General features: G+C 72.4%; 49 protein-coding genes (1 of these 49 cut by a window edge). 23 read left to right on the plus strand and 26 right to left on the minus strand.

Annotated elements, in window-relative coordinates; genetic code table 11:
* Positions 1–208 precede the first annotated feature (208 nt).
* Positions 209–3,115, plus strand: a complete 2,907-nt coding sequence (locus tag ACR80Q_RS15810) for a DNA methyltransferase (RefSeq protein WP_435378600.1) — start codon at positions 209–211, stop codon at positions 3,113–3,115.
* A gap of 379 nt (positions 3,116–3,494) precedes the next feature.
* On the opposite strand, the gene ACR80Q_RS15815 is transcribed toward ACR80Q_RS15810, so the two are convergent.
* From ACR80Q_RS15815 to ACR80Q_RS15850, 8 genes are all read right to left on the minus strand, one after another.
* Entirely contained in the window at positions 3,495–3,824 is a 330-nt protein-coding gene (locus ACR80Q_RS15815; RefSeq protein ID WP_435378601.1) for a hypothetical protein, read from the minus strand.
* Complete coding sequence (locus ACR80Q_RS15820) at positions 3,818–5,104, minus strand: C40 family peptidase (protein WP_435378602.1); 1,287 nt, start codon at positions 5,102–5,104, stop codon at positions 3,818–3,820. The genes ACR80Q_RS15815 and ACR80Q_RS15820 overlap by 7 nt, the downstream gene beginning before the upstream one ends.
* Positions 5,104–5,628 carry a hypothetical protein gene (locus tag ACR80Q_RS15825; RefSeq protein ID WP_435378603.1) on the minus strand — a complete coding sequence of 175 codons (525 nt, stop codon included), beginning with the start codon at positions 5,626–5,628 and terminating at the stop codon, positions 5,104–5,106. Before ACR80Q_RS15825 ends, ACR80Q_RS15820 begins: the two co-directional genes overlap by 1 nt.
* 53 nt (positions 5,629–5,681) lie before the next feature.
* Positions 5,682–7,808: a hypothetical protein gene (locus ACR80Q_RS15830; RefSeq protein WP_435378604.1), complete on the minus strand. Its 2,127-nt coding sequence runs from the start codon at positions 7,806–7,808 to the stop codon at positions 5,682–5,684.
* Entirely contained in the window at positions 7,805–10,645 is a 2,841-nt protein-coding gene (locus tag ACR80Q_RS15835) for an ATP-binding protein (protein ID WP_435378605.1), read from the minus strand. Before ACR80Q_RS15835 ends, ACR80Q_RS15830 begins: the two co-directional genes overlap by 4 nt.
* Positions 10,642–11,004 carry a hypothetical protein gene (locus ACR80Q_RS15840; RefSeq protein WP_435378606.1) on the minus strand — a complete coding sequence of 121 codons (363 nt, stop codon included), beginning with the start codon at positions 11,002–11,004 and terminating at the stop codon, positions 10,642–10,644. The genes ACR80Q_RS15835 and ACR80Q_RS15840 overlap by 4 nt, the downstream gene beginning before the upstream one ends.
* Before the next feature lie 8 nt (positions 11,005–11,012).
* Positions 11,013–11,276: a hypothetical protein gene (locus tag ACR80Q_RS15845; RefSeq protein WP_435378607.1), complete on the minus strand. Its 264-nt coding sequence runs from the start codon at positions 11,274–11,276 to the stop codon at positions 11,013–11,015.
* A 767-nt stretch (positions 11,277–12,043) separates the two neighbouring features.
* Complete coding sequence (locus ACR80Q_RS15850) at positions 12,044–12,259, minus strand: hypothetical protein (RefSeq protein ID WP_435378608.1); 216 nt, start codon at positions 12,257–12,259, stop codon at positions 12,044–12,046.
* 189 nt (positions 12,260–12,448) lie between these two features.
* Between ACR80Q_RS15850 and ACR80Q_RS15855 the strand changes: the two genes are divergently transcribed.
* From ACR80Q_RS15855 to ACR80Q_RS15870, 4 genes are all read left to right on the plus strand, one after another.
* A complete protein-coding gene (locus tag ACR80Q_RS15855; RefSeq protein ID WP_435378609.1) occupies positions 12,449–12,652 on the plus strand; it encodes a hypervirulence associated TUDOR domain-containing protein in 204 nt (67 codons plus the stop codon).
* Between the two features lie 106 nt (positions 12,653–12,758).
* A complete protein-coding gene (locus tag ACR80Q_RS15860) occupies positions 12,759–13,451 on the plus strand; it encodes an MOSC domain-containing protein (RefSeq protein ID WP_435378610.1) in 693 nt (230 codons plus the stop codon).
* Positions 13,452–13,581: 130 nt separating this feature from the next.
* Positions 13,582–14,469: a Rossmann-fold NAD(P)-binding domain-containing protein gene (locus ACR80Q_RS15865; protein ID WP_435378611.1), complete on the plus strand. Its 888-nt coding sequence runs from the start codon at positions 13,582–13,584 to the stop codon at positions 14,467–14,469.
* Between the two features lie 39 nt (positions 14,470–14,508).
* Positions 14,509–15,543: a glutathione S-transferase family protein gene (locus ACR80Q_RS15870; protein WP_435378612.1), complete on the plus strand. Its 1,035-nt coding sequence runs from the start codon at positions 14,509–14,511 to the stop codon at positions 15,541–15,543.
* 284 nt (positions 15,544–15,827) lie between these two features.
* Here the strand turns inward: ACR80Q_RS15870 and ACR80Q_RS15875 are convergent, their stop codons facing one another.
* The gene (locus ACR80Q_RS15875) at positions 15,828–16,934 is read right to left on the minus strand and encodes a hypothetical protein (RefSeq protein WP_435378613.1); all 1,107 of its coding nucleotides are present in this window, start codon (positions 16,932–16,934) and stop codon (positions 15,828–15,830) included.
* A gap of 90 nt (positions 16,935–17,024) precedes the next feature.
* On the minus strand, positions 17,025–18,977 hold the full coding sequence (locus tag ACR80Q_RS15880) for a diguanylate cyclase domain-containing protein (protein WP_435378614.1): 1,953 nt from the start codon (positions 18,975–18,977) through the stop codon (positions 17,025–17,027).
* 128 nt (positions 18,978–19,105) lie between these two features.
* Between ACR80Q_RS15880 and dcd the strand changes: the two genes are divergently transcribed.
* From dcd to ACR80Q_RS15895, 3 genes are all read left to right on the plus strand, one after another.
* On the plus strand, positions 19,106–19,684 hold the full coding sequence (dcd, locus tag ACR80Q_RS15885) for a dCTP deaminase (RefSeq protein WP_435378615.1): 579 nt from the start codon (positions 19,106–19,108) through the stop codon (positions 19,682–19,684).
* 5 nt (positions 19,685–19,689) lie between these two features.
* Positions 19,690–20,589: a hypothetical protein gene (locus ACR80Q_RS15890; RefSeq protein ID WP_435378616.1), complete on the plus strand. Its 900-nt coding sequence runs from the start codon at positions 19,690–19,692 to the stop codon at positions 20,587–20,589.
* A 95-nt stretch (positions 20,590–20,684) separates the two neighbouring features.
* On the plus strand, positions 20,685–21,290 hold the full coding sequence (locus ACR80Q_RS15895) for an EAL domain-containing protein (protein WP_435378617.1): 606 nt from the start codon (positions 20,685–20,687) through the stop codon (positions 21,288–21,290).
* 22 nt (positions 21,291–21,312) lie between these two features.
* Here the strand turns inward: ACR80Q_RS15895 and ACR80Q_RS15900 are convergent, their stop codons facing one another.
* The 3 genes from ACR80Q_RS15900 to ACR80Q_RS15910 all read right to left on the minus strand — a co-directional run bounded on the left by ACR80Q_RS15900 (position 21,313) and on the right by ACR80Q_RS15910 (position 24,235).
* Complete coding sequence (locus tag ACR80Q_RS15900; protein ID WP_435378618.1) at positions 21,313–23,595, minus strand: (Fe-S)-binding protein; 2,283 nt, start codon at positions 23,593–23,595, stop codon at positions 21,313–21,315.
* A 126-nt stretch (positions 23,596–23,721) separates the two neighbouring features.
* Entirely contained in the window at positions 23,722–23,868 is a 147-nt protein-coding gene (locus tag ACR80Q_RS15905; RefSeq protein WP_435378619.1) for a hypothetical protein, read from the minus strand.
* A 55-nt stretch (positions 23,869–23,923) separates the two neighbouring features.
* Positions 23,924–24,235 carry a DUF4235 domain-containing protein gene (locus ACR80Q_RS15910; protein WP_435378620.1) on the minus strand — a complete coding sequence of 104 codons (312 nt, stop codon included), beginning with the start codon at positions 24,233–24,235 and terminating at the stop codon, positions 23,924–23,926.
* Positions 24,236–24,422: 187 nt separating this feature from the next.
* On the opposite strand from ACR80Q_RS15910, the gene dnaK reads away from it, so the two are divergent.
* From dnaK to ACR80Q_RS15935, 5 genes are all read left to right on the plus strand, one after another.
* A complete protein-coding gene (gene dnaK, locus ACR80Q_RS15915) occupies positions 24,423–26,288 on the plus strand; it encodes a molecular chaperone DnaK (RefSeq protein ID WP_435378621.1) in 1,866 nt (621 codons plus the stop codon).
* The gene (gene grpE / locus ACR80Q_RS15920) at positions 26,285–26,938 is read left to right on the plus strand and encodes a nucleotide exchange factor GrpE (protein ID WP_435378622.1); all 654 of its coding nucleotides are present in this window, start codon (positions 26,285–26,287) and stop codon (positions 26,936–26,938) included. The genes dnaK and grpE overlap by 4 nt, the downstream gene beginning before the upstream one ends.
* A 37-nt stretch (positions 26,939–26,975) precedes the next feature.
* The gene (locus ACR80Q_RS15925) at positions 26,976–28,196 is read left to right on the plus strand and encodes an EAL and HDOD domain-containing protein (RefSeq protein WP_435378623.1); all 1,221 of its coding nucleotides are present in this window, start codon (positions 26,976–26,978) and stop codon (positions 28,194–28,196) included.
* Between the two features lie 91 nt (positions 28,197–28,287).
* Positions 28,288–29,340 (plus strand): DnaJ C-terminal domain-containing protein, encoded by a 1,053-nt coding sequence (locus tag ACR80Q_RS15930; protein WP_435378624.1) that lies wholly within the window; start codon positions 28,288–28,290, stop codon positions 29,338–29,340.
* On the plus strand, positions 29,337–29,765 hold the full coding sequence (locus ACR80Q_RS15935; RefSeq protein ID WP_435378625.1) for a heat shock protein transcriptional repressor HspR: 429 nt from the start codon (positions 29,337–29,339) through the stop codon (positions 29,763–29,765). Before ACR80Q_RS15930 ends, ACR80Q_RS15935 begins: the two co-directional genes overlap by 4 nt.
* 77 nt (positions 29,766–29,842) lie before the next feature.
* Here ACR80Q_RS15935 and ACR80Q_RS15940 read toward each other — a convergent pair whose 3' ends face one another.
* Positions 29,843–31,375 carry an alanine/glycine:cation symporter family protein gene (locus tag ACR80Q_RS15940; protein ID WP_435378626.1) on the minus strand — a complete coding sequence of 511 codons (1,533 nt, stop codon included), beginning with the start codon at positions 31,373–31,375 and terminating at the stop codon, positions 29,843–29,845.
* 141 nt (positions 31,376–31,516) lie between these two features.
* A complete protein-coding gene (locus ACR80Q_RS15945) occupies positions 31,517–32,257 on the minus strand; it encodes an HAD-IIA family hydrolase (RefSeq protein ID WP_435378660.1) in 741 nt (246 codons plus the stop codon).
* Between the two features lie 202 nt (positions 32,258–32,459).
* Here ACR80Q_RS15945 and clpB point away from each other — a divergent pair, with 202 nt between their 5' ends.
* From clpB to ACR80Q_RS15960, 3 genes are all read left to right on the plus strand, one after another.
* Positions 32,460–35,075: an ATP-dependent chaperone ClpB gene (clpB, locus tag ACR80Q_RS15950; RefSeq protein ID WP_435378627.1), complete on the plus strand. Its 2,616-nt coding sequence runs from the start codon at positions 32,460–32,462 to the stop codon at positions 35,073–35,075.
* Positions 35,076–35,166: 91 nt separating this feature from the next.
* On the plus strand, positions 35,167–36,660 hold the full coding sequence (locus tag ACR80Q_RS15955; RefSeq protein ID WP_435378628.1) for a sugar porter family MFS transporter: 1,494 nt from the start codon (positions 35,167–35,169) through the stop codon (positions 36,658–36,660).
* A gap of 105 nt (positions 36,661–36,765) precedes the next feature.
* Positions 36,766–38,316 carry a M20/M25/M40 family metallo-hydrolase gene (locus ACR80Q_RS15960; RefSeq protein ID WP_435378629.1) on the plus strand — a complete coding sequence of 517 codons (1,551 nt, stop codon included), beginning with the start codon at positions 36,766–36,768 and terminating at the stop codon, positions 38,314–38,316.
* Positions 38,317–38,411: 95 nt separating this feature from the next.
* Here the strand turns inward: ACR80Q_RS15960 and ACR80Q_RS15965 are convergent, their stop codons facing one another.
* Positions 38,412–39,395 (minus strand): DUF368 domain-containing protein, encoded by a 984-nt coding sequence (locus tag ACR80Q_RS15965; RefSeq protein ID WP_435378630.1) that lies wholly within the window; start codon positions 39,393–39,395, stop codon positions 38,412–38,414.
* A complete protein-coding gene (locus ACR80Q_RS15970; RefSeq protein WP_435378631.1) occupies positions 39,392–40,204 on the minus strand; it encodes an exodeoxyribonuclease III in 813 nt (270 codons plus the stop codon). The genes ACR80Q_RS15965 and ACR80Q_RS15970 overlap by 4 nt, the downstream gene beginning before the upstream one ends.
* 37 nt (positions 40,205–40,241) lie before the next feature.
* On the opposite strand from ACR80Q_RS15970, the gene ACR80Q_RS15975 reads away from it, so the two are divergent.
* The 3 genes from ACR80Q_RS15975 to ACR80Q_RS15985 are packed head-to-tail and all read left to right on the plus strand — an operon-like array spanning position 40,242 to position 42,267.
* Positions 40,242–41,063, plus strand: a complete 822-nt coding sequence (locus tag ACR80Q_RS15975; RefSeq protein WP_435378633.1) for an SDR family NAD(P)-dependent oxidoreductase — start codon at positions 40,242–40,244, stop codon at positions 41,061–41,063.
* Positions 41,060–41,668, plus strand: a complete 609-nt coding sequence (pyrE, locus tag ACR80Q_RS15980; RefSeq protein WP_435378634.1) for an orotate phosphoribosyltransferase — start codon at positions 41,060–41,062, stop codon at positions 41,666–41,668. Before ACR80Q_RS15975 ends, pyrE begins: the two co-directional genes overlap by 4 nt.
* An 11-nt stretch (positions 41,669–41,679) precedes the next feature.
* A complete protein-coding gene (locus ACR80Q_RS15985) occupies positions 41,680–42,267 on the plus strand; it encodes a TrmH family RNA methyltransferase (RefSeq protein WP_435378635.1) in 588 nt (195 codons plus the stop codon).
* Between the two features lie 51 nt (positions 42,268–42,318).
* On the opposite strand, the gene ACR80Q_RS15990 is transcribed toward ACR80Q_RS15985, so the two are convergent.
* The 5 genes from ACR80Q_RS15990 to larAH form a co-directional block, all read right to left on the minus strand.
* Positions 42,319–42,783 carry a hypothetical protein gene (locus ACR80Q_RS15990; protein ID WP_435378636.1) on the minus strand — a complete coding sequence of 155 codons (465 nt, stop codon included), beginning with the start codon at positions 42,781–42,783 and terminating at the stop codon, positions 42,319–42,321.
* Positions 42,716–43,900 (minus strand): beta-carotene 15,15'-dioxygenase, Brp/Blh family, encoded by a 1,185-nt coding sequence (locus ACR80Q_RS15995; protein WP_435378637.1) that lies wholly within the window; start codon positions 43,898–43,900, stop codon positions 42,716–42,718. Before ACR80Q_RS15995 ends, ACR80Q_RS15990 begins: the two co-directional genes overlap by 68 nt.
* 80 nt (positions 43,901–43,980) lie before the next feature.
* Complete coding sequence (locus ACR80Q_RS16000; RefSeq protein ID WP_435378638.1) at positions 43,981–44,955, minus strand: type I phosphomannose isomerase catalytic subunit; 975 nt, start codon at positions 44,953–44,955, stop codon at positions 43,981–43,983.
* Between the two features lie 73 nt (positions 44,956–45,028).
* Positions 45,029–45,967 (minus strand): lysophospholipid acyltransferase family protein, encoded by a 939-nt coding sequence (locus tag ACR80Q_RS16005; RefSeq protein ID WP_435378639.1) that lies wholly within the window; start codon positions 45,965–45,967, stop codon positions 45,029–45,031.
* Positions 45,964–47,553, minus strand: coding sequence for an NPN-dependent hydroxyacid isomerase, LarAH14/15/16 family (gene larAH / locus ACR80Q_RS16010; RefSeq protein ID WP_435378640.1), 1,590 nt, complete (start codon positions 47,551–47,553; stop codon positions 45,964–45,966). Before larAH ends, ACR80Q_RS16005 begins: the two co-directional genes overlap by 4 nt.
* 134 nt (positions 47,554–47,687) lie before the next feature.
* Between larAH and ACR80Q_RS16015 the strand changes: the two genes are divergently transcribed.
* Together ACR80Q_RS16015 and ACR80Q_RS16020 are read left to right on the plus strand one after the other, a co-directional pair.
* A complete protein-coding gene (locus ACR80Q_RS16015; protein ID WP_435378641.1) occupies positions 47,688–48,572 on the plus strand; it encodes an NTP transferase domain-containing protein in 885 nt (294 codons plus the stop codon).
* The gene (locus ACR80Q_RS16020) at positions 48,569–49,876 is read left to right on the plus strand and encodes a molybdopterin molybdotransferase MoeA (RefSeq protein WP_435378642.1); all 1,308 of its coding nucleotides are present in this window, start codon (positions 48,569–48,571) and stop codon (positions 49,874–49,876) included. The genes ACR80Q_RS16015 and ACR80Q_RS16020 overlap by 4 nt, the downstream gene beginning before the upstream one ends.
* Positions 49,877–49,972: 96 nt before the next feature.
* On the opposite strand, the gene ACR80Q_RS16025 is transcribed toward ACR80Q_RS16020, so the two are convergent.
* The 3 genes from ACR80Q_RS16025 to ACR80Q_RS16035 form a co-directional block, all read right to left on the minus strand.
* Positions 49,973–51,196 (minus strand): zinc-dependent alcohol dehydrogenase, encoded by a 1,224-nt coding sequence (locus ACR80Q_RS16025; RefSeq protein WP_435378661.1) that lies wholly within the window; start codon positions 51,194–51,196, stop codon positions 49,973–49,975.
* A 78-nt stretch (positions 51,197–51,274) separates the two neighbouring features.
* A complete protein-coding gene (locus tag ACR80Q_RS16030; protein ID WP_435378643.1) occupies positions 51,275–53,593 on the minus strand; it encodes an HAD-IB family hydrolase in 2,319 nt (772 codons plus the stop codon).
* Between the two features lie 28 nt (positions 53,594–53,621).
* Positions 53,622–54,983, minus strand: coding sequence for a GGDEF domain-containing protein (locus tag ACR80Q_RS16035; RefSeq protein ID WP_435378644.1), 1,362 nt, complete (start codon positions 54,981–54,983; stop codon positions 53,622–53,624).
* Positions 54,984–55,182: 199 nt separating this feature from the next.
* Between ACR80Q_RS16035 and fbaA the strand changes: the two genes are divergently transcribed.
* The gene (fbaA, locus tag ACR80Q_RS16040) at positions 55,183–56,214 is read left to right on the plus strand and encodes a class II fructose-bisphosphate aldolase (RefSeq protein ID WP_435378645.1); all 1,032 of its coding nucleotides are present in this window, start codon (positions 55,183–55,185) and stop codon (positions 56,212–56,214) included.
* Positions 56,215–56,247: 33 nt separating this feature from the next.
* Here fbaA and ACR80Q_RS16045 read toward each other — a convergent pair whose 3' ends face one another.
* Positions 56,248–56,691 (minus strand): STAS domain-containing protein, encoded by a 444-nt coding sequence (locus tag ACR80Q_RS16045; protein ID WP_435378646.1) that lies wholly within the window; start codon positions 56,689–56,691, stop codon positions 56,248–56,250.
* A gap of 170 nt (positions 56,692–56,861) precedes the next feature.
* Here ACR80Q_RS16045 and ACR80Q_RS16050 point away from each other — a divergent pair, with 170 nt between their 5' ends.
* Positions 56,862–57,671 carry the 5' end (the start) of a SpoIIE family protein phosphatase gene (locus ACR80Q_RS16050; protein ID WP_435378647.1) on the plus strand. It continues 1,890 nt past the right edge of the window, so the window shows 810 of its 2,700 coding nt (coding positions 1–810); its start codon is at positions 56,862–56,864; its stop codon lies off the right edge, out of view.

Below are 57,671 nucleotides of genomic sequence, written 5' to 3' on the forward strand. Positions count from 1 at the left end.
CCCGCCAGCCGGCGGCTTGCGCGTGCGGCGCAGGCGCCGTTCGCGCCGCCGGCTGGCCCAGCACCCAGGACGAGCAAACTGAGGCCGGAGATAGGTTTGGTCTTAGCGCTGGCGAGGTGCAACGTCGCTAGGGTGTGTGAACGAGGGGCAGCATGACTTGGGTCACTCGGTCGCTTCGACGTTCGCACGGCGTTTGACGAGTAGGTCAATGTCGAACCTATTCAAACCCAATGACGTGAGTGAACGTCATCTGTCAAGCAAGGGGATTCGTTTGACTATAACCCGGGGCAGGCGACTGTCCCTCAATGAAATGCGAGACCGCGTTGCTCGATTCGCCGTAGACTATAAAGATGTCAGGCGTGAACGGCAGAACACAGGGGATTTCTGGCGTGCATTCATGCGCTGTTACGGGGTCGAAGACTCGTACCTGCAGGGTGTGACCTTCGAGTACCCAGCTCGTCGATCGGACACGGGTGGCCGCGGCTTCATTGATGTCTTCCTGCCCGGGAAGTACCTCATCGAGCAGAAGTCCGAAGGGCGGATAAAGCGCCCGAAGGGCTCAGAGCAGTCGAACGCGGAACAACAGGCCGCGGCATACCTCACCGGTGGTGACATAGCACCAGCTCAGATGCCCCGCTGGGTCATCACGTCTGACTTCGTCACGGTGCAGGTAACAGATCTCTCGGTCTCGAGGAGGTCGCCAACGCGCACCAAGACGGTTCGGACAGAGGACCTGGTCGATCACGTCGAACTGTTTTTGTTTCTCACAGGCGAAGACTCCGAAGCACTAATTGCAGAGGAGCAGGCCGACGCCTCGGTCGCCGCTGCACGAATTATGGGCAATCTCTATTCCGCGATGACTCATGACGCGGACACAGACTCCAGCGAGATAGAGGATGCCGGCCAGGAGGACGCTGCGACGATGCAGGCCTCCGTTCTTCTGACCCGGCTTCTATTCCTGATGTTTGGGGATGATGCTGGATTATGGGAGAGGGGGCTATTCGAACGGTTCATTAGGACGCGCACCTCGGCGGACGGGTCGGACCTCGGTCCACAACTGGCCGCACTCTTCGATGTACTAGACACGCCGAAGCCGCGCGACAAGCGCATGGATGAGGCCTTCCAAGAGTTCCCGCACATCAATGGCGCCCTCTTTGCGCGAGGTGGAACGCAAACGATGTGGTTCGACTCCACCATGCGGGATGCACTGCTGGAGGCGTGCAATTTTGATTGGGCACGCATCTCCCCGGCTGTGTTCGGCTCTCTGTTTCAGACCATCAAGTCGAAGGCGGCGCGCAGGGAGTCAGGAGAGCACTACACCTCCGAAGCGAACATTTTGAAGGTCTTGCGGCCGATGTTTCTTGATGATATGCGGAAGCGTCTCGACGCCGCCCACACCAAGCCTGCTCTGCAGGAGCTGCATGATGAATTCAGGCAGTATCGGTACGTTGATCCCGCCTGTGGCTGTGGCAATTTCTTGATTGTCGCTTATCGAGAAATGCGAGCCCTGGAACTGGAGCTGTTGGTTAAGCTGCAGGCTAAACGTGGGCGAGACGAGGAGTTACTGCTTGATCCCAGCGATCTGCTACACGTGAGGCTCGACCAGTTCTTCGGCATCGAACTGTACTGGTGGCCGGCAAAGATCGCTGAGACGGCCATGTTCCTGGTAGACCATCAGGCCAATCAGCGAATGGCAAAAGTGCTGGGGTACACACCCAATCGACTACCCATCACTATTTCTGCGACCATCGTGCATGTCAATGCGCTGACCGTCGATTGGAATGTGTTGCTACCGAACGACGGGGCTAAGGTGCTGATCTTTGGGAATCCTCCCTTCGTGGGCACCAAAGAGAGAACGGCAGCCCAAACCCAAGAGTTGAAGGCCGTCTGGGGCGCAGACAAGTACTCCGGCTTTCTTGACTTCGTCACCGCATGGTTGGCCAAATCCGTCGACTATCTTGATGGTCGGACTGGCGACTTTGCATTCGTCACAACCAATTCAATCACACAAGGTATGCAGCCCGCGAATCTCTTTCCAGTCTTCAAGGCAGCGGGATGGCGCATCGCCTTCGCTCACCGCACCTTCGTCTGGACGTCCGAGGCTGCAAGTAGTGAGAAGGCCTCCGTCCATTGTGTGATCGTGGGATTCTCACGACAAGTGCAGGCAAAGGGCATCCTTTATGACTACCCGGACCAACGTGGTCCTGGTGAACTGGTCAAGCTTGCTACGGGCATCAATGGCTACCTGGTGGATGCCAGCGACGTGTCAGTGGAAGCAAGGCGGCACCCACTTTCGCCCGAGTTGCCCGAGGTCAATGTTGGAAGCAAGGCTGTTGATTGGGGTTTTCTAACCATTGATGAGACTGAGTTTGCTGAGGTAAGCGCCGACCCGATCCTGCGCAAGTATCTTCGACGCTACGTCGGAGGCAAGGAATTGATCAATGGGCTGCAGCGCTGGTGTCTTTGGTTGGTGGATTTGGAGCCTAGCGACCTTGCCAAGTCGCATGCCTTACGGGAGAGGATCGCAAAGGTCAAGGCGCTGCGATCTTCCAGCAAGAAGGAGGCTACGCGGGTCCTGGCGGACACCCCACACTTGTTCGGAGAGCGCTACCAGCCGCTGGGTCCCTACCTGGGGATTCCTCAAACGTTCTCTGAGAACAGGCAGTTCGCGACCGTCGAGCGTTTAGAAGGCCAAGTTATTGCCTCAATGAAGTTGTTCACATGCCCAGACCCTGACGGTTTTGCCTACGCCATCTTTGGGACTAGCATGTTCATCACCTGGCAAAAGACTGTCGGAGGACGGCTGAAATCCGATCCATCATTCTCCAACACACTTGTTTGGAACACCCTACCCATACCTGTTCTGGGTGGGTCACTACGGAGACGCATCATCACTGCAGGGAAGGCCGTGAATCTGGCGCGGAGCCTGTTTCCAGACCGAACGCTGGCCGAGCACTACAATCCGCTCGGAATGAAGCCGGAACTTGTCAAGGCGCATAGGGACTTGGACAAACTGGTGGACAGGGCACTAGGTGTAACTAGCAGAAGGCCCACAGAGCTGGAGCGTCAAAAGGCGCTCTTTGCCAGCTACGAACGGCTGAATATGGTCCAGTAGTCTGGATGGGCCCCTCCCTGCTCGGGCTTGACTATCCGCGGTCTTCTTCACCCCACTGGCGCTGGTTAAGGCTCTGGGCCTGATTAACATGGCGGTCGAGTTGGCGTGAGGACGCCCACCCGACTTGACCTGCCAGAACTCGACAAGCCAGGGGCTCCGCCCCAAACGCCAGGCCTCGGCTCCGGGATGCGCGGAAGGCACCAGGGTGGCGACCCCGCCGCGTCGACCAGCCACAGGCCAGCCACCCCGGGGGTGGTCCGTCCAGGACCTACGGCCGCTACGCGGTGACTACGTCATCCTGGACAGACCACCCCCGGGCCGGCTCACGGCCCAGCTGGCCGACGCGACGGGATCACCACCCACACCACCCGAGTTGGGGTCAGACCCCATGCCCCACAGATGCCGCCCGCGGCCTCTCGACAAAGACAATCTCGGCGTTGAGGGTCGTGGGGTCCGAGAGGTGACCCGCGTAGTAGGCCTCCTCGTGGACGACGTCGACGACCATGCGGCCGCGGCCGTCGACGTGCTTCTCGCTGACCGCGCGAACGTCGAACACCCAGGCTGTGGCCTGCAGCACGACCACCCGCTCACCCCGGACCGGCCCCGGGTAGTCGGCGACGGCGATGGCCTCGCGGGTCTCTGGCGGCCGGATGGGTACGACGAGGGAGCCGTCGGAGGCCACCTTCGGGTACACCGGCTCGGTCACCATGCTGCGACCGTACGACGAGGCTCGGACAGAGACCAGGGAGAGAGTCCGGCCGCTTGTGGTGCGTTGTTTGTCGAGCTCGAGCCAGCCGGTAGGGGTGGTCGGGTGATGCTGATGAGGACGTCGGACCAGTAGGGGTCGTTGAGGACGTCGGGGACGTACTCGACGGTCTTTCCGGTGCGGGGGGCGTGGATCATGCCTCCGCGGCCGTCGAAGAGGCCGTCGTGGCTGACGCGGGACCCGCCGGCGGTGGCGAACGACAGGATGTCGCCGGCGCGGGCCTGGGAGGCCGGGACGGGGGTCGACATGGCTTCGATGGCGACGGAGGAGTGCGGGAGCGTGATGCCTGCGGCCTGGTACCAGGCGTGAAGGATGAGCCCGGAGCAGTCGAACCCGACGATGCCCGCGCCTTGGGCGGAGCCCTCGCTGGGGCCGCTGGTGGTGCCGCCGCCCCAGGAGTACGGGGTGCCGATCCAGGACGCGGCGACGTTCACCGCGACCTCCCCGCTGTGAGCGCCGGGCAGGGCGGTGAAGTCGGCGGGGACGGCCCGGTCTTGGCAGCGCTGGGTGGCGCTGGCGTAGGTCTGCTCGAGGCCGCCCGCCCCTGGTGAAGCGCCAACACCGGCGGGCCGGGTAGACGTTGCCGAGAGGGCGGTGAGGAGCTCGTCGGCGAGGGATTCCCACTGGGCGTAGGCGTTGGGGAACGCGGAGCGTTGGACGCGTTGCGCGGCCACAGTGAGTGGCAGCTGCTCCCAGCCGGGGACGTCGAGGAGGGTGTCGTAGAACTTCCCGGCGGCGTAGACGGGGTCCATGAGCTCGTCGAGGGTGCCCCACCAGGGGTACTGCTGCTGGAACACGTTGACGGACCCGTGGTCGCGGCCGACGGCGTCGTGCGGGTAGGCGAGGGACCGGGAGACGTCGCGCTGGTCGGGGCGGAGGTCTCCGGTGCCGTCGTTGGCGTAGTTGCGGAACTTCGACTCCTGCGCGGCGACGGCGAGGGCGACCCGGATGGCCTGATCAGGCAGAGCTCGCTGACGGCCGACCTGGACGATGGTCGCGGCGTGGGCGAGCTGGGTGTCGTCAAGGCCCTCGACGTCAAGGCCGGTGGGGTTGATGACCACGGTGCAGTCGCCTCGGGTGTCGGTCTGCTCGGTCTCGACGGTGACACTGAGCACGAGCAGCGTGGCCAGCCCGGCGATGGCGAGCTGGACGCCGATGACGACGGCGATGATCTTGCCCCAGGGCAGGGAGGCAGCGGCGTGGAGGGTCAGCGTGTGCCACATCAGGTCACGTCCAGGGCGTCGGTGTCGAGGACGGGCTGCAGGTCGGCGAGGAGCCACTGGTCTTGTTCGAGCACGAGGATGAGGGCGAGCCGGGTGCCGTCTTCGAGCTGGACGTCGACGAGGGCCTGACCGTCGGCCTCGCTCCGCAGGAGTACCCGCGCGGGGCGAGCGGAGGGGACGCGGGTGGCGTTGATGGTGGTGGCGGTCTCCTGATATTCGGCGGTGGCCACGGCGCGGAGTGCTTCCGTCCGAGTCTGGTCGTCGGGTGACTGCCAGGCCAGCACTGCGCGCTCGGCAACCGTGATGAGGTCCGCCGCGCCCGATTCACCGGTCGGGCCCGACGTCGGAACCACGACCGCCTCCGGTGGAAGCAGCTGCGACGTGTCGTCGACCACTGGTGCGTCACCGGGGTTCTCCGCCTCGGGCGGTACGACGCGTGCCGTTGCCGAGAGAACCGCGGTCGGCTCGCGGAGCGCGCTCTGCTCTGCTGCGTCGGTGTCCGTGATCCGTGTGACGAGGAGCACGGTCCCAACGACCACCAGGAGCAGTGCTGCGGCCAGGAGGCGGCTGGGGCGTGTCATGGCAGGCCCTCCTTGCGGGAGGTGACGACGTCGCCGGGCACAACCTGGGCGGCGCGGGTGCCAGGTGCGGCGTCGGTGGGGGCGTAGTGGTCGACGACGGGGCCGTCGAGGGTGTGGATGACGGTGACGGTCTCGCCGTCCACGACGACGGCGTCGAAGTCACGCATGGGCGTCGTCTCCGGCCGGCTCAGCGGTTCGGTCTGACCATCGTCGAGCGGGACTGTCGGAGTCGGGGTGCTGCTGTAGCCGGGTGATTGGGCGGGCATGGTCGCTGCGGCGTGGGCGCCCGTCGACGTGGGGACCTGGGGGATCAGGTCCGGCGGGCTGGTGTCGGTGGAGCCGGCGGGGCCTCTTGGGGCAGGCAGGGTGTGTCCGCCGGGTCCGGCGATGGCAGCAGGTGCGGGTCCGCCAATCGCAGTAGGTGAGGGAGCGCCGTCGAGCTGCGCGGGTGGTCCGGTCCGCGGTCGGTAGTCGGATGTGGGGGGTGCGGCGGTGGCGAAGTGCTCGGGGCGGAGGGTGTCCGGGCCGATCCGATAGGGCTCCGACGCGGCCTGGGTTCGTGCCTCGTCGTCGTCCTTCTTGCTGAGTTTCTTCGCGAGGAGGGCGCCGGCGGCGACCTTCGCGGTTCCGCCGGCGAAGCGGGCCGCACTACCGGCCAGGTCGGTGGCGCCCTTCTTGTACTTCCGGTACTCGTCGGTGCTGGTCTTCACGGCGTCGTTGCCGCGGACCATCGTGGTGAGACGGCGGTAGGGGCTGAGGACGATCCACATCGCGCTGCCGACGACGAACGCGAGCAGGATCCCTAGCAAGGCAGGGATACCTGAGTCCGCCGACAGGAACACCCCGTAGAGGTAGGCGGTGACGGCGGCGCCGACGGCGAAGACGACGCTGTTGATCAGGGCCGCGGCCACCAGGCTGCCGAGGCTGCGCAGGGTTCCCTTGAGCAGGAGCGCGACGAGCGCCACCAGGGGCAGGAACATGACGACGAGTCGGATGATCAGATAGCTCATGGCCACGAGCAGCAGGCTCATCAGCAGGAACGGCAGGATCCCGACCAGCGCCAGCGCCACCAGGGCGTGGCCGACGCGGTCGAGGCTGCGGGCTCCGGTGAGGTACTCGTACGCGTCGGGGTCGCTGGCCTGGACGGCTTCGGCGGCGTCGGTCCACTGCTGTCGTTTGGCGTCGATGAGGTCCGCGCCGGCGCCGTCGGGGTCGTTGCGGACGAGCTCGGTCTCGGCCCAGGTGAGGGTGGAGGCTCGGTAGAGCTCGGGGCCGTACTGCCGGGCGGTCGGAGAGGAGGAGTCGCCGAGGGTGCCGGCGACCCACCGGTCGTACAGGATCGCGTCCACCAGCGGGGCGACGGTGGCGGTGGCGGGGTCGGCGTCCTCGCTGCCGGCCATGGCGCCGTTCACGGACACGATCGCCGTGACCGTGACCTGGTCGGTGAGCCTCGCGACCGTGCTGGGGTAGTTCGCGGCGAACGCGGCCAGCGTCGCAGCGACCAGGACGAGGCAGCCAGTGCCGATGGCCGCGGACAACCGGGCCCGCCGGACGCTGATGACCATGAGGACACCGACCGCGACCGCGATGACCGGGAAGAACGGCCGGGTGAAGCCCTCGTACAGGGCGTCGGACACATAGGCGACGGGCTCGTTGAGGACGGCGAGCCAGGTCTGGTTGTACACGGTGTCGGCGAGCGTGGCGACCATGCCCACGGCGAGAACCGGCAGCGACATCAGCGAGTTCGCGGTCGAGGTGAGCGCACCGTTGGTGGCCTGACCGGGGCCAGGGACGCAGGAGTCGACGTACATGTGCCAGCGGTAGCCAGCAAGGCCAGTCGTCTCGTAGACGCTGACGCCCGAGCCGTCGGTGAACGGGTCGGCGTCCAGCGGCGGCGGGTCACTTGGTTGAGGAGTGATGAACCCGCCCAGGCCGCGATCTGGTGACTCCGCGGTGGGTGGCGTCTGGCAGTCCGGTAGCCCCGGGATTGGCAGCTGCGGGACAGACGACGCGCTGGCCACCGGCACGACCCCGGCCGTCGCGGCAGCTGCGGGTCCTGTCACCCCGAGCATCACGGTCGCGAGGGTGACGAGAGCGAGCAGGACCCGCCGGCCGGTGCTCACGCGACGCTCCAGTCGTCGGCGTGCTCGTCGGTGCCGGTCTCGGACCCGTTGAGCCTGGCGATGGCCGGCGCCCGCTGCGCTCGGCGCGTGGGGGTGTCGGTGTCGCGTAGGTCGACGCGACGGGCCTGGTCAGGACTTCGGTCCGGTTGGGGCTGCTCGAGGCGGGTGGGGTTGCCGACGGCGGTGGTGTCCAGGGCCTGCAGGACGTGGGGGAGGTGGCCGAGGTCCCAGCGGACGCGTTCGGTGTAGCCGTCGGCGTCTCGGAGGATGACGTCACGGGCCCCGCTACGTCCTTGGCCGACGTGGGGTCGGAGGCCTCCGAGGGCGAGGGTGGCGACGGCGCGTTCGTAGCCGAGGCCGGTGGGAATGCGGGCCAGGCGGAGCGCGGCGGCGGCCTCGTCGGGGTCCTCGATCCCGCCGATGATGCACTCGTCGATCAGCCCGCCGGCCTCGAGGCTAAGGAGGTCGCCGGGCTTCTGGGAGGCGGCGAGGACTCGGGTGTTCCACTTGCGGGAGTCCCGGGCGAACCGCTCGACCAGGGCCCGGCCGGCGGGGGTGCGGCGCAGGGCGTGGGCCTCGTCGATGACGACGACCTTCCGTTCGCCCATCCGGCGGCCGTAGACGCGGCGGGAGGCGTAGTTCGCGGCCAGGCTGAGCAGCGGCACGCTGATCCGCTCGTCCTCGGTCCAGTTCGTCTCCTCCGCGTCCGGCTCCGGAAGCGTCAGACCGCCGAGGGTGAACACCAGCAGCGTCGGCTCCGCGGAACGAACCGGCGGGTGCCTGGTGTCGCCGGCGGTGAAGAACAGGCGCGCGGAGGGAAACTCGGCCATGTCACGGAGGACGTCGTGGATCTCGTGGTCGGCGTCGCGACCATCGGCGCGGATGGCGTCGAGGACCTGGCCGAGGGACGCGTCATGCCCGCCCCCGACGTGACGCACGGCGTTGCGGATGACGTGGCTGGACTCCCGCGCCCGCCGGATCTCCGGCGGCAGCAGCAGCCGCAGGGTGTCAGTGGCCAATTGCATCCGACGGCGACCGGCCAGGTAGAGGGCGTCGGCGAACACCTCGTCGAGCTTCTCCTCGTGAGCGGTGCCGTGCAGGCCCATGAGGCGTTCGTCGTCGACCAGGTTGTGCCGCTCCGGTTCTGGCACCGCGGCGTACGGCGACAGGGTTCCGGCCTCGGACCGGAGGAGGTCGACGTACTGCGACACCGCGGCGATCTGGGGGATGAGCGTCAGCCGGGCGAGCGGGCCGGACGGGTCGAACACGGTGGTGCAGATCCCGCGCAGCGTGGCGTCGTAGGCGAGGGAGCCGACGACGACGGACTTGCCGGAGCCGAGGCCGCCGATGACGGGGGTGAAGCCGGACCGTTCGCGGACCTCCATCGCGTGGTGCAGGTTCCACGCCACCGCCCGCCGAGACGTGCCCACCGTGTAGCCGATGTAGGAACCGTCGCGGGTGCCGACGGTGCTGGACAGGTGCGGCAAGCCGGCGGCGAGGAACTCCGTCTTCCCGCGGCGCCGGTGGGCGGTCGAGGCGGCGGGTTCGCCGGGGATGAACTCGCGGTGCAGGCCGTACTGGTCGGGGTCGCGGTGCAGCTCGACCCGGTAGTCGCGGTAGTGGTTGAGCACGGCGTTGACGCGGTCCTCGAGCTCCGCCTGCGACGCGGCGGTGACGGCGAGCTGGAACCGGCCGTCGATGCGGGCGACGGCGTGCACCCCTCCGTCGGCGATCTCATCAGCCGTCGCGCGGGCCTGCTCCCCGGTGCGGCGCAGCGACAGTGGGACCTCGACCGAGGCGCTGGCGGTGTACTGCTGCTCCTGGTCGACGACCTGATCGATGCGGGTCTGCATCGACGACGCGGCCTCCCGCCCGGACAGGACCCGGATGCTGCCGGACCACTCGACCGGGAACGGCAGCGAGTCCGCGAACGCCATCCACGGCAGGTGCGACTGCGGGATCTTCAGCCCCTCCATCCGGCCGACGCTGAGGACCGCCAGGTACCGCTCCACGACGGTGGCGTCGCCGGTGCGTTGCGGGCGGGCGACGAGGCGCACGTAGGGCCGGCCCGGGCTCGGGTCGACGTCGAGGGTGCCGGTAAACATGGTCAGATCCGACGCCTCGACCGGAACGGTCATGCCGTCGACCGTGGTGTGGGGCTGGGGCAGGCCGATGCCGAGGCTGCGGTGGACCAGCCACTCGACCTCGCCCTGGGTGGCGCGGACCCCGTCCAGGCCCGGGGTGCCGAGCAGGGCGTCGAGGCGGGTGAGGTCGGTCGCGACCTTGGCCGCGGTGCGCTTGCTGATTCGGTCGCCGTGGTGGGTGACCTGAAGGCTGACGCCGAGGTAGGTCTCGGTGTCGGAGAACGTGGACCCGCGCAGGTGCCGCTGCACGCCGACGAGGTGCTCGCCCCACGCCTGCCGGTTGACCGGGTCGGGGGTGTCGTCGGCGAGGGCCTTGGCCCAGGTGTGGATCGGGTAGGGCCGCTGCACGCTACGCATGTGGATCGTGCGGCCGGCCAACGCGGAGTACGTGTCGCCGATCTGCCGGATGAGGTTCTCGCGGCGTTCGTCACCCTGCCACGACCACTGCTGGGGCCCCAGCCGGTACCAGGCCCGCAGCCCCTTGCGGGTGATGGTCACGTTTTCCTGGATGCCGCGCAGCGTCAGTGGCAGCGGAGGGAAGTCTGCCGGACCTACCGACATCGAGCGCCAGACCCGCCGGCCGGTCTGGACGCGGTGCTGGCCGTCCGCGACGTCCTGCGAGTCCGCCGTATCGGTGGCGGTCGTGTCGGGGTGCTGGCCGTTGCGTCGACGCAGACGGACGCGTGTGCTCATGTCGACTCCCTCGAGAACGTGTGGTGCAGCGGGCGGGCCCGCATGGACGCGCGGCGGCAGCGGACCCAGTGGCGGGCGGCGCGCAGCTCGCCCCGGGCGTAGGCGAGCCAGGCCATGAGGGGCTGCTCGCTGGTGAAGTAGGGCGCCAGCAGGTAGCCGGCGACGAACCCGACGGCCAGCGTGTAGAGCCCTCCCGGCCACAGCCCGAACAGCAGCACCAGCGGCAGCGCGACCAGTCCGGTGACGGCCGCGCCGATGGCCAGGACCGTGTAGCGGGGCTGGCCGAGTACGGTCCACCCGCGCAGGTCGACGAGGCGTGGCTGGTAGCGCCAGATGGCGTCGTCGTTGCCGATCAGCATGACGACGCTCAGTTGAGGAGGAAGTTGAGGATGTCATCGCTCGTGCCCGTGATGAGCGGCACGCTGACGCCCGCAATCAGCAGGGCAATGATGACGATGGCGACTGTGCCGAGAGCGTCGCCGATCTTGATGCGACGGATGCCCACCAGCACGATGAGCGCGACGACGACCAGACCGACGCCGAGCAGCTGCAGCAGCAGGTCCTGGATGCCACCGACGTTGACCGGGGTGCCGGAGGGAACGGCAAGCAGGGTGGTGAGAGACGTGTTCATGAACGGGTTCTCCTTCGGGTGAGGAGCCCGCGGGTCCCGAGTCACAGCGACTCTGGATCCCCCGGGCGGAGGACGGTCAGAGCAGGACGCGCTATGAGGTGTTCCGACGCCTTCGCGCCATTTCGGACGGTAGTGACGAGGTTGCCCCCCGTAGTGCGGACGATCGGTATCTGTGGATAAGGGCAGGTCGACAGGGCCTGAGGATCAGTTCGCTCGAAGACCGTCGGTGTCGAGGGATCAGGGGACGCTCCGACGTCGCGTCCAGCTGCCAACCCCAAGCACGGAAGACCGTTCCTGCGGTCACCACGGAAGGGAGAGACGGCCAGCTGCACCGCCAGGACTGTTGCGAGGACGGTGACGAAGTGAGGCGTGCGGCACGCGTGCCCGCCACGTGCCCGATCGCCGCAGCAGTCCCCGACCCCTCTGATGACGTCCCGGAACGAGTCGCCTCGTGGGCGGTGCCAGCTGTCAACGCAGCGTGGTCCGCGATCACTGTCTGTCGGGCCGAGGACCTTCCCAAGCTGATAGTGCGGGTTCGATTCCCGTCATCCGCTCCCAGGCCAGAGACGTGTCAGCCCCGCCGCAGGAGTCCGAGAGCGACCCGCGTGCCCGCTCCGCGCCCGTCGGGTGGGCGCCTGTTGCGGCTCGCGCCCGCGGCAGGCGCGCCCGGGTTCACCACGATGACCGCCACCGTCGTCGACGAGGCAGAGCTGGTGAGGCCCCTCGACGCAGCCGCCGTCCCGGACCAGCGAGGTCGCCGACGTGGTTCAGCCCCGCTCGCGCCGCCGGAGGGCCGCGGAGGACGCGAGGATCCCGAGGGCCAGCACGGTCCACAGGGCGGCCAGGACGACCTCGACCGGTCCGCCACCCGGCACCTGGAACAGCCAGCCGAGGACCGCGAGGACGGTGAACAGCCCGCCCAGCCAGAAGCCCTGGCGGGACGTGCGCGTCAGCTGCCACGGCGGCGTCCTCCCCTCGGCCATGGGGCGAACGCTACCGACGCGACGGGCCGGTGACGCGGTCCCCGGTCGCGGTCGGACCCGGCCGTCTCGTGGGCCCAGGTGACGCGCTGGACGCGGTTGCGGGTGCCGGCAGGGCGATCACGCCGACACGGAGCGGCCAGGCGGACCCCTCACGGTGCGGTCCGCCCGCTCGGTGCCTACGGTCGTCGGATGGCTATCAGCAAGGGTGACGCAGTGACCTGGAACACCCCGCAGGGCGAGACGCACGGCAAGGCCGTCGAGAAGCGGACCGAGGAGTTCCAGCACGACGGTCAGACGTTCAAGGCCAGCGACGACGAGCCGTTCTGGATCGTCGAGTCCGACAAGAGCGGTTCCCGGGCCGCCCACAAGGAGTCCTCCCTCACCAAGGCGTGACGCCCGCGCAGTGGTCGGTGGCACGCGCAGTGGTCGCGATCCGTCGTCGACCAGGGCAGTTCCGCAGCCACTGCGTGTGCCACGGCTGGGTGACTAGCGTGTCCTGATGGCTGTGACCCTCGCCTCGATCCGCCGCTACCCGGTCAAGGCCATGGGCGGGGAAGGGCTCGACCACGTCGACGTCGACGACCGGGGCCTGGCCGGGGACCGCTGGTACGCCGTGGTCGACCCCGACGGCCGGCTGGCGTCGCACAAGGACACCCGACGGATGCGGCGTCGCGACGCGGTGGCCGGCTACCGGGCCCGGACCGACGGGGCGGGCCTCGTCGTGGTCGCCGACGGGCAGGGCCGCACCTGGCCGGTCGAGGACCCGGCGCTCGCGGCGCACCTGGGCGAGGTGATGGGCGCCACCGTGACGCTCGAGGCCGAGAGCGGGACCTCGCACCAGGACGACGGCGCCGTCTCGGTCGTCGGCACCGCCACGCTGCGCTGGTGCGCCGAACGGTGGGACCTGGACGCCGACCCACGCCGGCTGCGCGTCAACCTGGTCGTGGACACCGACGAGCCGTTCGTCGAGGAGACCTGGGTCGGCCGGTCCGTGGCGGTCGGGTCCGTCCTGCTGGCGGTCGAGGAGCGGATCGAGCGCTGCCGCACCGTCGACGTGCCGCAGGACGGGACGAGCGCCACCGGACGCTGGTTCAAGCCGTTGGCGGCCGAGCGGGACATGTCCCTCGCGGTGTACGCCCGGGTGCTGCGGCCGGGCCCCCTGGCGGTGGGCGACGCCGTCGTGCCGTCCTGACCCACCCTCCTCACCGACCTCGTGGGCGCACCTCGCCGTCCGGCCCCCCACTCGCACGGCGAGACGATGGCGTATGGAGTCGCGCCTCTCGGCGATGGCCCGTCTCGCCATGGGCGGGTTGGCTGGCCGCATGACCACACCCGCCACCACCGCCGACCGCCGTCCCGTCCTCGTCCTCGGCGCCACCGGCAAGACCGGCCGCCGGGTCCTGCGCCGTCTGCAGCAACGGGGCGTCCCGGTCCGGGCCGGTTCCCGGACCGCGTCACCGCCGTTCGACTGGGAGGACGGCACCACCTGGGCGCCGGCGCTCGCGGGCACCCGCGCCGTCTACGTCTCCTACTACCCGGACCTGGCCCTGCCCGGTGCACCCGAGGCCGTGGGCCGGCTCACCGGGCTCGCGGTCGCCGCGGGCGTCGGGCGGGTCGTCCTGCTGTCCGGCAGGGGTGAGCCCGAGGCCCAGCGGGCCGAGCAGGTCGTCGCCGACGTGCTGCCCACCCGGACCGTGCTGCGGTGCAGCTGGTTCGCCCAGAACTTCGACGAGGGCCAGCTGGCCCCGGCGGTCGGCTCCGGTGAGCTGGCCCTCCCGGTGGGCGAGGTCCGCGAGCCGTTCGTGGACGCCGACGACATCGCGGACGTCGCCGTGGCCGCCCTGCTGGAGGGCGGCCACGAGGGGCAGGTCTACGAGCTCACCGGACCGCGGGCGGTGACGTTCGCCGAGGCGATGGCCGTGGTGGCGCGGGCGACCGGTCGGTCGGTGGCCTTCCGCAGCATCGGCGTCGACGACTTCCGCGCGGGGCTCGCGGCCGTGGGTGTCCCCGGTGCGGAGGTGGACCTGCTCACCTACCTCGTCACGACCGTGCTGGACGGACGGGGCGCCACCCCGGCCGACGGGGTGCGCCGTGCGCTCGGTCGTGAGCCGCGCGACCTGGAGACCTGGGCGGCCGCGGCGCGGCGGGCCGGGGCGTGGTCGACCGCGTCGGCCACCGCCGCGTCGCCCGTCCTCGACCGGAGTAGTTGAAAGTTGGCGCTTTCTGGTCGAGGCCCTTACGGTCGAGGCATGGCCGAGCACACCAGCTACGTCGAAGAGTCGTTCCAGCGCGACACCAAGTACATCGAGGACCGCATCGTCCGTGACCCGAGCGGGGACGGGCAGTGGCCGGTCGAGGCCGGCCGCTACCGGCTGGTGGTCGCGCGGGCCTGCCCGTGGGCCAACCGCGCGCTGATCGTGCGGCGCCTGCTCGGCCTGGAGGACGCGATCTCGCTCGGCCTGACGGGTCCCGTCCACGACGCGCGGTCGTGGACCTTCGACCTGGACCCCGGCGAGGTCGACCCGGTCCTGGGCATCCCGCGGCTCAAGGACGCCTACGAGAAGCGGTTCCCCGGCTACCCCAAGGGCATCACCGTCCCCGCGATCGTGGACGTGCCCAGCGGGGGCGTCGTCACCAACGACTTCCCCCAGATGACGCTCGACCTGTCGACGGAGTGGACCGCGCACCACCGTGACGGTGCTCCCGACCTGTTCCCCGAGGCGCACCGCGACGAGATCCTCGAGGTCGCCGACTCCTTCTACGAGGACGTCAACAACGGCGTCTACAAGTGCGGCTTCGCCGGCTCGCAGAAGTCGTACGACCGGGCCTACACGCGCCTGTTCGAGCGGCTCGACCAGCTGTCGGCGCGGCTGGAGAACCAGCGCTACCTGGTGGGCGACACCATCACCGAGGCGGACGTCCGGCTGTGGACCACGCTGGCCCGCTTCGACGCGGTCTACCACGGCCACTTCAAGACCAACCGGTCCAAGCTGACGGAGATGCCGGTGCTGTGGGCCTACGCCCGCGACCTGTTCCAGACGCCGGGCTTCGGCGACACCCAGGACTTCGTGCAGATCAAGCAGCACTACTACGCGACGCACCTGGACATCAACCCGACCGGGGTCGTCCCGTCGGGTCCGGACGAGACCGTCTGGGCCACCCCGCACCACCGCGAGCAGCTGGGTGGTCGTCCCTTCGGCGACGGCACGCCGCCCGGGCCGGTGGCGGACGCCGAGGCCGTCCCGGCGGAGCACAACCGCGCCCTGGCGCTGCTGGCGGGCTGACGCGCCGTCGGTCGGGGCGGCACGCCCGCCGGCCTTCCCACCGGCTTCCCACCGGAGGACGCTGGGAAGCGGCGCGTGCCGCCTCGACGAAGAGGAGACGGTCATGATCGGTGCTCTGCTCTGCCGGGTCGGTATGCACCGCTGGGAACGCCGGACGTCGCCGGGTACGGCAGGGAACCCCAGGTACCTGGCGTGCGCCCGGTGCAACAAGGAGCGGTACACGCCTGGTCCTGAGCAGACCAGGGGCATGACGGGCATCGGCGGCTGAGGCGTCCGTCCCCCGCTCAGCCGCCGGCGGTCCCGCAGGGCCGTCCGACCTGCTGCAGCTCCACCAGCGGCCCGACCGCCACGACCACCGAGTCGATGGCGGGCACCACCTCGAGCCCGACGAGGAGCCGCGTGCGCAGCGTCGACGCCCACCCGGACGGACCCGGTTCCTCGACCTGCAGCTGCTGCGTGGTCCGCAGCCGGCCGTCGGTGGTCTCCTGGTACGCCTCGCCCGGGAAGTAGTAGGGCGGGGTGCGCAACGGGGTCGTGTCCAGCACGTAGTCCTCGGCCACCACCACCCCGTCCAGGACGAACAGCGTGATCCGGTCGCCGCCCCGGGCCTGCTCCACCGTCTCGCAGCCCTCACCCGTGAGGCCGGCCACCAGCGGGGCCCACCCGGACGTCGAGGCCAGCTGCTCGATGGTGGACCCCGAGCTGCTCAGGTAGCGGTGCCCGAGGTCGGCGGGACCGATGGCCTCGGTGGCGGACGTGAGCGCGACCTGGGTGCTGGGGAACCGGGACGACTGGAGCAGGTCGGCGTCCAGGGTGCACGCCTCGCCCACCTCGGTGGCCACCTCCACGAACCGGAGGGTCGGGCCGCCGACGTCCGACACGAGGACGCGGCCGGCGTCGGAGTCGAGACGGCCCGTGGTGACCCGACGCCCGTCCGCCCCCACGGGGTGGACCGTCAGCTGCTGCGCCGACGTCTGCGGGACGGGCACGCCGAAGGTGAACCCGGCCTCGGTGGGCACCTGCTCGACGGTGGCCGTCGCGGCCTCCAGCTGCAGCGACACCACCTGGTCGTCGACGGCCCAGCCGGCGAGGGTGGCGTCGGCGAGCTCCTGCGGGAGCAGCCGCACGCAGCCGCCGACGTCGTAGGTCTGCCAGCCGGCCGCCACCAGGTCGGCCGGGTCGTCGCCCAGCGCGAGCGGCCCGATCCCGTCCGCCCTGACCGGGACGTCGGCCAGGGTCAGGCCGGCGAGCCGATCCGGCTGCCGCGGGTCCCCGGACGGCCGCGGTCCGGCCACGTCGTCCGGGGAGGCCTGGCTGCCCGGACGCACGAGCAGGACCGCCAGGACGAGCGCGACCACCGCCCCTGCCGCCACCCACCACGAGCGCCTCATCGAGCCTCCGTCGCCGACCGTCGAAGGCCTCGCCCGGCCCCGTGCCGGTGGAAGCGTGGCACGCCCTGCGGTTGTCGGAGGGCGCGACCCCTACCGCTCGAGCGGCAGTCCGGGCCGGACCGCCGGGGCCTGAGGCGCCGCGGCCTGAGGTGATGCGGCCTGAGGTGATGCGGCCTGAGGTGACGCGGCCGGGACCGGCGCGGCCCCGGCCGGTACCTCCTGGACCGACGAGGTCCGGGGCACGATCACAGGGACCGCCACGACGGTGGGCGGATCCGTCCAGGCCGTGACCACCCGACCACGACCGGCCCGCTTCGCGGCGTACATCGCGGCGTCCGCGTCGCGCAGCAACGAGGCGGCGCTGTCGCCCGGCTGCGACAGGGCCACCCCGGCACTCATCCCCACCGCCAGCAGGTGGCCCAGGACGAGCATGGGCGGGGTGAAGGCGTCGATGAGCCGGGTGGCGAGCTCGCGGGCCTGGTCGGCGTCCTGGACGTCGGTGCAGCAGGCCACGAACTCGTCCCCGCCGATGCGGGCGACCGTGTCGCCGGGACGCAGCGCCGCCTGCAGCCGTTCGGCCGCCGTGACCAGGACCACGTCGCCGACCTCGTGGCCGAGGGCGTCGTTGATGCCCTTGAAGCCGTCCAGGTCGAGGAACACCACGGCGACGCGACCGTGGCCGCGCACCGCGACCGACAGGTCGTGGTCCAGCCGGTCGCGCAGCAGCAACCGGTTCGGCAGCGCCGTCAACGGGTCGTGCAGCGCCAGGTGCGACAGGTGGGCCTCGGCGTCCTTGCGGGCGGTGATGTCCAGCATCTGCACCACGGCGGTGGCCGGACGGCCGTCCGGACCGGCGAGGACCGACGCGTGCACCTGCGCCCAGAGGCTGGTCGCCGACGGCAACCGGTGCAGGACCTCGCCGTTCCAGGTCCGACGGGAGCCGGTGCCCAGCTCCTGGAGCACCTCCGCGACGACGGGGCGGGAGTCCGGCGCGAGCAGGTGACGCCAGGACAGGGGCTCCGGCGCCCCCGGGAACAGCCCGCGCATCGCCGGGTTGGCGTCGACGAGCACCAGCGCGGGGTCGTCGAGCTCGACCAGGGCCGTCCCGACCAGCGCCGACTCGCTCGTGCGGCGCAGCCGGGCCTCGCTGTCGCGCAGCTGCACCGCCACCTCGTCGCGCTCACGCTGCAGCGTCGACAGCATAAGCGCGATGAGGACCGCGAGCACCGTGAAGACCTGGACCAGGGCGGTCAGCTGGCTGATCGACGACACGTCGGACAGGGCGTTGGACCCCGCCGACGTCGACTCGACGGCGACCACGCTCACCAGCGCGCTGATCGCCGCAGCCCGGGGGACGCCGAGGCGGGAGCCCGCCCAGACGGGCAGCGTGATGACCAGGAACCCCACCGGGAGCGCGCCGTGCCAGGTGACCGCGACCACGGAGAAGGCCGTCGTCAGGGCCAGCAGCCCGACGAACTCGCCCGCGCGGTGGCGGGTGACGAGGTTGCGCAGCCGGTGCGGTGGGCGGACCGCCAGCACCGTGGCCATGACGACGAACGTCGTCCCGGCGTTGCGGGAGACGAACAGGAGGAACGACTCCGCGAGGTCGCCGTCGAGCAGCTGCCAGGTGAGCAGCGCCGAGACGCTCCCGCTGACCAGGCCGGCCACCGCCGACACCCGCACCAGGCGCAGCACGTCCGCCGGCGAGGTCAGGTGGGCCTCGCCCGGCCAGAGCCGTCGGGCGGCCCAGTGCGCGGACAGGCCGTGACCCAGGTTGGCCAGACCGAACAGCAGGGCCCCCACCAGCGGCAGCCCGGTCAACAGCTGCAGGACGACCGTGAGCACCGTCAGCAGCGCGGCGTCGACGACCAGGCGAGCGCCCCGCAGCCTCATCAGCCACCAGGCTCCCACCCCGGCCGCGGGCCACACCAGGGCGACCTCGGACCCTTCGGGGCGGCTCTCGCGGCCCACGATCACGGCGACCGAGAACAGCAGCACGAACACGACGCTGCGGGCCCAGCTCGGTGCACCACCGCTCGCCACCGCGCCTCCTCCGGCTGCCCCGCAGGTCGGACGACCTGTGGTAGGAGGTATCGACAGGTGGTGGTCGCTACCTGAGGCCCCGCTGCCCGGCGATGACGCGCGTTCGCGGCGCGCGATACGGTCGGCCCGTGCTGCTGTCCGACCACGACGTGTCCGCCGCCGTCGACGCCGGTGAGATCGCCCTCGAGCCGTACGAGCCGGAGATGATCCAGCCCAGCAGCGTCGACGTGCGCATCGACAAGTGGTTCCGGCTGTTCGACAACCACCGCTACGGGCTCATCGACCCGGCGGTGGAGCAGCCCGACCTGACGCGTCTCGTCGAGGTGCCGTCCGGTGAGCCGTTCATCCTCCACCCGGGGGAGTTCGTGCTCGGCAGCACCTACGAGAAGGTCACGCTCGGGGCCTCGCTGGCGGCGCGCCTGGAGGGCAAGTCGAGCCTCGGGCGGCTCGGGCTGCTGACCCACTCCACCGCCGGGTTCATCGACCCGGGGTTCTCCGGCCACGTCACCCTCGAGCTGTCCAACATGGCGACCCTGCCGATCGCGCTCTGGCCGGGGATGAAGATCGGCCAGCTCTGCTTCTTCCAGCTGTCCAGCCCGGCCGCGCACCCCTACGGCTCGGGCGATGGTCGCAACAACCGGTACCAGGGCCAGCGCGGGCCGACGGCCAGCCGGTCGTGGCAGAGCTTCCACCGGACCGAGGTCTGAGGCGCGTGGCCGGGCTGCGGCGCCGCGCCGCCTCCGACCCCCACGCCGTCCTGCGCAGCCGGCACCTGCTGCTGGTCCCGACGGTCGTCCCGGTCGAGCAGGTCGACTCGCTGGTGCGCTGCTGGTACCCCGCCAGCGACCTCGCCGGGACCGGCACGGCCGACCTCGCGGGACGGGCGGGGCTGAACGGTCCGCACGAGATCGACATGGAGGCGGCGGTGTCCGCCGACGTCCCCACGCCCTGGTCGGTGGCCTACGACCTCGAGGTCACGAGCTCGCCGCGTGAGCCGGGCCGACCGGTCCGTCGTCCCGACGGGCTGCACCGCAGCTTCCCCGACGGGCTGCCCACCGGGGACGAGATGGCGGGTCTGGACCTGCTGCTCGCCCTGGCGCGCCGGCTCGGTGGCGGGGTCCGCCCCGTCGGCTCAGAGGAGGTGCTGGTCCCCGAGGCGGCCAGCGCCCTGGAGACCAGGGTCATCTCGCCCACGTGGATCCGGGTCGCCGACGTGGCCGCGGTCTGCGCCCAGGAGGGCGACGGGGTCGAGGCCGCCGTGGAGGGGGACGCCTCGCCGGAGGCGCTCGCCCGCCCTGATGGCACCCCCTTCGTCGTGCACCTCCCGATCGGCCCCGCGGGCGCGGTCGTCGTCGAGGCCGTGGTGGCGGAGCGGCCCGAGCCGGCGGTCGCCGGGGAGACGTTCGGCGCCGGGCCGATGGCGCTGTACGACGTCCGCTGGCAGGCCCCGGACGAGGGGTGGCGCCTGACCGAGCACCTGGAGGGCATGGCGCTGGCCTGCCGCGAGCGGGCGCGGGCCCCGATGGCCTCGATCACCCGTGCGCTGGCCGAGCTGGGCGGCGGCGCAGTGGTGGACGCCGACGGCTTCCTGGTCGACCGCTACCAGGTGTGATCATCGTCTGACCTGCGGTGATGCCACGCCGCGACCCCCTCGAACGGGCTAGTCGCAGGTCCCCCGGCGATGCCGCCTGACCCCATACTGTCGCCATGCTGACCGACCCGGACCAGGTGCCGACGATGGCCGTCCAGGCGATCGTCAACGCCACCGGGCGCGAGGTCGGGGTCGAGCTGCTGTTCCGCCACCCGCCGGCGACCTCGGCCCCGGAGATGAGCTCGGAGGCGGACCACGAGTTCGCGACCACCACCGTCGTCGACCTGCTGCACCAGATGGACGACGACGCCACGGGGCTGCTGTTCGTCAACGCGCCCCGTGCGTTCCTCGTCGGCGAGCAGCCGCTGCCGGCGGCCAACGGCCGGATCGTCGTCGAGGTCCTCGAGGGGGTCGCCGCCGACCCGCAGGTGGTCGAGGGCGTGCGCGAGCTGCTGTCGCGCGGTTACCAGATCGCCGTGGACGACTGGGAGGGCGGAGAGGACCGGGCCGCCCTGATGGCCTACGCCGACTTCGTCAAGGTGGACCTCGAGGCCGTCACCGCCGCCCGCCTGCCGGACGTCATCGCCCAGGCGCGAGCCCTGCGCCCCGGCATCACCGTCGTGGTCGAGCGGATCGAGACCGTCGACGACCTGCAGGTGGCCGTCGAGGCCGGTGCCGACCTGTTCCAGGGGTTCCTGCTCGCCACCCCCGACCTGGTCTGAGCGGGCCGGGTCCGCGCGGGCCTCAGGCCTGACCGGCCGCCTGGGGGGCCCGGGTCCGGCCGCGGTTCACGGCCTCCAGCAGCAGCTGCGCGACGTCGAGCACCTCGGTCGCCTCCGGCGCCTTCTGCTCGCTCTGCAGGCTGGTCAACCCGTCGGACAGCATGACGCGGCAGAACGGGCAGCCGACGGCGATGGCGGCGGCCCCGGTGGCCACGGCCTCCTCGGTCCGGTTCATGTTGATCCGGGTGCCGAGCTTCTCCTCCATCCACATCCGCGCGCCGCCCGCACCGCAGCAGAAGCTGGTCTCGCTGTTGCGGGGCATCTCGGTGAGGGTCGTCCCGCTGGCCTCGATGAGCTCACGCGGCGGGGCGTAGACCCCGTTGTGACGGCCCAGGTAGCAGGGGTCGTGGTAGGTGACGTCGCGTCGCTCGGCCGTCGGGGCCGACACCGGCGTCAGCCGCTTCTCGCGGACCAGGCGGTTGAGCAGCTGGGTGTGGTGCACGACGTCCAGGTCGGTGCCGAGCTGCGGGTACTCGTTGCCCAGGGTGTTGAAGCAGTGGGGGCAGGTGACGACCACCTTGGTGCGGCCGCCGCCGGCGGTGGTCCCCACCTCGGACAGCGTCTCGACGTTCTGCGCCGCGAGCATCTGGAACAGGAACTCGTTGCCCGCGCGTCGGGCCGGGTCGCCCGTGCAGGCCTCTCCCGGACCGAGCACCGCGAAGCTCACGCCGGCGTGGTGCAGCAGCTCGGCGACGGCGCGGGTCGTCTTCTTGGCCCGGTCCTCGAACGCGCCGGCGCAGCCCACCCAGAACAGGTAGTCCACGCCCGACAGGTCCGCCGGGTCGTCCGCCCCGCCGCCCCCGACCACGGGCACCGGGAACGGCAGGTCCTTGGCCCAGTCCATCCGGGCCTTGGCCGCGACGCCCCACGGGTTCTGCCGCTTCTCGAGGTTGCCGAACAGGCCGTTGAGCTCGCTCGGGAACGCGGACTCCAGCAGCACCTGGTGCCGGCGCATGTCGACGATGGTGTCGACGTGCTCGATGTCGACCGGGCACTGCTCGACGCAGGCGCCGCAGGTCGTGCACGACCACAGCACGTCCTCGGTCAGGGCGGCGCTGGACAGGAAGGCGTTGGACAGGACGTCCGCGTGGACCTCGGCCGCGGACGGCCCACCCCGACGCTGGGCCCCGCCGGGGCCGACGTAGTCCCCGCCACCGGCGACCTCACCCACCAGGGGTCGCTGCGGGGCGGCCTCACCGGCCAGCAGGTACGGCGCGTCGTCGTAGGCCCGGGTGCGCAGCGCCGTGATGAGCAGCTTGGGGCTCAGCGGCTTCTCGGTCTGCCACGCGGGGCACTGGTCCTGGCAGCGGCCGCACTCGGTGCACGTCGTCAGGTCGAGCAGGTTCTTCCAGGTCAGGTCCTGCGCCTTGCCCACGCCCAGGGCGGCGTCCTCGTCCAGCTCGTCGGCGTTCTCCAGGTCGACCGGGGTGCCGTCGACCATGATCGGCTGCAGCGCGCCCAGGCTGGTCCGGCCGTCGGCGTGGCGCTGGAGGAACACGTTGAACGGGGCCGTGAACCGGTGCCAGGCGACGCCCATGGTCGGGGTGAGCCCGATGACCACGAACCACGCCATCGACACCACGATCTTGACGGTGGCGACCACCACGATCGCCGCACCGAGCGTGCCGAGCGACAGCCCCGTCAGGCCCTCGCCGAGCCACGCCGTCAACGGGTAGTGCAGCGTCGTGGCGGTGCTCGCGCCGACCGCGGCCTCGTAGGCGTACTCCAGCGCCCGCAGGGCCAGCACGCAGACGGCGATGCCGACGATGGTGGCCTCGACGTAGTACGCCTGCCACGTGGTCGAGCGGTAGAAGCGGCTCCACCGCCCGGACGAGCGGGGCCCCTGGACCTGCCGGACCACGACCAGGGTGAGGATCCCGAGCAGGGTGAGCCAGGCGATGGTCTCGACGGCCCACTCGTAGGGCGGGAAGTGCCCGATCACCGGCAGCACGAAGCCGGGGTCGCCGACCTGGCCGTAGGCGGTGACCAGGGTGCCGATCAGGGCGACGAAGCCCACCATCACGAACCAGTGGGCCGCCCCGACCACAGGACGGCGCAGCATCCGGGTGTGACCGACGATCTCGCGGACCGAGGTGACCAGCCGGGTGCCCAGGTGGTCCGTACGGGAGCGGTCGGCCTGACCGGTGCCCAGCACGGCCACCATCCGCCCGATGGTCGCCGCGAACAGCGCGACCCCCGTGACGCTCACCGCGACGACCACGACCAGCGCGACCGTCTGCAACACCTGTGACTGCTCCACGTCGAGCTCTCTCCCTCTGCCGGCCTCTGCCGCCCGATGTTACCCGTCGGTAACCGCGTCGGTGCGGGTACCGCGGCGGACCCTCGTCACCCGCTGGTCACCAGGCGGTCGTCACAGCAGCGAGAGGAGCCAGCTCAGGGCGACGAAGAGGAACGGCGCTGCCACGGCGAGCATGCCCACGATGATCAGCACGGCGACCAGCTTGGCCCCCGGCGAGACCTGCCCGTCCGCGGTCCGACCCCGGAGGAACCTCAGCACGGGGCCACCTCCTGGACCTCGACCCGGACCTCGTCCGTCGTGCTGCTGCGGGGGGTCATCGCCGCCGCCTCGGGGTGCGGGCGTCGCCGGTGTACGGCGTCTCCAACGCCTCGGGCAGGTCCTTGCCCTTCTTCTGGGCGCGGGCCGCCACCTTGCGCGTGGCGACGGTCCGCACCGTCGCCACCAGGGCGCCGCTGATCGCGGCGAAGAGGATGGCCTCGAACGCCCGGACCTCGGGGCTCTCGGGCTCCTCGGGGGCCTCGTGGCCGGTCACGGCCTTCCAGGTGGCCAGCAGGGCCTTGTTGACCACCGCCAGGGCGATGACCCGGAACAGGATGGACGCGAGCTTCCACACGGGAGTGGGCATGGGGTCGACCCTGCCCGGTGGGTGGGTGCAGGGCAACACCAGTCTCCCCGGCGTCGTAGTTGAGTCGAGTAGGCTCAAGAACGGTCTTCTCAACTTGACACCTGGGGGCTCAAGGCCGACCCTGGACCACAGGAAGCACCCGCGTGACCGCGCGGGTCGTACCCGCAGACGAAGGAGAACAACCCACATGGGCCGTGCAGTCGGTATCGACCTGGGCACCACCAACTCGGTGGTCGCCGTCCTCGACGGCGGCGAGCCGAGCGTCATCGCGAACGCCGAGGGCGGGCGTACGACGCCGTCCGTCGTCGCGTTCGCCAAGAACGGCGACGTCCTCGTCGGCGAGATCGCCAAGCGCCAGGCCGTCACCAACGTCGAGCGCACCATCCGCTCCGTCAAGCGCCACATGGGCACCGACTGGTCGACGGCCATCGACGACAAGACGTACACCCCGCAGGAGATCAGCGCCCGCGTCCTGCAGAAGCTCAAGCGTGACGCCGAGGCCTACCTGGGCGAGCCCGTCACCGACGCCGTCATCACCGTCCCGGCGTACTTCAACGACGCCGAGCGCCAGGCCACCAAGGAGGCCGGCGAGGTCGCGGGCCTCACCGTCCTGCGCATCATCAACGAGCCCACCGCCGCGGCGCTGGCCTACGGGCTGGAGAAGGGCAAGGAGGACGAGAACATCCTCGTCTTCGACCTGGGCGGCGGGACGTTCGACGTCTCCCTCCTCGAGGTGGGCAAGGACGAGGACGGCTTCTCGACCATCCAGGTCCGTTCGACCTCCGGTGACAACCGCCTCGGCGGCGACGACTGGGACTCCGCCGTCGTCGACCACCTGCTGGCCAAGGTCAAGATGTCGACCGGCGTCGACCTGTCCAAGGACAAGATCGCCATGCAGCGGCTGTCCGAGGCCGCCGAGCAGGCCAAGAAGGAGCTGTCCAGCTCCACGAGCACCAGCATCTCGCTGCAGTACCTGTCGATGACCGAGAACGGCCCCGTCCACCTGGACGAGCAGCTGACCCGGGCGCAGTTCGAGCAGATGACCGCGAGCCTGCTCGAGCGCACGAAGGCCCCGTTCCAGCAGGTCATCAAGGACGCCGGCGTCTCGCTGTCCGACATCGCCCACGTGGTGCTGGTCGGCGGCTCGACCCGGATGCCGGCCGTGACCGCACTGGTCAAGGAGCTCACGGGCGGCAAGGAGCCCAACAAGGGCGTCAACCCGGACGAGGTCGTCGCGCTGGGCGCGGCCCTGCAGGCCGGTGTCCTCAAGGGCGACCGCAAGGACGTCCTGCTCATCGACGTCACGCCGCTGAGCCTGGGCATCGAGACCAAGGGCGGCCTGATGACCAAGCTCATCGAGCGCAACACGGCCATCCCCACCAAGCGCTCCGAGGTCTTCACCACGGCCGACGACAACCAGCCGTCCGTGCTCATCCAGGTGTTCCAGGGCGAGCGTGAGCTGGCCCAGCACAACAAGCCGCTGGGCACCTTCGAGCTGACCGGCATCGCCCCGGCGCCGCGTGGTGTCCCGCAGGTCGAGGTGACCTTCGACATCGACGCCAACGGCATCGTCCACGTCAACGCCAAGGACCGCGGCACCGGCAAGGAGCAGTCCATGACGATCTCGGGCGGCTCGGCGCTGCCCAAGGACGAGATCGACCGGATGGTGCGCGAGGCCGAGGAGCACGCGGAGGAGGACCGCACGCGCCGCGAGGAGGCCGAGACCCGCAACCAGGCCGAGGCGCTGGTGTTCCAGACCGAGAAGTTCCTCGCCGAGAACACCGACAAGGTCCCGGCCGGCGAGCGCGAGGAGGTCGACACCGCGCTGGCCGACCTCAAGAAGGCCCTGGAGGACCCCGCGACCCCGGTCGCGGACGTCAAGACCAAGGTCGAGGCCGTCAGCAGCTCCAGCCAGAAGCTGGGCGCTGCGATGTACGCGGCCAACGAGCAGGCCGCCGCGAACGAGGGCGGCGACGGCTCCGACGAGCAGCCTGCCGCCTCCGACGACGACGTGGTGGACGCCGAGGTCGTGGACGAGGACGAGCGCAAGTGACGGACCCCACCCACGACCAGGACCCGACCGGTGGCCAGGACCAGGCCGGCGCGTCGGGCGGCGACCGCCCCGGGCCTGACGACGCGCCGCGCACCGAGCCGGGCAGCGACCTGCCCGGCGCCGGGGCCGACGACCTGCAGCGCGTGGCCGACGAGGTCGACGCCGCCATGGCAGGCGTCGCCCAGGAGGCCGACCTGACCGGCGCGGCCGGCGGGTCGGACCCGCTGGCCGACGCCCTGGCGCTGGCGGAGGCACGCCTCGCCGACCTCCAGCGCGAGCGCGCCGAGTTCGTCAACTACCGCCGGCGGGTCGAGCGTGACCGCGAGGTGGCCGGCGCGGAGGGCCGGACCGGGGTGCTGTCCGCCCTGCTCCCGGTGCTCGACGACATCGACGGCGCGCGCACCCACGGCGACCTCGTGGGCCCGTTCGCCGCGGTCGCCGACAAGCTCGACGGCATCCTGCGACGGATCGGCCTGGAGCCGTTCGGCGAGGTCGGCGAGCCGTTCGACCCCGCGCTGCACGAGGCCCTGCTCCACGACGGGGCCACCCAGGTGGACGAGCCGACCTGCACCCAGGTGCTGCAGCGCGGTTACCGCAGCGGTGATCGTGTGCTCCGCCCGGCGCGCGTTGCGGTGGCCAGCCCGCAGTGACGTAAAGGCCGGGTGCCTGCCTGCCGAGGAGAACCGTGTGACCGTCGACATCTCCACCGACCTGAGCACGGTCCTCGTCGGCAGGCAGGGCATCTACCGCGCAGGCGGTGGCCTGGAGGCCTACGAGCTGCTGTTCCGTCAGCTCCCGATCGACTCGCTGCGCAGCGAGGCCGACCACGAGGGCGCCACGGCGCAGGTCATCAGCTCGGTGTTCGGCGACTTCGGGGTGGCCGACATCGCCGGCTCCCGACCGCTGTTCCTCAACGTCACCCGCGCGTTCCTCGTCGGCGACATCGCCCTGCCCGACGCGCCGGGCCAGATCGTCGTCGAGGTGCTCGAGCACGTCGTGCTCGACGAGGCCGTGCTGGAGGGCATCGCCCGGTTGCGCGCCGCCGGCTACCGGGTCGCGGCCGACGACTGGGACGGCTCGCCGGAGCGCGACCCCCTGGTCCGGTTGTGCGACCTGGTCAAGATCGACCTCGCCGCCGTCGACCGCGACGGCCTGGGGGACCTGGTCGCCCGGGCCCGCGAGCTGCGACCGGGCGTCCTCGTGGTGGTGGAGCGCATCGAGACCCACGCCGACGCCGCCCTGGCGCGTGCGGCCGGGGCCGACCTGCTGCAGGGGTTCCTGCTCGACCGCCCGCAGACCGTCAGCGCGGCGGTGATGACCCCCTCCGACGTGGTGTGCCTGCGGCTGCTGGGCGCCCTGGCCAGCGACGCCGACGTCGAGGAGCAGGAGCGTCTGGTGGCCTCCGACCCCGGGCTCGCGATGCGCGTGCTGCGCATGGCGGGCAGCCCCGCCGGGGTGGGCAGGCCCGTCCGGTCGGTGCAGCAGGCCGTCGTGCTGCTCGGCCCGCGCAAGCTGAGCGCCTGGGTCGTGCTCATGGTGCTGGGCGGGTCCTCGCGGATGCCGGCGGAGCACGTCGTCACCATGCTGGCCCGGGCCGGTGCCTGCGCCCGGCTGTCGCCGACGCGGCCGGACGTGGCCTACACCGCGGGCCTGCTGTCCGCGGTCGCCGAGGTGCTCGGTGCCGACCCGGCCCACACGGTCCGCTCCAGCGGGGTCGACCCCTCCATCGCCGACGCCGTGCTGCGGGGCGAGGGCCCGGTCGGGGCCACCCTGCGGGCCGTCGTCGGTCACGAGCGGGCCAACCCGACGGCCGTGGTCGCGAACGGCTTCGTCCCGTTCGACGTCTCGCGTGTGTACCTCGAGGCGCTGCGCGACGCCCTCGAGACCGCCAAGGCCTTGCACAGCTGAGCCGCACGGGTGGCGGGCACGTCGCCGAAGGGGTGCCCGCCGTCGAGCAAACTTGACACGCCTCGACGCAACCTTGCACCCTGACCGCATCATGACTGGACAGGACTGGCTCGAGAAGGACTTCTACGCCGTCCTCGGCGTGCCCAAGGGGGCGGACGAGGCTGCCATCAAGAAGGCCTACCGATCCCTCGCGCGCAAGCACCACCCGGACGCCAACGCGGGCGACCCGGCGTCGGAGCGGCGGTTCAAGGAGGTCGGCGAGGCCTACTCGGTGCTGTCCGACCCCGAGAAGCGCCAGCAGTACGACGCCGTCCGGGCCATGCGCTCCGGTGCCCGCTTCACGGCCGGCGCGGGTACCCCCGGTGGTGGCGGCGCCGGGTTCGAGGACCTGTTCGGCGGCATGTTCGGCGCGGGCGCGGGGCGGGGCGCGCCGTCGGCCGGCCGGGCGCGGGCCGGCTCACGCCGCAGCCGCGAGGGCTCGGCGGAGTTCGACGACCTGCTGGCGGACCTGCTCGGTCAGCAGGGTGGCGGCGGGTTCAGCGGCGCGCCGACCCGCGGGCCGGAGAAGGGCCGTGACCTGGCGGCCACGGCCCGCATCAGCCTGGCCCAGGCCCTGAACGGCGCCGAGGTCGACGTCCAGGTGCTCGACCCGCAGGCCGGCGCGCGATCGGTGCACGCCCGGCTGCCCGGGGGCGTGCGCGACGCGCAGAAGGTGCGCGTGCGGGGCAAGGGGGCCCGCGGGTCGGCCGGACCCGGCGACCTGCTGGTGACCGTGCGCGTGGAGCCCGACGAGGTGTTCGCCTGGGACGGCACGTCGCTCAAGGTCACGGTCCCCGTCACGTTCGCCGAGGCCGCCCTCGGCGGCACCGTGGCCGTGCCCACCCTGGAGGGCGTCGCCCGGCTCAAGGTCCCGGCCGGCACGCCCTCGGGTCGTACCTTCCGGCTCAAGGGCCGCGGCCCCACCGTCAAGGGTGTGGCCACCGACGTGCTGGCCACCGTCACCGTGGTCGTGCCGCAGAAGCTGTCGTCGTCCGCCCGGGCGGCGCTCGAGGCGCTGCAGGCCGCCGAGGGGGACGCCGACCCGCGCGCGGGCCTGCTGGCGGCCGCGGAGCAGTCCCGGGCCCGGGTGGGTACGACGACATGAGCGAGCGGGTGCTGCGTCGCGCCTACGTGATCTCGGTCGCGGCCGAGCTGGCGGGCATGCACCCGCAGACGCTGCGCCAGTACGACCGCGAGGGTCTCGTCATCCCGACCCGGACCTCCGGTGGTGGGCGTCGCTACACCGACGAGGACATCGAACGGCTCCGCGAGGTCCAGCGGCTGTCGCAGGAGGAGGGCGTCAACCTCGCCGGCATCCGGCGCATCCTCGAGCTGGAGGAGGAGACGCGCCAGCTGCGCGGCGCGCTCGCCGAGACCCGCGAGGAGCTGCGCAGCACCCGTGAGGCCGCCGACCGTGTGTTCGCGGCCGGGTCGGCGGGCGACATCGTCGCCCTGGCGCCGGGTCGGCGGCCGCAGCGGCGGCGGCTCTCCACGGCGCTCGTGGTGTGGAGCCCCGGCCGGCGGGACTGAGCGCCGGACCCGTCACGGTCGACGCAGCAGGCCCGGCCCCCACGGGGGACCGGGCCTGCTGCGTGCGGCGGGCCGGCTCAGGCGACCGGGTCGCGGTCCTTGATCGGACGGACGACGCCGCTCCTGCGGTCCGCCTGGTACTCCCGCAGCATCCTGGACACCTCGGGCATGAGCAGGTACAGCCCGAAGATGTTGATCAGGGCGCAGACGAAGAGCATCGCGTCGGCGAAGTTGAGCACGGCGCTGAACGTCAGCACCGTGCCGATCACGATGAAGACGCAGTAGATGACCTTGAAGACGAGCTCGCTCACCGTGCTGCGGCCGAACAGGGTGGTCCACGCCTTGAGCGTGTAGTACGACCACGTGATCAGCGTCGAGAAGGCGAACAGCACCACGGCCACGGCGAGCACGATCGGGAACCACGGGATCACGGTGGCGAACGCGTCGCTGGTCAGCACCACGCCGTCGGGGTTCGGGCTCTCACCGGCGGCGTAGGCCTCGCGGGCGTTCAGCCAGGACTCCGGCCGGGCGATGACGATGGCCAGGGCCGTCATGGTGCAGATGATGACGGTGTCGATGAAGGGCTCGAGCAGGGCGACGAAGCCCTCGGTGACCGGGCGCTTGGTCTTGACCGCGCTGTGGGCGATGGCGGCCGAGCCGAGGCCGGCCTCGTTGGAGAAGGCCGCCCGCTGGAAGCCGACGATCATGACTCCGAGCACGCCGCCGGCGACGCCCTCGGGGTTGAAGGCGCCGGTGACGATCTCGCCCATGGCGCCGGGGATGTCGGCGGCGTTGAAACCGATCACGGTGAGGCAGCCCAGGACGTAGACGATCGCCATGGCGGGGACCAGTCGGCTGGTCACCTTGGCGATGGACTGGATCCCGCCGAGGATCACCAGGCCCACGACGACCGCAACGACGACGCCGAAGATCAGCGAGGCGCCCGGCCCGCCCAGCACGCCGTCGTCACCGCCGGTCACGTTCTGCACCTGCGCGAACATCTGGTTGGCCTGGAACATGTTGCCGCCGGCCAGGCCGAAGGCGAGGATCGCGATGGCGTACACGCCCACGAGGATCGACGGGAGGACCGGGATCCTCAGCTTGGCGAAGGCCACCTTGAGGTAGCGGAACGGACCGCCGGTGACGGTGCCGTCCTCGTGCTCCTCACGGAACGCGACGCCGAGGGTGCACTCGACGAACTTGGTGGCCATGCCCAGCAGGCCGGCGACGATCATCCAGAACGTCGCGCCCGGGCCACCGATGGACACCGCGACCGCGACGCCGGCGATGTTGCCGAGGCCCACGGTGCCGGACACCGCGGCGGTCAGGGCCTGGAAGTGGGTGACCTCACCCGGGTCGTCCGGGTCGTCGTAGCCCCCACGGGCCAGCGCGACCGCGTGCCCGAAGCCGCGGAACTGGATGAACCGGTACCCGATCGTGAACACGACGGCACCGATGATCAGCCAGGCGACGATCCAGGGGAACGACGACCCCGCGATGGTGACGGGGTAGAAGATGACGCCGCCGACGGCATCGGACAGCGGGGTGAACGCCCCGTCGATCGCCCCCTCGACGTCCGAGATGACTCCGGTGGGTACGACGCTGGACATGCGGCTCCTCGCGGGGGGTGGACGTGGGGCGCTGGTAGCAAGGTCCCGGGAACCGTAGTCCGCGCCGTGTGTCGTGCACCACAACCGAGCCGTAACGATCCGACGGTCGCTCGGGCCCGCCGCGACGGGCCGCCCCGCGGATCAGACCAGGTCGACGAGCTCCGCGACCGAGCCCCGGACCAGGCTGGGGCGGAACGGGTACCGCTCGATGTCGGCGGCCTGGGTGACCCCGCTCAGCACCAGGACCGTTCGCAGACCGGCCTCCATGCCGGAGATGACGTCGGTGTCCATCCGGTCGCCGACCATGGTCGTGGTCTCGGAGTGGGCGCCGATCATGTTCATGGCGTAGCGGAACATCATGGGGTTGGGCTTGCCCACGACGTAGGGCCGCTTGCCGGTGGCGGCCGCGATCAGCTCGGCCACGGCGCCGCAGGCGGGCAGCGGGCCCTCGGGCGACGGTCCGGTGGTGTCCGGGTTGGTCGCGATGAACCGGGCGCCCCCCTCGATCATCCGGATGGCCTTGGTGATCGCCTCGAAGGAGTAGGTCCGGGTCTCGCCCAGCACCACGTAGTCCGGGTCGCTGTCGGTGAGCACGAAGCCTGCGTCGTGCAGTGCCGAGGTCAGCCCGGCCTCACCGACCACGAAGGCCGTGCCGCCCGGTCGCTGGTCGGACAGGAACGTGGCCGTGGCCAGCGCCGAGGTCCAGATCTCGTCCTCGAGGATCTCCAGCCCCATGTGGTGCAGCCGGGCCGACAGGTCCCGCGCGGTCCAGATGGAGTTGTTGGTCAGCACCAGGAACGGGCGGTCGGCCGAGCGCAGGGCGCTGACGAACTCCGCCGCCCCGGCGATGGCCTTGCCCTCGCTGACCAGGACCCCGTCCATGTCGGTCAGCCACGCGCGGGACTCGAAGTCCTCGCCCTCCTCGAGACCGGCGTCCTTGACCGTCTCGGCCGTCTCGGCCCGCTCCGCGATGATCTCGTCCGTGCGAGGTGTCATGGCAGGAGCGTACGGGTGGGCGGAATTGACTCCCATCGACTCAACTCTCATCATTGAGTCCTGAAGGCTCAACTACCGAGGAGGCCACGTGGACCTGAAGCTCACGACCCGCAGCCAGGAGGCGCTGTCCACGGCCGTGCACCGCGCGACCACCGGCGGCAACCCGTTCGTCGAGCCCGCCCACCTGCTGCAGGCGCTGCTGGTGGACCGGGGCGGCGTCCCGGCCGGCCTCCTCGAGGCGGTGGGCGTGGACGCGGGCTCGCTGCGCTCCCGCGTCGACACGCTGGTCTCCGGGTTGCCCAGCGCCTCCGGTGACTCGGTGTCCGAGCCGCGGGTGGCGCGGGGCACGCACACGGTGCTGTCCACCGCGGGGGACGAGGCCCGGGCGCTGGACGACGCGTTCGTGTCCACCGAGCACCTGCTGCTGGCCCTCGCCGCGGACCACGGTCCGGCCGGCAAGGCCCTGGGTGCGGTGGGCGTCACCCGGGACGGGCTGCTGGCCGCGCTGCCGGGGGTGCGCGGTCCCGGGCCGGTGACCAGCGCCGACCCCGAGGCGACCAACGACGCGCTGCAGAAGTACGGCCGTGACCTGACGGCCGACGCCCGCGAGGGCCGTCTCGACCCCGTGATCGGCCGCGACGCCGAGATCCGCCGGGTGGTGCAGGTGCTGAGCCGTCGGACCAAGAACAACCCCGTGCTGATCGGCGAGCCCGGGGTGGGCAAGACCGCCGTCGTGGAGGGCCTGGCCCAGCGGATCGTGTCCGGGGACGTGCCGGAGTCCCTGCGCGACAAGCGGCTCATCTCCCTCGACCTGGGCGCGATGGTCGCCGGGGCCAAGTACCGCGGTGAGTTCGAGGAGCGGCTCAAGGCCGTCCTGGCCGAGATCCAGGCGGCCGAGGGGCAGGTCGTCACGTTCATCGACGAGCTGCACACCGTGGTCGGCGCGGGCGCGGCCGAGGGGTCGATGGACGCGTCCAACATGCTCAAGCCGCTGCTGGCCCGGGGCGCGCTCCGGCTGGTCGGGGCGACCACGCTGGACGAGTACCGCCAGCACATCGAGAAGGACGCCGCCCTGGAGCGCCGGTTCCAGCAGGTGCTGGTCGGCGAGCCCAGCCCCGAGGACACCATCGCCATCCTGCGCGGGCTCAAGGGCCGCTACGAGGCGCACCACAAGGTCGAGATCTCCGACGCGGCGCTGGTGGCCGCCGCCATGCTGTCCGACCGGTACATCCCCGGCCGGCAGCTGCCCGACAAGGCCATCGACCTGATGGACGAGGCCGCGTCGCGGCTCAACATGGAGATCCAGTCCTCGCCCGTCGAGATCGACGAGCTCCGCCGCGCGGTGGACCGGATGAAGATGGAGGAGCTCGCGCTGCAGAAGGAGAGCGACGCCGCCTCGGTCGAGCGGCTGGATCGCCTGGAGGCCGAGCTGGCCGACGCCGAGGAGCGGCTGAGGGCGCTGCAGATGCGGTGGGACGCCGAGAAGGGGTCCCTCACCGCTGTCGGCGACCTCAAGCAGCGCATCGAGGAGCTGACCGTCCAGGCCGAGATCGCCCAGCGGGACAACGACCTCGAGACCGCCAGCCGGCTCCTGTACGGCGAGATCCCCGAGGTCGAGAAGGCCCTGGCCACGGCCGAGGCCGGCGGGGCGGTCGCCGCGGGCGACCCCGACCGGATGGTCAACGCGAGCGTCGGCGCCGACGACATCGCCGAGGTGGTCGCGGCCTGGACCGGCATCCCCACCGGTCGGCTGCTCGAGGGCGAGACCGAGAAGCTGCTGCACATGGAGCAGGTCCTCGGTCGGCGCCTGATCGGGCAGCAGGAGGCCGTCCGGGCGGTGTCGGACGCCGTGCGTCGCTCCCGCGCCGGCATCAGCGACCCCGACCGCCCGACCGGGTCGTTCCTGTTCCTGGGCCCGACCGGGGTCGGCAAGACCGAGCTGGCCAAGTCGCTGGCGGACTTCCTGTTCGACGACGAGCGGGCCATGGTCCGCATCGACATGAGCGAGTACGGCGAGCGGCACTCGGTGTCCCGGCTGGTCGGGGCGCCCCCCGGCTACGTCGGCTACGAGTCCGGCGGCCAGCTGACCGAGGCGGTCCGTCGTCGGCCCTACTCGGTGATCCTGCTGGACGAGGTCGAGAAGGCCCACCCCGAGGTGTTCGACGTCCTGCTGCAGGTGCTCGACGACGGCCGCCTCACCGACGGCCAGGGCCGGACCGTCGACTTCCGCAACGTGATCCTGGTGCTGACGTCCAACCTGGGCTCGGTCGCCCTGATGGACACCACGGCGTCGTCGGAGGACCGTCGCGCCGCGGTGATGGACGCCGTGCGGCGGGCGTTCAAGCCGGAGTTCGTCAACCGGCTCGACGAGATCGTCGTCTTCGACCCGCTGAGCATCGACCAGCTGGGCGGGATCGTCGACCTGCACGTCGACGCCCTGGCCCGTCGGCTCGCGGAACGCCGGCTGCGGCTGCAGGTGAGCGACGCGGCCCGGGAGTGGCTGGCGCTGACCGGGTACGACCCGGCCTACGGGGCACGCCCGCTGCGCCGGCTGGTGCAGCGCGAGATCGGCGACCGGCTGGCGCGCGAGCTGCTCGCGGGCCAGATCGCCGACGGGGACACGGTCGTGGTGGACGTGACCGTGGGGGCGGACGGCACCCGGGACGGGCTCAGCGTGCTGCCGGTGGCGACGGTCGAGGCCTGAGGGGTCGGGGAGTCGTTTCGGCGGGCGGGCCCAGGGGTACCCGACCCCACGGGCGCCTCCGTGCCCGTGACCGCGACGAAGGAGTCCGACGATGGCTGGTCCCAGCGGCAGCAGTCCGGCCGGCGGCGCCCGCAGCGGCGCCGGCACGAGCACCGAGGGCGGCAACCACACCGCGCACGCGATCCTCATCTCGGTGGTCGCCGCCATCGGCGGGTTCCTGTTCGGGTTCGACACCGCCGTCATCAACGGCGCGGTCGACGCCATGTCGGCCGACTTCGAGCTGTCCGCCGGGCTGAGCGGGTTCGCGGTGTCCAGCGCCCTGCTGGGCTGCGCGGCAGGCGCGTGGTTCGCGGGCAGCGCCGCCGACCGGTTCGGCCGTCAGCCGGTCATGATCGCCGCCGCCGTGCTGTTCCTGGCCAGCGCCATCGGCTCCGGCCTGGCGCTCGGCGTGTGGGACCTGATCTTCTGGCGCGTCATCGGTGGGCTCGGCGTCGGGGTCGCCTCCGTCATCGCCCCCGCCTACATCGCCGAGATCGCGCCGGCCGAGATCCGCGGCCGGCTCGCCTCGCTGCAGCAGCTCGCCATCGTCACCGGCATCTTCGTGGCCCTGCTGTCCGACGCGTTCATCGCCCAGGCCGCCGGCGGCGCGGCCGAGCAGTCGTGGCTGGGTCTGACGGCGTGGCGCTGGATGTTCCTCGCCGAGACCGTCCCCGCGGTCGCCTACGGCCTGCTCGCGCTCACCATCCCGGAGTCGCCGCGGTTCCTGGTGGCCCGCGGCGAGGAGAGCCGGGCCCGTGAGGTGCTGCAGAAGCTGATGAGCCGCGAGAACGCCCGCGAGCGCATCACCGCCATCAAGAACTCGCTCAAGGGCGAGAAGCTGGTCGGCCTCCGCAACCTGCAGGGCGACCGGCTGGGCCTCAAGCCCATCGTCTGGGTCGGCATCTTCCTGTCGCTGTTCCAGCAGCTGGTCGGGATCAACGTGATCTTCTACTACTCCACGACGCTGTGGCGCTCCGTCGGCTTCGAGGAGTCCGACGCCCTCACCATCACGGTCATCACGTCCGTGACCAACGTCGCCGTGACGATCGTCGCGATCATGCTGGTGGACAAGATCGGGCGCCGCCCGCTGCTGCTCGTCGGCTCCACGGCGATGGGGGTCGCGCTGGCCACGATGGCCGTCTGCTTCTCGCAGGCGACCGGGACCGGCGACGACGTCAGCCTGGCCGAGCCGTGGTCGACCGTGGCCCTGGTCGCGGCCAACGTGTTCGTCGTCGGGTTCGGGGTGTCGTGGGGCCCGGTCGTCTGGGTGCTCCTGGGCGAGATGTTCCCCAACAAGCTGCGCGCCCCCGCCCTGGCCGTCGCCGCCGCGGCGCAGTGGCTGGCCAACTTCGCGGTCAGCACGTCGTTCCCGTGGCTGTCGCAGAACGCGGGCCTGTCGGTCACCTACGGCGGCTACGCGGTGTTCGCCGTCCTGTCGGGGCTGTTCGTCGCCACCCAGGTGCGCGAGACCAAGGGTCAGGAGCTCGAGGACATGACCGGCGCGACCGGTCGGACACCCCGGAAGGACTCCGTCCCGACCGGTTGAAACCGGAACTTCCTACCCGGATGCCCTGATTCAAGACGAATGCTTCTGCTGCGGGTCATTCGGGACTACGTTCCGGTTCTCGGGACTACGGGGAGAGGAACCCAGATGCATCGGAGCACTCGTCCATGGCGGCTCGGAGCCGTCGCCGTCACCGCCGGTTCGTTGGTCGCGGCGTCGGTCGTCGCGCTTCCGGCTGCTGCCGCGCCGGCGGGCCGGGCCTGCGACAACCGCGCCAACCTGACCTACAGCAACCTGCTCGACTGCATCACCCTGGACGGGGTGATGGAGCACCTGGAGGCGTTCCAGGCCATCGCGGACGACAACGGCGGCGACCGCGCCGACCAGACACCGGGGTTCGACGCCAGCGTCGACTACGTGGTCGACGAGCTCGAGTCCTACGGCTGGCAGACGGAGCTCGTGCCGTTCACCTACCCGGGCGTCGAGTCGCAGCTGCACCAGCTGTCACCGGTGAGCGCCACCTACGACCAGTTCGCCGCCACCGGCACCGGTGAGGGTGACGTCACGGCTGCCGTCGTCCCCGTCGACGTCAACCTGACGCCGCCGCGCGCCAACAGCAGCGGGTGCGAGGCCTCGGACTTCGCCGGGTTCCCGGCGGGCGCCATCGCGCTCCTGCAGCGCGGCACCTGCCCGTTCTCCGTCAAGGCCCTCAACGCCGAGGCGGCCGGGGCGTCCGCGGTCGTCCTGTTCAACCAGGGTGACACCGACGCCGAGGACCGCAACAACGTCCTCAATGCCACGCTCGGCGGCGCGGACGTCGTCGACATCCCCGTCGTCGGGACCAGCTTCGCCGCCGGTCAGGCGTTGGCCGCCCCCGGCTCCACCGCCCGCGTGCAGGTCGACCTGTTCGACGTCGAGTCCGTCAACGTGATCGCCGAGCTGGCCGGGCGCACGGACGACAACGTGGTCATCGCAGGGTCGCACCTGGACTCCGCGCCCGGCGCACCCGGCATCAGCGACACCGCTACCGGGGTGGCGGCCCTGCTGGAGGTCGGCCAGATGATGGCTAGGTCCAAGCCCCAGAACACGGTGCGCCTCGCCTTCTGGGGAGCCGAGGAGCTCGGGCTGTTCGGCTCTACCGAGTGGGTGGGCCAGCGGACGCAGGCCGAGCTCGACGAGATCGCGCTGTACCTGAACTTCGACATGATCGGCTCCCCGAACCACTACCTCGGGGTCTACGACGCCGACGAGTCGAGCTTCCCCGCCCCCGCCGGCATCCCGATCCCTGACGGTTCGCAGGCGATCGAGAAGGCCTTCGAGTCCTTCTTCACGCTGAGCGGAGAACCCTACGACGACTCCGAGTTCAGCGGTCGTAGCGACTACCAGGCGTTCATCCTCAACGACATCCCGTCCGGCGGGCTGTTCACCGGTGCGGACGGTGTCAAGACGCCGGAGCAGGCCGCGATCTGGGGTGGCACCGCGGGGGCGCTCTTCGACCCCTGCTATCACACGCCGTGCGACGACATCAGCAACCTGAATCTCGACGCCCTGGAGATCAACGCCGACGCGGTCGCCTTCGCGGTGTTCCGGTACGCCCACTCGACCGAGGAGGTCAACGGGGTCGAGGGACGTCGTGTCCCGGGCCGCTTCCTGATCCCGGCCCCGGCCGGCCCCGAGGGCACCTTCCTCACCCCGTGAGGGCGGGCCGGTCCTGGCGGCGACGTCGGACGGCCACGGCACCGGACGGGCCCGCGAGCGCACCCGCGCTCGCGGGCCCCGTGCCGGTGGGCGGGTCAGGGCGTGGGGTCGAGCAGCTCGGCCTTGCGGCTGAGCCGGGCGTCGAGGGCGCTCAGCGTTCCGACCGCGATGGCCCCGAGCAGGGCGATGACGACGACCCCGCCGATGCCCTCGAGGCCGCCGGACGGCGCGAGCAGGCCGCGGTCCTCGGTCTGCCACGGCCACAGCGCCCGCAGCGACCCGACCATCAGGCCGGCCATCGCCAGCAGCGTGACGTGACGGTGGCGGTGCAGCAACCACCGGACGACCCGGACGAAGCTGCCCAGGCCGATGATCGCGCCCAGCGCGAACACGCCCAGGTAGACCAGGTCGCGGTCGTTGACCGCCCCGATCGTGGTGTCGTACAGGCCGATGCTGAGCAGGAAGAACGACCCGCTGACCCCGGGCAGCACCAGCGCGCACACCGCCACCGCCGCGGCCAGTCCGACCAGCAGCAGGTTCGGGTCGCCCTGCTGCGACGGCGGCAGGCCGGTGAGGACGAACGCGAAGACCGCGGCCCCGGCCAGGACCGCCCAGTCGCGCAGCCCCTTCATCCGGTCGGCCATCCGCAGCGGCACCGCGACGGAGGCGGCGATGAAGCCGAAGAACAGCCCCCGCATGCCGACCGGGTAGTCCTCCAGCAACGGCTCGATGGCGGCGGCGGCCAGCACGACGGCGGCGACCATCCCGACCAGCACGGGCAGCAGGACCGACCAGTGGACCTGGCCCATCTCGGCCTTGGTGACGGCCCACCCCTTGCCCGGTCGGACCAGGGCCAGGGCGCCCCGGACGAAGTGGTCGACCCCGGTGATGATGCGCTCGTACAGGCCGAGCACCAGCGCCAGCGTCCCGCCGGAGACGCCCGGGACGACCTCCGCGCAGCCGACCAGCGCGCCGCTGGCCAGGTAACCGGGCAGCCGGGCCGGGTACGACAGGTCGGTGCGTCCGCCGCGGTCGGCGGGGGTGGGGCGTGCCACGGCGTCGTCGGACCCGTCGCTCACGCGGCGCCGCCGTCCAGCTCGACGACGACGGGGGCGTGGTCGCTGGGCCCCTGACCCGTGGTCGAGCCCTTGGGCTTGCGCTGCTCACGGTCGACGAAGGCGTGCGTGACCCGCCTCGCGAAGGCCTCGTTGCCCAGCACCAGGTCGATGCGCAGGCCGCGCTTCTTGGGGAACGCGAGCTGCTGGTAGTCCCAGTAGCTGAACACCCCCGGCCCGGTGACGGGCAGCACGACGTCGGTGAACCCGTCGTCGACGAACGCCTGCAGCGCGCCCCGCTCGGCCGGGGTGACGTGGGTGTCGGTGAACACCGCCGGGTCCCAGACGTCGTCGTCGGTCGGGGCGATGTTCCAGTCGCCGACCAGGGCCAACGGCTGGTCCGGGGCCGCCGCGGTCCAGCCCGCGGCCGCCGCGCGCAGCGCCTTCAGCCACTCCAGCTTGTAGGCGTAGTGCGGGTCGGCGACGGTGCGGCCGTTGGGCACGTAGAGGCTCCACAGGCGCACGCCGCCGCAGGTGGCGCCCATCGCGCGGGCCTCGGTCACGGCCGGGTCGCCGAACCCGGGGGCACCGGGGAAGCCCACCTCGACGTCGCTGAGACCGACGCGGGACACGACCGCGACCCCGTTCCACTGGTTGAGCCCGTGGTAGGCGACCTCGTACCCGGCGGCCTCGAACGCCATCACCGGGAACTTGTCGTCGGCCACCTTGGTCTCCTGCAGGGCGACGACGTCGACGTCGGCGGTGCCGAGCCACTCCACCACCCGCTCGAGCCGGGAGCGGAGGGAGTTGACGTTCCAGGTGGCCAGTCGCACCCGGCCACCGTAGGCCACGCCGATACCGTGGGTGCTCGTGAGCAGCCCACCCGGCACCACCCCGACCCGTCCCACGGCCCTCGTGACAGGACCGACGTCAGGGATCGGCCACTCCTTCGCCCGCGCGCTCGCCGCGTCCGGCCACGACCTGGTCCTGGTCTCCCGCGACGAGGCGCGGCTGCAGGTCACCGCGGCCGAGCTGCGGGAGCGCTACGCCGTGACCGTCGAGGTGCTCCCGGCCGACCTGTCCGACCGCGCGCAGGTGCTGCGGGTGGCGGAGCGGCTGCGCGAGGCCGACCGGCCCGTCGACCTGCTCGTCAACAACGCCGGGTTCGGGGTCAGGGGCCGGTTCCTGGACGGCGACCTGGACGCCGAGCTGCGCCAGCTGGACGTCCTGGCCACCGCGGTCCTCGTGCTCTCGCACGCAGCCGCGCCGGGGATGGTGGCGCGCGGGCGGGGGGCGGTCGTGAACGTCAGCTCCGTGGCCGGGTTCGGGCCGATGGGCAGCTACTCCGCGGCCAAGGCCTGGTGCACCTCGTTCACCGAGCACCTCGCCGCCACCCTGCAGGGCACCGGGGTGACCGCGACGGCGCTGTGCCCCGGGTTCGTCCGGACCGAGTTCCACGACCGGGCCGGCATGGACGTCGGCAGCCGCTCGTCCGGCTGGTGGCTGGACCCGGACGACCTGGTGGAGGACTGCCTGCGGGACGTCCGGCGCGGGCGGGCGATCAGCGTGCCGAGCCGCCGCTACCGAGCCCTGGTCGTGCTGCTCGGCCTGCTCCCCGCCGGCACCTACCGCGCGAGAATGCTGGCCGCCGGCCGCCGCCGGACCGGCACCCACCGAGGAGACGACGCATGAACGAGCCCACCAGCACCCCTGTCGAGCCCACCACGGCCGGTCGCCCCGACGACCCGGGGGCCGGCGACGCGCGGAACCGGCTGGCCGCACTGGTGGCCGAGCGGGCCGTCGTCCACGGCGAGGTGACGCTGTCCTCCGGCGCCACGGCCGACTACTACGTCGACCTGCGCCGGGTGACCCTGGACGGCGAGGTCGCCCCGCTGATCGGGGAGGTCATGCTCGACCTGGTCGCCGACCTCGACGTCGACGCCGTCGGCGGGCTCACCCTGGGCGCCGACCCGGTCGCGACGGCGATGCTGCACACCGCCGCCGCGCGCGGTCGGCGCCTCGACGCGTTCGTCGTCCGCAAGGCCGGCAAGGCCCACGGCCTGCAGCGACGGATCGAAGGCCCGGACGTCGCGGGCCGACGCGTGCTGGCCGTCGAGGACACGTCCACCACGGGCGGGTCGGTCCTGACCGCGGTCGAGGCGCTGCGCGAGGCCGGGGCCGACGTCGTCGCGGTCGCCGTCATCGTCGACCGGGGCACCGTCGCCGCGCAGAAGGTCGCCGAGGCGGGGCTGGAGTACCGCTACGCGCTGGGGCTGGCCGATCTCGGCCTGGGCTGAGGGCAGGTCCGGTGGTCGGTGAGCCCCAGGCCTCGGTGCCGGACGACCAGGCCGTCGACCCCGAGCAGGACCGGCGCAACGTCGAGGACCGCTACCGCGGCTGGAGCGTCGACGCCGTGCGCGCCGACCTGGCCGCGCGATCGCACCCGTTCCACGTCGCCATCGAGAACCTGGCCCACGACTTCAACATCGGGTCGATCGTGCGCACGGCCAACGCGTTCAACGCCCGTTCGGTCCACGTCGTCGGTCGTCGTCGGTGGAACCGGCGCGGCGCCATGGTCACCGACCGCTACCTCGACGTCCGTCACCAGCCCGACGCGGCCGCCCTGCACGGCTGGGCCGCGGGCCAGGGGCTGCCCGTGATCGGCGTCGACAACGTGCCCGGGGCGCGGCCGCTGGAGACGTTCGAGCTGCCGCGGGAGTGCGTGCTGCTGTTCGGCGCCGAGGGGCCCGGGCTGTCCGAGGCGGCGGGGGCCGGCTGCACGCACCTGGTCGGCATCACCCAGTTCGGCTCGACGCGGTCGATCAACGTCGGGGCCGCCGCGGCCGTGGTGATGCACGCGTGGGTCCGGCGCTGGGCGTTCGACCAGCCCGTGTGAGGACGGGGCCGGTGGCCGCGCCGGGTCGGTGACGGCCGCCCCCTGCGTGCCTCAGGGGGCGCCGACCACGAACACCCCGCCGACGATCTCGCCCTCGACCGGGACCGGCTCGTCGGTCCACGAGACGTCGCCCTCGGTCGTGGTGGCCGCCCCGACGGTGGCCGCCCCGACGGTGGCCCCGCTCTCGTCGAGCGCGATCGACGCCCCGCCGCACTGGGGCGGGAAGGACTCCGCCAGCGCCTCGCACAACCTGGCCCCGTCGCCGTCGTCCAGGTAGTACCCGCTCATGAGGAACGGTCCCTCGACCCCCGCGGCCAGGGCGTCCGCCACGGGCAGGGACCCGTCCGGCCCGGACTCGGGACCGCCGGTGCCGGTGGGCATGTCGGCGCAGTCGGTCGCGCCCTCCAGGCACGCCCCGGCGGCGCCGTCACCGGTGGTCGCGCCGTCGTCAGCCCCGCACGCCGTCAGCAGCAGCAGCGCGGCGACCGTCCCCGTCGCCTGCAGGTATCTCGTCATGGTCGTTGGACGTCGCCGGCCCGGCTGCGGTTCCGGGGGCCGGGACGGGCTCGGTCGGCACCTTCCGGGCCCTCGCCGCCCTGACCTCCAGGACGGCCACCGCGACGCTGTGGGGGACCGTGAGCGCCCAGATCACCGCGAGCAGGCCACCCAGGACGGTGGCCCCGGTCAACCCGAGCGCGACCGCCACGACGAGCACCCCGACGGTGGCGGGCACGCCCGCCCACGCGGAGTCCAGCACCTCGCGCAGCGGCCGGTCGACGTGACGGGCGCTCGGTGCCCCCGTGGGCCCGCGCAGGACCTGGGCCAGGCGCGACTGGTGGCGCAGCGCGTGCCAGAACGCGAAGAAGACGGCGAACGCGATCAGCGGGTGCGCCAGCGCGGCCAGCGCGGTCAGGGCGGCGAGCTCGGTGGCCACCGTGGCGGCCCGGTGGTCGCCGCGGACCGAGGCCGCCACGCACCACAGCACGGCGGTCACCCCGACGACGACCAGCACGTCGGCCAGCAGCGGCAGCGGTCCCAGCACCGGCGCCAGCCGCGGGTCGACCGCCGTCAGGGCGGCGCCGGCCTCGCGGGAGGCCAGCGGCAGCACCACGACCACGGCCCCGCCGAGCGAGGCCACCCAGGCCAGCGGGTCCGTCCAGCCGCGGGCCAGGCCGCGCTCCACGGCGACCCCGGCCTCACCGGTGGCGAAGTGCGCCACGCTCAGGACGAGGAACAGCGCGAACCCGGCTCGGGGGGCCATCAGGTAGGCGGTGAGGCTGAGCAGGGCCAGCGTGACGTAACCGGTGACGAACCGGGTGCTCAGCCCGCGGAACGACGCGACGACGGGCGCGCCCCGCAGCCGGTCCAGCCGACCCGCGAGCCGGCCGCCCCTGGTCGCGCCCCGGTCGTGGCGGTCGCGAGCGTCGGGGGCGTCGGGGCGGCCGGCCAGGAGCACCAGGTGGTCCAGCGCCCCGTGGGGGCTGCCGAGGGCGATGAGCAGGACCGCCACGGCTCCGGCCACCCCGGTGCGCCACGGCTCGCCGAACGGCGCCAGCAGGACCGAGACCGCGATGCCGACGACGACGGCCACGGTTCCGGTGCGGGTGATGCGGTCGTGCGCCACCAACGGCATGGACCCAGCCTGCGACCCCGCCGGGCATCGCACAACCCGACCGGGGCCGACCCGTCCGCCCGCGGCCCAGCACGGCTCGCTCAGAGCAGGTCCACGTCCAGCCAGACCGTGCCCGCGGCGACGTCGAAGGACCCGCCCCAGCGCGCCGGCAGCACGACCACCCCGCCGGGACCCAGGTCGTGCGGCACGGCGGGGTGCTGCAGCGCACCGGACACCACGACGACCACGCGGGGGTGGTCGCGCTGCGGCACGTGGGTACGACCGGGGAGGGCAGCGGTGGACCGGCTGATCCGGTAGTGCCTGGTGTCGACCAGCAGGCCGTCGCCACGGCGCGGGGCCGGCGGGTCCAGGTTGACCCACCACTCCGCCCGCAGGCACAGCATGGCCTCGTCGTGGTGCAGGGTGCGCGGGGCCCGGTCGTACTCCTGCGTCCAGTCGTACACCCGGTACGTGGTGTCGGACGGGGTCTGCGGCTCCGCGACCACGACCCCGGCGCCCAGGGCGTGGAGCAGCCCGGCGGGGACGTGGTGCACGTCGCCCACCCGGGCGGGGACCCGCCGGATCATGGGCACCACGGCCGGGGTGCCGAACGCGGCGTCGAAGTCGTCCGGACCGACACCGCTGTGCACGCCCAGCATCAGCTCGGCGCCGGGCTCGGCGTGCACCACCACCCACGACTCGGTCTTCAGCTGCGCGCCCGGCAACCGGTCGAGGACCGCCGCCGACGGGTGCACCTGCAGCGACAGGTTCTCCCGTGCGTCCAGGTGCTTGAGCAGCAGGGGGAACCGGCCGCCGGCGGCGGGCTCCACCAGCCCGAGCAGGTCCTCGCGGTGCGAGGCGACCAGCTCGCCCAGGGTGCGGCCGGTGAACGGGCCGTGGGCGACCCGCGACACCGGGTCGGTGACGTCGGTGGCGGACGGGTCCAGGTCCGCGACGTCCCAGGACTCGCCGACCGGCACGTCCGGTGGCAGGTCCCGCCCCAGCTCGGCCAGCCGGCGCCCACCCCACGGCTTCGGCACCAGACGGGGGGTGAGGACGAGCGGGCCCAGGGTCACGGCCACCAGGGTCCCACCCGGCCGGGGCTGCGTCCGGACGACCGACGACCCTCGCCCGGACGGTGCACCGGGATCAGTGCCAGACGGTGCGGCGACCGCGCTGCTGCGGGGCCCGGCTGGTCTGCCAGACCCGACGCCAGCGGGCGACGTCGGGACCGCTGGCCGGCGCGTTGCCCTCGCCCGCGGCGCGCAGCCGGGCCGAGAACCAGTCGTTGCTGTCCTCGTCCAGCAGCCCGGCCAGGGCCGCCTCGACCCGCTTGCCGAAGTCGCGGGGCCCCTCGCCCTGGACGGGGGTCACGGGCTCGCCGTAACGGATGCTCACCGGCGGACGACCGCGGCTGGGCCAGGACTGCTCGTGCGGCATGGCGTTGAACGAGCCACGGATGGCGATCGGCACGACGGGCACCCCGTAGGTGGTGGCCATGAACGCCGCGCCGAGCTTGAACTGCCCCGTCCAGCCGTCCCTCGACCGCGTCCCCTCGGGGTAGACGACGATCGACCAGCCGTCCTTGAGCAGGTAGCCGGGGGTGCTCGACAGCGACCCGCCGCGACGCTCGATGGGGAAGGTGTTGAACAGCACCGCCGACCCGGCCGCGCGCCACCAGGTGTCGAAGAAGTAGTCCGCCGCCGCCGCGACGGCGGTCTTGCGGCGCCACCGGGCGGGCAGGGTGTTCATGATCAGCGGGGTGTCGACGTGCGAGGTGTGGTTGGCGACGAACACCACCGGGCCCTGCACGCGGTCCAGCACGTCCAGGCCGTGCGCCTTGACCGAGACCTGCGAGCGGAGCAGCCCGTTCATGCCGACGCCGAGGACGACCTCGCGGACGCCGCGCATGAGCGGCGTGCGGGCCCAGCGGGTCGGGAAGACGCGCGTCGACCGGGCGGGGACGTACGGCTCGGCCGAGCGCGGCACCAGGGCCTTGCGCCCGACGCCCCAGCGCCAGCCGCGGGCGACGGTGCGGACGTCGCGGACGCCGTCCCGCACCCACGAGGTGGGCGTGGTCCGGCTCACGTGACGTCCGCCACCAGGTGCGGCGGGTTGTGCAGGTAGGTGATGGACGGGTCCGGGCCGACGGTGTCCGACACCATCTCCAGCGCGTCCTGCAGCGTGGTCGCCGCACGGAAGCCCATCCGGGCGCAGGCCTTGCGGTTGCCGCCCACCCACACCACGTTGCGCCCGCTGCCCAGGTGGTCCAGGGCGTGCGCAATCCAGTACCACATGTAGAACGGGTGGACCCCGTGGTAGGCGTAGCTGGTCCGGTACAGGTGGACGTACCAAGGGTCGGTCGCGTACCGCTCCTCGAACTGCTTCTCGATGACCTGCGGGTCGGTCGAGGTCGACAGCACCTCCTCGAAGAAGTCCACGTACGAGGGGTGGTGCAGCTGGTTGAACTCCTGCGTGACCGGGTGGTAGAGGATCACCGCGCCGCCCTTGCGGACGACGGGCTGGCCCCGATAGCTGTTGAAGTAGTAGCCCAGCCCCATGCACGCGGCCAGGACCGGGTTCATGATCGAGTCGACGTTGTAGGGGCCCACGAACGGCACGCCCAGCACCATGACGTCGCTCTGCCCCTGGACCGGGACGAGCTGCTGGCGGTGCACGGCGGCGATGGTCTTCTCGTGGACGGCCTCGACCTCGCCGGCCACCACGCCGGTCAGCCCGTAGGCGCCGCGCATGGAGTGGAACGCGTTGTGGCGGACCCGCTTGGGCGCGATCGCCAGGCCCCGGCGGATGCCGACGAAACGGGCCTGGTCGGCGATGTTCCACTCCCACTCGCGCTTCTGCAGGAACGAGTACGCGTCGGGGAAGATCGTGTTGTTGAGCGTGGTCTCGATCTGGAACACCTTGACGTGCTCCGCGACGACCTTGCCCATGCGCCAGGCGCTGGAGTGCAGGGCCGACTTCTTGTGGTCCATGAACGACCGGCTGTTGACCATGGTCTGCGGGTTGTGGTGGTGCTTGAGGCTCGAGTACGGCGCCAGGCCGATCGCGACGGACTTGTGGCCGCCGTCCATCGCCACCAGGTTGACGTTGACGTAGACGAGCAGGTCGGACTCCGCGGACCGCTTGTGGATCTGGACGTCCTCGTCGTGACGCGTCTTCCCGAGGGTGGCGATGTTCTCCTTGTCCTCGGCGTCGAAGTTGTAGAGCGCGCCCTGCGGGAAGAAGCTGCGGAACACGCGCTCGCCGACGATGTGCTTGAGCTCGTCGGGGTTGAGGCGGCGGTGCAGGGCGTTGGCGCTGACCAGCTCGACGTCGTCCACACCGGCCGCGGCGGCCATCTCCAGGACGGCCTCGATGATGCGCTGCCGGATGTCCGGGCTCTTCATCGGGGGCAGCGGGATCGAGATGTCGTCGAAGGCGATCGTCAGGCGCATGCCGGCGAAGAGCAGGCTGGGCAGCGGCTCGCTGTCGACCGGGTTGCGCAGCGCCTCGTCGATCGCGGCGTCCACGTCGGGGACGGCGGGCAGGCTCTCCGGCGGGTACACCACGCGGGTGCCGCGCGGGAACGACTCGAGCCGGAACCCCTCGCCCTCGTGGACCACCAGCGGCGGGGTCCGGTCGTCCACCTCGAGCACGAAACCGGGACGCGTCATGGGCGTCATCCAACCACCGCCGGGCCCCTTCGTCGGAACCGCGCCGGTGCGCAGGGGGCCGCGCGGGCGCCGGGCCCTGCGGTCCGCCCCCGCGGTCGGGGGCGTCAGGTGGTCCGGCTGGCAGACTCCGCGGGATGCGACCCGTGACGGTGATGGCGGGTGTCGAGGCCGTGGTGCTGGCCGGCGGGGCCGGGAGCAGGTTCGGCGGGGACAAGACCGCGGCCACGGTCGGCGGGGTCTCGTTGCTGGGGCGGGCCGTGGACGCGGCCGCGCTCGCCGGGGTGGCTCGCGTCGTGGTCGTCGGACCACGGCTGCCCGACGACGTCACGACGGCGTGCCCGCTGGTCCTGACCCGGGAGGAGCCCGCGGGCTCGGGTCCCGTCGCGGGTCTGCTGGCCGGTCTGGAGCAGGTGACCGCGGACGTCGTCGTCCTGCTGGCCGCCGACCTGCCGCACCTGCCGGGCGAGGCGCTGCGGGCGCTGGTGGCCCGGCTGGGGGCGGAGCCGGGGCTGGACGCCGTGGTCGCGGAGGACGGCGACGGCCGGGCGCAGTGGCTGACCGCGGCCTACCGCGTCGCCCCGCTCGGGCGGGCGGCGGAGGCCGCGGTGGCGGCGGCCGCGGCCCGGGGCGAGGGCGCCAGGGCGCCGGGGCTGCGGCACGTCGTCACCGGGCTGCGGTGGGTGGGCGCTCCGCCGCCCCGTGAGTGGGGCAGGCTGGTCGACGTGGACACCCCCGAGGACCTGAGCCGCGCACGTCTGGACGACTGGGCGGCACGCCTGGTGGAGGAGCTGCAGCTGCACGCGGCGACCGAGGGGGTCCCGGTCGGCGAGCTCGTCGACCTGGTGCTCGACCTGGCCCGCGACGCCGCGCACACCGTCGCCCGCCCGGCCGCCCCGCTGACCACGTTCGCCGTGGGGGTGGCGGCGGGGCTGGCTGCCGCCGGGCCGCAGGGCCGCGCCGACCTGCCCGCGCTGCGCGACCGGGTGCTCGCCATGCTCCCCGCCGACGGCGACGGGTGAACCGACCCGACCTCGACGAGGCGCGTCGTCTCGCCCGCGAGCTGGGCGGGGCCAGGGTGCCCCGCCACGTCCCGGTGGCGCTGGAGCGGGCGCTGGGACGCGTCCTGGCCGTCGACGTGCGGGCGGCCTCGCACGTGCCTGCCGCCGACTCCTCCGCCGTGGACGGCTGGGCCGTGTCCGGGCCCGGACCGTGGCAGCTCGTCGGTGCGGTCCAGAACCGTCGCGCCGAGGACGGCGCGGCCCCGGACCGCCGCGCCGACGTCGGTGCGCTCTCGAGCCGTCGCGGCGACAGCGGCGCCGTCCCCCACCGTCGCGCCGGCGACGGTGCCGGGTCCGACTGCCGCGTCGACGCGGGTCTGGGTGTCGGTCGCTCCGGTGCCGTCGAACGGCTCGGTCCCGGCCAGGCCTGCGCCGTCGCGACCGGGGACGCCCTCCCGCGGGGCGCCGACGCGGCGCTCCGGCGCGAGGACGGGCTCGTGGACCAGGGGCGGCTCCACGCCCCCGACCCCGCAGCCGGTCGGCACGTCCGGACCCGCGGCGAGGAGCTGCGGGCCGGCGAGATGGTCCTCGGCCGGGGGGCCGTGCTGACGCCGGCCCGTCTGGGCCTGGTCGCCGCGGCGGGCGCCGACACCGTGCACGTCGTGGTCGAGCCGCGGGGTGTCCTGCTGGTCCTCGGGGACGAGCTGTCGGACTCCGGCACCGCCCGACCGGGCCGGACCCGCGACAGCCTGAGCCACGTGCTGCCGCCGGTGCTGCACGACCTCGGGGTCGACCTCGGGCGTACCGCCCGGACCGGTGACGACCCGCAGACGCTGCGTGACGTGTTCGCCGGGCCCTACCGCTCGACCGTCGACCTGGTGGTGACGACCGGTGGCACGGGCCGAGGGCCCGCCGACCACGTGCGCGAGGCGCTGCGGGACGTCGGGGCGAGGACCGTCGTCGACGGCACGGTGGTCCGTCCGGGTGCCTCCGCGGTCCTGGCCGTGGTGCCGGACGGGCCGGTGGTGCTGGGTCTGCCGGGCGACCCGCTGGCCTCGGTCGCCGCGGTGACGACGCTGCTGGTCCCGCTGCTCCACGGCTGGCTGGGCCGACCCGACGAGCCGCTGCCCGAGGTCGTCCGGCCGGAGGGGGCGGACGTCCCCGACGTGGGCACCCGCCTGCTGCCCGCCCGGCTGGTGCCGGGGCGGGGCCGGCCGGTGCCGACCGGTCACGACGGGGCGCCGATGCTCCGCGGGCTGGCCGACGCGCAGGGCTTCGTGGTGCTCGGCGTCGACGGCCGGTGCCGCTGGCTGACGCTGCCCTGAGGTCGGGCTCCGTGACGGCCGGTGCGCGGCCGGACGGCCGTCGCCGACCCCGGCGCCGCTCGTCCGTCGCGGTGCCGCCGTGCGCCCCGCCGGTCCTCAGCGCTGCCGGGGGTCGAACGCGATCTTGACCGCGCCGAGCCGGCCGGCGCTGCTGGCGTGGTCCAGCGCCTCGCGCCAGCGGTGCAGCGGGTAGACGGCGCTCAGCACGTCGCCCTCGCCCCCGATGCCGTCGCCCAGGGGCGCCTCGGCCGCCAGGGTCAGCGCCGTGGCGAACGCGTCACCGCTGCTGGCGTAGGTGCCGACGACGTCCAGCTCGCGGAACCAGGCGGGGCTCAGGTCCGCGCCCTTCTGCGGCATGCCCGACAGCACGACGCGCCCGCCCGCCCGGGTGGCGCGCATGGCCAGGTCGAGCGAGGACGCGGAGCCCACGGCGTCGACGGCCACGTCCACCCCGCCCAGCAGGTACTGCTGGTCGTACCGCTTGGCCGCGCCCGGCAGACGGGTCTCGACGGTCAGGGCCTGCGTGCTGCGACGGACCCCGCGCAGCGCCTCGGCCGGCTGGACCACGTCGGTGGCGCCGAACGCCCGGGCCAGGGACGCCTGGGCGCCGTGCTTGGCCACGACCACGATGCGACCGGCCGGGGTCAGCCGGCGGATGGCCAGGGTGGCGAACAGCCCCACCGCGCCCGCGCCGGACACCAGGACGGTCTGCCCCTCGCGGACGTCGGCGCGCTCGGCCAGACGGACCGCGCAGGCCAGCGGCTCCACCAGCACGGCGCGGGCGTCGCTCAGCTCGTCGGGCACGACGTGCAGCTGGGAGCGGTGCGCGACGAGCCGCTCGCCCCAGCCGCCGCCGGTGCTCGAGCAGTAGCCGGTCTGCAGGCCGGGTCGCAGGTGCCCCACGCTCACCCGGTCGCAGCGGTTGGTCAGGCCCTGGGCGCACTGCTCGCACGGCTCGAGCCCGCGGGCGGCGCAGGCGAGCACGGGGTCGACCACGACGCGGGTGCCCGCGGGCAGGTCCTCGAGGTCACGGGTCAGGGTGCCGACGACCTCGTGGCCCGGCACGCACGGCATCGAGCTCACCCCGGCGAAGTACAGCGACGTGGACCCGGTCACCGCGCCCAGGTCGGAGCCGCAGATGCCGCCCAGGTGGACCTTGACCTCGCCCCAGCCGTCGTGGCGCACCTGGGGCTCGGGCCGGGTCAGCAGCCGGACCGGGGCCAGCGGTCCGACCAGGAGCCCGGGCACCGACCCGACCGCCGTGATCGCGCGGGCCGCGGTGTATCGGGGGACCGATCGGAACAGCTCCAGAGCCAGCATCACGGCCTCATCCAACCGCACGCCGGCCCCGCGAGGCGACGGGCGTCGCGTGCGCGGCGACCGTGGCGCACCTGGGCCTCAGCCCGGGAGCCGGGCCTGGGACGTGTCGATGCTCGGCAGCTGCAGGCGAGCGGTCCGCCCGGCGGTGCGCCAGTCCTCGATCGGCCAGCGCAGCTTGCGGGCCTCGCGGTACAGGGTGACGTCGGGGCTGACCGCGGTCGGGCGGCCCACGGCCTGCAGCATCGGCAGGTCGGAGTGGGAGTCCGCGTAGCCGTAGGCCTTGGTCAGGTCGGCACCCTCGACGCTCGCGTAACGACGCAGCCAGGCGGCGCGCGCCTCGCCGACCAGCGGCGGCCGCTTGAGGAACCCCGTGCACCGTCCGCGGGCGTCGACGTGCAGCTCGGCGGCGACGATCTCGTCAAACAGCGGCGCCAGCGGCCGGGTGATGGGCATGACGGCGCCGGTGATGAGGACCGTCCGGTGCCCGGCGGCCCGGTGCTCGCGGACCCGGCGGATCGCCGCCCCGCTCACCCGCTCCAGCACGTGGGGGGTGAGGGTCTCGTCGACCATGTCCTCCAGCGCCCGCAGGTCCGCGCCCTCGTAGCGGCGGTAGGCGCTGCGGATCAGCGCACCGCGGTCGCGCCGCTCGGCCCGCAGGTACAGCGGGAGCCGGGCGGCCGTGGCGGCGAGCTCGCGGACCTTGCCCGCGGTCGACAGCTCGGGCAGCCGCACCCACAGGTAGGTCTCGATGATGTTGGACGTCAGCAGCGTGCCGTCCATGTCGAACACGGCCAGCACGGGGGCGGCGTCGGGGTCGACGGGCTCGGCGGGGTCACGGGGGGCGATGACGCGCGGGGCCGGGCCGCCGGAGCGGTTGCGCTTGCGCCGGATGACGTCGTAGTCGCGCACGCCCTTGGTGATGGCGGGGCAGTGCACCTCGATCAGGTAGTGCTCCCAGTCGATGACCGCGGTGTCGAAGCCGAAGGTCTCCTGGTCGGCCGGGTCCATCCCCTGGTGCAGGGCCAGCATGTTGTCGTCGACGAAGTACAGCTCGACCTGCGTGTAGGCCCGGTACAGGTCCATGTAGCGGCGCAGGAAGTCCAGCCGACGCTTCTGGGTGTCCAGGTTGCGGGCGATCGAGCGGACCTTGTCGCTGCGCGGCGCCAGCGACAGGGCGCCCTCGGCGACGTCGTACGCGCGCTCACCGGTGGTCAGCGCCCGCTCGACGATCCGGGCCCCGGGGAAGCGCCACGTCGCGAGCCTGACCGCGCCGCGGGAGTCCATGTCGAACGGGTGCCGGGCGAAGTACTCCCGGACGTAGTCGTACAGCTGCCGGAACGTGCACGGGTTGCGCGAGCCCGAGCTCAGGTGGAAGTACGCGGGCTCCCCGACCGGGGGCGGGGTCGCGGCCACGGCGATGATGGAGTTGACGACCAGGTCGATCGGCACGATGTCGATGACGGAGTCCGGGGCGGCCGGCAGCTCGGGCAGCTCGCCGCGGCCGTAGGCGAGGATGATCGGGTCGGCCATCTTGAAGCCCTCGATCCACCCCGGGTACGGCGTGGTGAGGGCGGACTCGATGATGCTCGGCCGGTAGACCGTGGTCGGCAGGACGGGGGCGGCGACCTGCTCGACGACCCGCTCGCCGAGGGCCTTGGTGAACGTGTAGACGTCGGTCCAGCCCAGGCTGCGGGCGCGCTCGCCGCCGGCGGACTTCTGCTGGTCGCTCACCCAGGTGCGGCGGCGCTCCTCGGCGTCGGCGGCGACCGCGAGGGGTCCGGCCCGGTCGTGGTGCTTCTCGGCCTTGGCCAGCAGCTTCTGCAGCACCGCGGGGGTGCGGGAGGTGTCCTCGATCCGGGCGGCGACCCGCTGCGCGGCGTCGTACTCGGCTTGCCAGTCGACGCTGTGCTCGACGGAGGCCTCGACCACCGGACCGCGGCGGCGGCCGCCGACGTAGGCGGTGGACACGTGCACGTAGTGCAGCGGCCGGTGGCTGCCGTCCTCGCGGTGGGCGGCCTCGACCACGCGGTCCACCAGGGCCTTGACCCCGATGACGTTGGTGTCGAAGGCGGACTGGATCGGTGGGTCGAACGACACGTCCCCGGCGCAGTGCACGACGACGTCCAGGTCCTTGGGCAGCTCCGGGACGGCACCCAGGTCGCCGGACAGCGTCTCGACGCGTGCGGCGGCCCCCTCGGGCACGTCGGCGAAGATGGGCTTGGCCAGCAGCTTGGTGACGCGGTCCTGCGCCTGCTGACCCGACTTCGGCCGCACCATCGCCACCACCGTGCAGCCGGGGACGTCGCGCAGCAGCTTGTGCAGCAGCGCCTCGCCGACGAACCCGGTGACACCGGTCAGCAGGATGCGCTTGCCGTCGAGGGAGTCCGCGATCCGCATCCGAGCATCCAACCACCTGCCGATGGGCTCAGCGGGCCGCCCGCTTGTCGGCGTACATCGCCGCGTCGGCCGCGGCGAGCACCTCGTCCGGGGTGCTGCCGGTCCGGCCCGGGACGGCCCCGACGCTGATCCCCAGGCCCGGGTGGGCCGCGAGGACCGGCGTCAGGGTGCTAAGCAGCTGCTCCCGGGCCGGTCCGGGGTCACCCGGGCCGTGGAGCAGCACGGCGAACTCGTCGCCCCCCAGACGGGCGACGAAGGCGCCGGGCGCGGCCCGCCGCAGCCCGGCGGCCACGTCCACCAGCACCCGGTCGCCCGCCCCGTGACCCCAGGTGTCGTTGACGTGCTTGAAGCCGTCCAGGTCGGCGACCAGCAGGCAGAACTCCTGACCGCCGTCGCAGGCCGCCGACAGCCGGTGGTCGAAGGCCCGGCGGTTGCCCAGCCCGGTGAGCGGGTCCAGCCCGGCGACCAGGGCGAGGTCGTCCACGCTGCGGACGGCCCGCCACGTCAGCAGCGCCACCGGGGCCGTGCCGCAGAGCACCGTCAGCCACACCGGGTTCTGCACCCCCGTGTCGGCGCCCACGAGCAACCCGGCCGGGACGAGCAGCGCGAACGCCCCGGTGAGGAGCACCCGTCGCCTCGCCACCTCGTTCTCCGTGGTCGCGCGGCCGCGGGCCAGGGACAGCGCCATGGCCACCAGCGCCCCCCGGGCCACCAGGTACCCCACGTCGCTGGTCCGCCCGTCGGCGTCGGACCCTCCCGCCGTGGCGACGACGAACCCGGCGTCCGCGCCGATGAGGCCCAGGGAGGCCACCACGAGCCACATCCCGGCGCGACTGGTCTCGGGCCGGCTGACGACCAGCACCCCGATGACCACCGGCAGCACGGCCGTGGCCAGGAACGCCCCGGACAGCAGGGCGCCCGGACCGACGCCGAGGGACGTGAGCAGACCGGAGGACGTGGCGAACAGCAGCAGGCTCACGGTGCCGATCCCGACGTCGAGCCGTTCCTGCGGGGTCACGGCCCCCCGTCGCCCGACCAGCAGGAGGACCCCCAGCAGCAGGAGCAGCGTCCCGGCGCCGGCCCACCCCTCGCCGCCGTGCGGGTACGGAGCCACCCCGCCCGACCGCTCCCGGGTGGCCACGAGCTCCCCGACCCCGATCAGCACGGTCCCCACCAGCAGGGCCAGGACCGGGCGGACGTAGGGCGCCGGCACGAGGGAGCAGGCCAGCCCCAGCCCGAGCGTCGAGAGCGCGATGGACAGGTGGGACAGGGCCACCCGGGTCGACACGTCGTCGACCGCCAGGTACGCGGAGGCCACCAGGACGGTGAGGACCACCGTCGCGACGGACGCGACCTCCGGCAGCGCCGAGTCGGCACGGCGTGTCAGCACGGCCCAGCACCCCCCCGGTCGGTCGGGACCTCGGCGGCGTCCCGACGCGTCCGGGGACAGCGTGGGGCAGGGACCCGGTCCGCCGCCGCCGCTTCGCGGAACGTCCCCCTGCCGCCGTGCTGGACGCCGTCGGTCGGCCCCGGCTCGGACGTGGAAGGATCGAGGTCGCAACGTGACCTGCCACACAGAGGAGCCCGCGATGCCCATCGCAACGCCCGAGAGCTACGCCGAGATGCTGACCAAGGCCAAGGACGGCTCCTACGCCTTCCCGGCCATCAACGTCACCTCGTCCCAGACCCTGATCGGCGCCATCCGCGGCTTCGCCGAGGCCGAGAGCGACGGCATCGTCCAGGTGTCCACCGGCGGCGCCGACTACCTGTCCGGCTCCACCGTCAAGGACATGGTCGTCGGGGCCAAGGCGCTCGCCGCCTACGCCCACGAGATCGCCGACAGCTACGACGTGCAGATCGCCCTGCACACCGACCACTGCCCCAAGGACAAGCTCGACGGCTTCGTCCGCCCCCTGCTGGCGGCCAGCGCCGAGCGGGTCAAGGCCGGCGGCAACCCGCTGTTCCAGTCGCACATGTGGGACGGCTCCGCGGTGCCGCTGGAGGAGAACCTCCAGATCGCCGAGGAGCTGCTGGCCCTGTCGGCCGAGGCCAAGGTCGTCCTGGAGATCGAGGTCGGCGTCGTCGGTGGCGAGGAGGACGGCGTCGACAACGAGATCAACGACAAGCTCTACACGACCACCGAGGACGCCATCGCCATGGTCGAGGCGCTCGGCACGGGGGAGAAGGGCGTGTACATGGCGGCCCTGACCTTCGGCAACGTGCACGGCGTCTACAAGCCGGGCAACGTCAAGCTGCGCCCGGAGATCCTGCGCGAGTGCCAGGACGCCATCGCGGCGAAGACCGGTGGCTCGAAGGGCGACAAGCCCGCCCTGCTGGTCTTCCACGGCGGGTCCGGGTCCACCCCGCAGGAGATCAGCGACGCGGTCGACTACGGCGTCGTCAAGATGAACATCGACACCGACACCCAGTACGCCTTCACGCGTCCGGTCGTCAGCCACATGTTCACCAACTACGACGGCGTGCTGAAGATCGACGGCGAGGTCGGCAACAAGAAGGCCTACGACCCCCGCGCCTGGGGCAAGTCGGCCGAGGCCGGCCTGGCCGCCCGCGTCGTCGAGGCCTGCCAGAACCTGCGCAGCGCGGGGCACCGGCTCCGCTGAGCGATCCCGGCTGCCGGGCGACCGGCAGCCGGGTCAGGCCCGCGAGGCCTCGGCCCGCTGGTCCTCGTCGGGCTCGGGCTCCGCGCCCTGGCGGACCACGACGTCCAGCAGCGACGCGATCCGGGTGGTCTCGATGAGGAACCGCACCACGTCGGGCGGGTCGAGCAGGACCACCCGCCGGGACGCCCGTGACGCCAGCCGGGCCAGGAACGCGACCCCCGTCGAGTCCATGAACGTCACGAGGTGGCTGTCCACCTCGATCGCGCGCGCCGTGGTGAGGGCGTCGTCGGCGGCCTCGAGCAGGTCCGGGCCGAGCTCGGCGTCGATCTCCCCCGTGAGGACCACCCGGGTGAGCTCGGGCTCGAAGAGCACGTGCACCGAGCCCGGGTCCACCGGGCGCAGGGGGATCATGGACGGGCTGGTGTCGGTGTCCGTGAGCGGCGCTGCGACCTGCTCCGACTCGTTCTCGGCTGTCATTCTCGGATCTCCTGCTGTTCCCCCGGGGCGATGGTGCGTCGTCGAACGCTAGCAAGACCGCGCGGGTCGCGATCCTGCCGGCCGTTTGGTCACGCCCCCGCTCGGGCACCCCGGTACGAGGAATGGCGGGAGCACGGCGTCGGGGGACGCCAGGACTGAGGAGGACCAGGGTGTCGACGAGCCACCTGCCGCGTGTGATGCACGAGGCCGACGCGGCGGTGCTGGTCGTGGACCTCACCAGCAGCCGTGTGGAGTACGCCAACCTGATGGCGATGGCCATGGCCGGCAGCCAGGCCCTCCCGATCGGCGTGGACGAGTGGGGTCGCCTCGCCGGTCTCGTCGACCCCGGCGGCGCCGACCTCGCCGACACCGCGAGCGCGCTGTCGCGGGTGGCCCGCGGCGAGCCGGTGGCCGGTGAGCTGATCCGGCGCGAGTCCCACCGGGCCTCCGAGGCGGCCGGTGACGAGCAGGACCGGCAGCGGCAGGACGGCGGCGAGACCGTGGCCGACGTGGTGGGCCCGCTGTGGGTGACGGGGTTCCCCCTGGGCAGCGGGCTCAGCGGGCGCTGCCTGGTGGTGTTCATGCGCCTGACCGGGACCGCCGGCGGGGCCGTGGAGATGGAGCCCATCGTCGCGGCGGCCGACGGCGCCCTGACGGCCGCGGACACGCGCAGGCCCGTCGGGGCGGTGGCCTCGGCCCAGGAGGCGGCGCTGGCTCAGGCCGACGCGCTGCGCAACCGCGCCGTCATCGCCACGGACCTGGCGTTCACCATCTCCGACCCGACCCAGCCGGACAACCCGCTGGTCTGGGCCAACCCCGCCTTCGAGCGGACCACGGGCTACACCTCGGAGGAGGCCACGGGGCTCAACTGCCGGTTCCTCCAGGGGCCCGACACCGACCCCGAGACGGTCCGGCGGCTGTCGGAGGCCCTCCGCGCGCAGCGGGCCGTCACCGAGACGCTGGTCAACTACCGCAAGGAC

The organism is Aquipuribacter aurantiacus (assembly GCF_051216895.1).
Taxonomy (GTDB): domain Bacteria; phylum Actinomycetota; class Actinomycetes; order Actinomycetales; family JBBAYJ01; genus Aquipuribacter.

Bases quoted from the DNA above. Each gene is read 5' to 3' on its own strand.
- ACR80Q_RS15955 (WP_435378628.1), top strand. From the start codon at position 35,167: ATGGCTGGTCCCAGCGGCAGCAGTCCGGCCGGCGGCGCCCGCAGCGGC.
- ACR80Q_RS15910 (WP_435378620.1), bottom strand. From the start codon at position 24,235: ATGCCCACTCCCGTGTGGAAGCTCGCGTCCATCCTGTTCCGGGTCATC.
- ACR80Q_RS15990 (WP_435378636.1), bottom strand. From the start codon at position 42,783: ATGACGAGATACCTGCAGGCGACGGGGACGGTCGCCGCGCTGCTGCTG.
- ACR80Q_RS15810 (WP_435378600.1), top strand. From the start codon at position 209: ATGTCGAACCTATTCAAACCCAATGACGTGAGTGAACGTCATCTGTCA.
- ACR80Q_RS15820 (WP_435378602.1), bottom strand. From the start codon at position 5,104: ATGTGGCACACGCTGACCCTCCACGCCGCTGCCTCCCTGCCCTGGGGC.
- ACR80Q_RS16030 (WP_435378643.1), bottom strand. From the start codon at position 53,593: ATGCGGATCGCGGACTCCCTCGACGGCAAGCGCATCCTGCTGACCGGT.
- dnaK (WP_435378621.1), top strand. From the start codon at position 24,423: ATGGGCCGTGCAGTCGGTATCGACCTGGGCACCACCAACTCGGTGGTC.
- pyrE (WP_435378634.1), top strand. From the start codon at position 41,060: ATGAACGAGCCCACCAGCACCCCTGTCGAGCCCACCACGGCCGGTCGC.
- ACR80Q_RS15875 (WP_435378613.1), bottom strand. From the start codon at position 16,934: ATGAGGCGCTCGTGGTGGGTGGCGGCAGGGGCGGTGGTCGCGCTCGTC.
- ACR80Q_RS16015 (WP_435378641.1), top strand. From the start codon at position 47,688: ATGCGACCCGTGACGGTGATGGCGGGTGTCGAGGCCGTGGTGCTGGCC.
- ACR80Q_RS16025 (WP_435378661.1), bottom strand. From the start codon at position 51,196: ATGCTGGCTCTGGAGCTGTTCCGATCGGTCCCCCGATACACCGCGGCC.
- ACR80Q_RS15835 (WP_435378605.1), bottom strand. From the start codon at position 10,645: ATGAGCACACGCGTCCGTCTGCGTCGACGCAACGGCCAGCACCCCGAC.
- larAH (WP_435378640.1), bottom strand. From the start codon at position 47,553: ATGACGCGTCCCGGTTTCGTGCTCGAGGTGGACGACCGGACCCCGCCG.
- ACR80Q_RS15855 (WP_435378609.1), top strand. From the start codon at position 12,449: ATGGCTATCAGCAAGGGTGACGCAGTGACCTGGAACACCCCGCAGGGC.
- ACR80Q_RS15995 (WP_435378637.1), bottom strand. From the start codon at position 43,900: ATGCCGTTGGTGGCGCACGACCGCATCACCCGCACCGGAACCGTGGCC.
- fbaA (WP_435378645.1), top strand. From the start codon at position 55,183: ATGCCCATCGCAACGCCCGAGAGCTACGCCGAGATGCTGACCAAGGCC.
- ACR80Q_RS15840 (WP_435378606.1), bottom strand. From the start codon at position 11,004: ATGCTGATCGGCAACGACGACGCCATCTGGCGCTACCAGCCACGCCTC.
- ACR80Q_RS15930 (WP_435378624.1), top strand. From the start codon at position 28,288: ATGACTGGACAGGACTGGCTCGAGAAGGACTTCTACGCCGTCCTCGGC.
- ACR80Q_RS15865 (WP_435378611.1), top strand. From the start codon at position 13,582: ATGACCACACCCGCCACCACCGCCGACCGCCGTCCCGTCCTCGTCCTC.
- ACR80Q_RS15940 (WP_435378626.1), bottom strand. From the start codon at position 31,375: ATGTCCAGCGTCGTACCCACCGGAGTCATCTCGGACGTCGAGGGGGCG.
- ACR80Q_RS15860 (WP_435378610.1), top strand. From the start codon at position 12,759: ATGGCTGTGACCCTCGCCTCGATCCGCCGCTACCCGGTCAAGGCCATG.
- ACR80Q_RS15945 (WP_435378660.1), bottom strand. From the start codon at position 32,257: ATGGACGGGGTCCTGGTCAGCGAGGGCAAGGCCATCGCCGGGGCGGCG.
- ACR80Q_RS15935 (WP_435378625.1), top strand. From the start codon at position 29,337: ATGAGCGAGCGGGTGCTGCGTCGCGCCTACGTGATCTCGGTCGCGGCC.
- ACR80Q_RS15850 (WP_435378608.1), bottom strand. From the start codon at position 12,259: ATGGCCGAGGGGAGGACGCCGCCGTGGCAGCTGACGCGCACGTCCCGC.
- ACR80Q_RS15815 (WP_435378601.1), bottom strand. From the start codon at position 3,824: ATGGTGACCGAGCCGGTGTACCCGAAGGTGGCCTCCGACGGCTCCCTC.
- ACR80Q_RS15895 (WP_435378617.1), top strand. From the start codon at position 20,685: ATGCTGACCGACCCGGACCAGGTGCCGACGATGGCCGTCCAGGCGATC.
- ACR80Q_RS15960 (WP_435378629.1), top strand. From the start codon at position 36,766: ATGCATCGGAGCACTCGTCCATGGCGGCTCGGAGCCGTCGCCGTCACC.
- ACR80Q_RS15870 (WP_435378612.1), top strand. From the start codon at position 14,509: ATGGCCGAGCACACCAGCTACGTCGAAGAGTCGTTCCAGCGCGACACC.
- ACR80Q_RS16045 (WP_435378646.1), bottom strand. From the start codon at position 56,691: ATGACAGCCGAGAACGAGTCGGAGCAGGTCGCAGCGCCGCTCACGGAC.
- ACR80Q_RS15845 (WP_435378607.1), bottom strand. From the start codon at position 11,276: ATGAACACGTCTCTCACCACCCTGCTTGCCGTTCCCTCCGGCACCCCG.